Raw genomic sequence first — 49,999 nt, forward strand, 5'->3', positions numbered from 1 at the left:
CACCGTCGAGCCCACCTTCGCGGCCTTCGGGGGCAGCAGCCACGGCACCGACTGGGCTTGGTCGGACGCCCAAGGCATGCGGTCGGGGCCATGGAGCGATCGGTTGCTCGACGAGGTGGTGCTCGACGCGTTCTGGTGGCAGCTGCTGGGCCCGGGGCACCTGCGCCGCCTGGGCGGCCCCCCGCCGGGGGCGCGGCCGCTGGCCGCCGGGCGGGTCGAGCTGGCCGTCGGCGACCCCGCCGACTGGCTGTTCGCTCAACCGCCCGAAGGGCCATGGCACAACTTCGCCAAGTGGCGCCGGGACCCATGGGTGTACGCGCGCGCCCGCGACCTGCTCCAACCCTGCCTGCTCACCAGCAACCAGGCGGCCCGTTTGGACCAGGCCCGCAACACCGGCGAACCGCCACCATGAGCCGCCAGACCACGGACACGACAGGAGCCGCCGATGAACCCGTACGCCAGTCGAACCCCACTTCGACCTGTCACGCGCCGCACGATCACGCTGGCCGCGGCGGCGGTTGTGTGCGCCGTGGTGGTGGCTGGCCTGCCCGCCGCGCCCGTGTGGGCGGAGCCGACCGTTGCAGAGCCCGACCAGGCCGACCTGCCCGCCGCCCAGGCCCCGGCCGGCGACGCCGACGCCGCGGTGCTGCCGGGCACGCATCCCTATGGGCGCACCAAGCGGACCTTCCCCAAGCAGGGAGGCACGCGCGCGGAGCTGGGGACCCGCGGGTACTTCCCTGACTACCAGTGCCTGACAAGCAGCGACCCGTGCCTGTCCCGCGCCGGCAACTTCCGTCCCGAGGCCACCGCGCAGGCCCGGGTGATCCGGGCGCTGGGCTCCAAGGCCCACACACCCGTGGCGCCGCTTCCCAACCACTTGATCGAGCTCGACCGGGTGCAGTGGGAGGTGGCGCCCCTGCCCCACGACGTGTACGCGCCTGACCACGACAACCCCACCGACTGGGAGAAGGACTGCGGCGACACCTGGCGCGTGGACGTGGCCGTGGACGACGGGGGCGACAGCACGGGGATCGTCGAGGTCCGACGCTGGTCGCCGAGCGTGCACGACGCCGTACGAGACCGCCTCATCTGCTACATCGGCAAGGCCGACGCGGTGGGCTTCCGCTTCATACCGCACGCCGAATTGAACGTGGTGTTGTGGGCACGGTCGTACCGGGACAACGTCGGAGCCAGCTGGTGCGTCTGGGCGCCCGACCCCTTGCAGAACGCTGCCGGCCACGTGTACTTCGCGCCCAGGTTCGAGACCCCGCCGGACGTGCGCCAACGGCCCGGCTGCCGCGACGACGACGACGACAAGGACCCCCAACCCGTCCCGCCGCCGATCCTCGCACGCGACCCGCGCGAGGCAGCGGACTTGTCGGAACGAACCTGTGGGGTGGACGGAGGAAGGTACCAAGACGTGACCGCGAGCGAATGCTGGTGCCCTTACCCGAAGTGATGTTCCCTCGCGTTGACGGGACGCTCTTTTGCATTTGTGCATTTGGTACATTCGGATCTGTGGGGAGCCCAAGCGGGGCCGGGATAAGTCCCGCCGCCGCAGCCGTCGGCGCGGTCCCCCCACCTGCGTGCAGACCATTTCCTCCGTCATCGTGGAGTGTTGGGGGCGTGGCGCCAGCCCCGTGCAGTGGCTGGTCCAGTCGAGGACGCTGCCGCAGCGGTACTCGATCCAGGGCATGCCGCGGATGGTGTGGCGCCGGCCGGTGGTGTCGCTCATCGGGTACTCCCACACGTTGAGGTGCACGTTGCCGCGGTAGTCGCCGGTCGCGCCGAAGAACCCGTCGCCCTTCCACAGACCGTGCACGAGGTTGGTGTCGTAGTCGTTGAGGAAGTCCCAGTACGGCTCGGGGTGACCGGGCCCAGGCCGACCGTGGCGGTGACCTGAGCGTTCTCGGCCTTCGTGCCCCAGTCGAACCGGTCGATCAGCGCCGAGTCGGGGTCCTCCATGGTTGACCCGGCGCCGTTGCGGGTCTGGTGGGCGCCGTTGAACGTCGACCCGCCGCCGGCGATGCACTCCGCGAACTGCCGCTGCCATCTGTTATCGACCCGTCGAGCGTCATCGAGCTGGTAGGTGTAGAAGCGGTACTGCAGGTGGAACGCGTCGGAGGCTGTGTGCGAGGCGGTCACCGGCCCGTATCCGGTCAGCCCCGGCTCGTCGCCGTCGCCGTGGACCTCGCAGCGCCCCGGTCCCGCGTCGCCGCCCTCGACCCCCAGGCCGGACAGCTGCACCTCCAACGGCATGCTGGCGATGGCCTGCCCGTGGACGTCCACGGCTTCCCAGGCGCCCTCCAAAGCGGTGGGGAGCAGCTGTTTGGCGACCGGGTCGATCTCCAGCCGCAGCGGCAGACCGGCACGGTAGGACACCGCCTGGTCGGCCTCGGCTGATGGCTGCTCGTCGGCCAGCGCGCCGCTTGGGGCCGCCACCATGCTCGCCGCAGCCAGGACGGCGATCACGTGCTTCCCAAAGGCGCCCCTCGAACGGAATGGCAACTTGGTGTCATGAGCCTGCTCCTTCGTGCTCGCGGGCCAGCGGATCGGCCCGCGATGTCGATTTGGTCACCCAGGCGCCGACTTGCGCCGGGACGGGCAGGCGGCCCACCTCGCGGACCACGTCCAACGACTCGGGGTCGACCAGCAGCAGTCGCCGGCCGTCGGCCACCAGCAGCCGGCCGCCGTCCGGCGACCGCGTCACCGGCTGCCAGGACGCCGACAACCGCCGCCGGCTGCCGGTGTCAGGATCGAACAGCCCGTGCTGTATGTCGCGGCTCCGGCGAGCAAGAGCTGGTCGGCGTGGGGGTGCCAGGCCAGTCCGGCGACCGCGGGCTCGCCGACGTCGACCTCACGGCGGCTGCCGTCGGGGGCCAGCAGCGTCAGGCGGCGGCCCGTGTACGTCGCAGGATCCAGCTCGAGGACCGCAAGTACCTCGTTGGGTCCCCACCCGAAGCCACCAGGCCCGGCGGACGCGTACACGGTGCGCTCCTGCCCGGTGGCCAGGTCACGCTCCACCACCGCCATCGGCGACACGGCTGGGTGCTCCGGGTCAAGCATGCGATGGTAAGTAAGCCAGGCGGCCGTCGTCGGACAGCAGCGGGGGTGAACACCCGCCCCTCCACGAGGGGCTCCAACCCCCCATACCATCGACGACCTCGTAAATGTGGTCGTGACCGGCCAGCGCCGCCGGAAACGGGGCGCCCGGACCCCGAGCGGCTCAGCAGGCGACGGCGGTGCGCAGGGCGTCGCACACCGCTTGCATGCGCTCAGGGCCCAGTGTCGTGATCCGTGCGGTGAGCAATGAGGGGCGGACAGGCCGCACGTTGTCGAGCGTGACCGCGCAGGGTTCGGGCATGCCGTCGTCGGCATCCAGCGGGACCTCGGTCGGGATGCTGCGGACCGTGCGGGTGATCGGGGCCGCCAGCAGCCACGTGAGCACCGGAATGGCTGCATCTCGCGTGAGCACGAGCGCCGGGCGCCGGCCGACGTCAGGATCCTCGAGCCACCAGACGTCGCCTCGCCCCGGACGGGCTACCACGGCTCGTCGGCGATGAGCTCTCGCCCGGAGTTTGCCGCCCACCGCTCCTCGGCCTTTGTCGGCGGGTGTCGCCGGTAGCCCTCAACGATGGCCTCGTCGATTCTCCGTTGTCGTTCCCGCTCGATGACGGCCTCCAGGCCGGCGCGCACGGCATCGGCTCGCGAGGCGAAGCGGCCAGCGGCCACGAGTCCGTCCATCTCATGCGCCAGCTCATCCGGTATGCGCACCGCAATCTGTTGAGTCATGCAACTAGCATAACAACCCGGACGCTCCGCTCGCCGCTCGCCTGACGCGTGCGGGGCCCGCTCTGCTCCCTGGACGCCTCAGCGCGGGGGGTCGTCACCGCCGAGGCCCGCCGGCCCGCCGACCAGCCAGACGCCGTGGGCGAGGGCGTCGGTGACGATCGGGTTGCCCCGGGCGCGTTCGCGCCGCCAGTCGGTCACCGACCACACGACCGGCTCCACCCGGTCCTCCGGCTCCCCGACGGCGGCCAGCCGGGCGAGCGGGGCGGCGGGCAGGCCGTCGGCCACGACGAGCACGTCGATGTCGCTCTCGTCGTTCCAGTCGCCCCGGGCCACCGACCCGAAGACCACGGCCGCGCGCAGCGGCAGGTGCTGCTGGCAGCCCTCGGCGAAGCGGCGGGCCCGCGCGATGAGGTCGCGTCGGCGTGCCCGCCGGCGGGCCACGTAGGCAGCCGGCGAGGCGCGGGGTGTCTCAGCCATCCCGGGTGCCCGCCTCGGCGGCGGCGACAAGGGCCTGCCACGTGGCGGTGACACGCGCGCGGACCGCCTTCACCGTCGTGCGCGCCCGCTGGTAGTCCTTGTCGTCGTACGCGCCGCGAGGGGTGCCCGCCGGCAGGGCGTCGGGGCAGCGGGCCGGCTGATAGTCCCGCTCCAGGCGCGCGAGGTCACCGAGCTCGTCGGCCGACACCGCCATGCCGAGCTCGTCACGGCAGCGCTCCGCGAGCCCCCGCAGCCCGTGCGTGCGGGTGTGCGAGGCCAGGCCCGCCGCGCGCAGCAAGCCCTTCAGCGCCATCTGCGCCGCCTGCTAGAGGTGCACGACGGCGGAGTTGTAGGAGCCGTGCGCGGCAAGTGTCCGGGCGTCGTCGACCTGCTCGTCGGCGGCGCGGACGTAGCGGTCGTACTCCTGCCGGTCGAAATCCGACACGATCGGCGGTTCGCCTTGAGACACGTTCGCACCCGTCCTCACCACCACGGACCCCGCTCACGCGCATCGTAGCGGCCACAGCATCGTATTCGTCGCATCTAGATGCTTCTATCATATAGCCTTTGCGGTATTTTCCTCGCCGGCTGCGCCGTCGTCCCCTACCATCAGGGGCGTGTGAACGGCAAACCGTATGGGGAACCGGCGGGGACTCCGGCACGGGCGGCGAAACGCCCCAGCGGTCCGAGCGCCAGGGTGCTGGTGGTCGAAGACGACCTGCCCGTTCGCTCAGCCGTGGAGGTGGCGCTGACGGGGCAGGGATACGAGGTGCGGGCGGTGCCCGACGGCGTGAGCATCGACGAGGTGGCGCACGAGTTCCGCCCGGACCTCGGCGTGCTCGACGTGCGCCTGCCGTTGGGCCCCAACGGCTACGAGATCGCCCGCAAGCTGCGCGACAGCCGCGACCTGCCCGTGATCTTCCTCACCGCGGCGGACAGCGTGGAGGAGCGCCTGGCCGGCTTCGAAGCCGGCGGCGACGACTACCTCGTCAAGCCGTTCGCCATGGCGGAGCTGCTCGCCCGCGTTCGCGCGCTGCTGCACCGCTCCGGCCGGCTGCGCCAGACCGCCGTGGAGGTCGGCCCGCTGGCAATCGACGAGAACGCCCGCCGGGTCACCTACGACGGCGCCGACGTGTCGCTCACCCGCATCGAGTACGAGCTGCTGGCCGCGCTGGCCAGGCCACCCGGCCGGGTCTTGTCGAAGACGCAGCTGCTGGTGGCGGTGTGGGGATACGACGCCTATGACGACAACCTCGTCGAGGTGCACATGAGCGCGCTGCGCCGCAAGCTCGAGGCGCACGGCCCCCGCCTCCTCCACACCGTGCGGGGGGTCGGCTATGTCCTGCGGCCCTGAGCTCCCGCAGCTGCCCGCGCACTGGCCGAGGGTCGAGCCCGCCGGCGACGGCCTGCTCGCCGTGGACGCCGCCGGCGTGATCGTCGACTGGGATGCCAACGCCGAGGCCATCTTCGGCTGGTCGAGCGACGAGGCGGTCGGGCGCACGCTCGCCGGGGCCATCGCGGCTCCCGCGACGGTGCACGACGCGCTCACCAGCCTGGCTCGCGCCGACCCGCAGCTGGCGGGTCCGCTCGCGCGCCGGCGGCTGCTGTTGGCCGCCCGCCACCGCGACGGCCGCCTGCTGCCCGTGGAGCTGACCGCCTGGGCCACGCCGGGAGCGCCGACGGTCACCGCGCTCGCGCGCGACCTCACCGACAGCCTCAAGGCGCAGACGGCGATGGCCCAGCTCGCGGCCATCGTGGCCTCCACCGGCGACGCCGTCGTCAGCGAGAACCTCGACGGCACGATCACCTCCTGGAACGGCGGCGCCGAGCAGATCTTCGGGTGGGCGGCTGCCGAGGTCGTCGGCAAGCCGGCCGCACTGCTCGTCCCGGGCGACCTCGTGGAGGAGACCGCAGCCGTCATCGAGCGGGTCCGCGGCGGCGACGCGGTCTCCAGCTACGAGACCCGGCGCCTGCCCAAGCACGGCGAGGCCATCGACGTCGCCCTCACCCTGTCGCCGATCCGGGACGAGGAGGGCCACGTGACCGGGATCGCGACCATCGCCCGTGACATCACCGAGCAGCGCTGGCTGGCCGCGGCGCTCGACGCGAGCAACCGGCAGCTGCAAGCGGCCCTGGAGGCCGCCGAGGAAGCCGAGCAGCGCGTCCGCTCCTTCCTCGCCGACGCCGCGCACCAGCTGCGCCAGCCGATCACCGGCGTGCGCGCGTGCGTCGAGTCGCTCCTCGGCGATCCTTCCCAGCCCGACCGCCAGCGGCTGCTGGCGAACATGGTCCGCGAGACCGCACGGGCCGGACGGCTCATCGCCTCGCTGCTGCGCATGGCCCGCCTCGACCAAGGCGAACCCGTCAGCCCCGCCCCGTGCGACATCGTCGGTGTGTGCACCGACGAGGCCGACCGCCTCTACAGCCTCGCCCCGCACCTCGATATCGTCCTGCGCGCCGAGCGGCTCGACGATCCCCACCCGGCGGTCGACGCCGAGGCGGTCCGCGAGGTGGTGGCCAACCTCCTCGACAACGCCCGCCGCTACGCCGTCGAACGCATCACGGTCACCGTCCGGGTCGCGCAGGACACCGTCGAGATCCGCGTCGCCGACGACGGCCCGGGCCTGCCCGACGACCTCGCCGAGCGCGTCTTCGAGCGGTTCGTCACCATCGGCGAGCACGGCGGCTCCGGCCTCGGCCTGCCGATCGCTCGCGGCCTGGCCCGCGCGCACGGCGGCGACCTCGTCTACTGTGACGGGGCCTTCGTCCTCCGCGTCCGGGCCCGAAGCGACGACGCCGTCCGCGTCGCCGGGTCGTGACGGCGCACCGCCGCGGAGGCCTCAGCGGCAGGGGTGGTCGGGGTCCATGCCGAGCAGCAGCCAGTCCTCGACGTGACGCAGGTCACGCGGGTCCACGACGCTGAGGGCCCCGAGCTCGCGGGACTGTTCCCGCAGAGCCGTGAACGGTGACAGGACCACCACCATGCACGCCGGCGAGGCCTGGAGGAACTCGGGGATGATCCGCAGGCCGAGATCGCCGCTGAGGGCGAGGTCGATGACGATCGCGTCGGGCCGGGTGGCCCGCGCCGCCGGGATGGAGTCGTCGGGGAATCCGCTCACCCCGACGACCTGGAAGCCGCAGCGCTCCATGATCACCGCGAGCGCCCGCTGGACCGCCACGTCATCGTGCACGATCAGGCCTCGCAGCGGGCTGTCGCCGGGCGGCTCCGACGAGGCGCTGCGGCCGGTATCCCGCTGGGTCACCGGCCCTGCCGGCAGGGAGGGGCCGCCCGCACCGGCGCCCGCGAGCTGGCGCACCTCGATGATCCCGCCGCCGCTGAGCCTCACCGGCCGCTCCACCTGCCGCGCACGGCAAACAGGGGCACCGACCCCACCTGCCCGCGTGTCCGCACCTTGCTCACTCTCCCAGACCTGCCTGAAGGCGGACTGAAGAACGGCTGAAGATCTGCTGAAGATTTCCGCAGTTCTACGGCCGGGTCCCGGCCACGACCGGGGACCGGGACCCTGTGGTTTGGTCGCGCCCGGCTAGGTGGAGGTTCGGGCCGGCGCGCGGCGCCGGCGCACCGTGGCGACCGCGAAACCGGCGAACAGCGCCACCCCACCAGCCGCCAACAACCCCACACCCGCCAGCAACGCCGCCGACGAACCCACCGGCACCGCCGCGTCCAACCCCGCCGCCTGCGTCGCCGACGCAAACCCGCTGTCCGCCGTCACCGTCCCCGCGCCGCTGACCTCAAACGCCGTGCGGCCCACCGCCGCCGCCCCGTCACGCGTCACCACCACCAGCGAATACACCCCCGGCGCCACCTCCGGCACCGTGAACACCATCTCGAAGCCCGCCCGCGAGTCCGCCGTCACCTCCGCAAGCTTCGGGCCCGCAACCCCGTTCCACCGCAACTCCACCGGCGCGCCCACCGCCACCGCCTCACCCCGCATCGTCACCTGCGCCCCCACCGGCGCCGTGATCGGATTCACCGAAAACACCTGCGGCTGCCCCGTGCACGCCCACGCCGCCGCCAGCGTCCCCAGCACCACCGCGATGCCTATGAACAGCATGACTCCACCACGCTTGGTCCCCATGACCGAACCCTCCCCATCTCGCCGCTCGCACCGGTAACTGTCTCTGACATACTCCCTGGTGGACGCCCAAAAAGGCAACTTAAGAAATCCTGAAGATTCTCGGTGGGCACGCGACCGCGCCGTGGTCGGCGGGGGGTCGGGCGGCGCTGTCGGCCGACGGGTCGGCGGTCTGCCGAGCGGTCGGCGCCCGGGCAAAGCGGCCGCTCGGAAGCGGCCGGCCGGGCGGCGGGGCAGCATGGGCGCCATGCGCCGACCCCCCGCCGTGCAGCGCTACCGTGACGCGTTCGTGCAGCGCGACCTCGTCCAGGAGCTGGAGGCGCTCATCCACCGGGCCAACCCGCCGCTCACGACGCTCGACGTCGACGGGTGGCAGCTGCGCAGCGCGCGGGGACTCTCGCCGACGGCGAACTCGGTGTGGCCGCGCGCTACGCGGGGTCGCCTGCCGCTGGCGGCGAGGGTGGAGCAGGTGGAGCGGTTCTACGCCAACCGCCGGCTGGCGCCGCGGTTCCTCGTCAGCCCGTCGGCGGATCCGGGCAACCTCGACCTCGTGCTCGCCGGGGCGGGGTACACCGCCACCGCACCGGTCGAGGTGCGCACGGCACGCGTCGAGCGCCTCGCCGACGTCGACGCCGCCGCGCGCGGCGTCACACTGTCAACCGCGCCCGCGCCGTCGTGGCTTCACGCGTGGGCACGCCTGGCCGGCCAGGCGGAGGAGGTCCTCGACACGGCCGGTGCGCTGCTCGGCGGGGTGGCCGCCGAGCAGGCGTTCGCCCACCTCCACGACGTCGGCGCGGTGGTCGCGGTGGCGCGCGGCGTGTGCTACGGCGGCTGGCTTGGGGTGGACTACCTCTCTACCGCGCCGGCGTGGCGCACCGCGGCGACCGGGCGGGCGCTGCTCGGCGCGCTCGCGCGTTGGGCGGCGGGCCACGAGGCCGAACAGGCCTACTGCGCCGTGGACACCGCCGACCCTGCCGCGCGGCAGCTGATCGACGGCGCGGGGTGGCGCCGCGCCTACAGCTACCGGTTTCGCGTCCACCCGCTGCCCCCCGCCCGCGGCTGAGACCGACAGCCGAGACCCGGGAGTCCCCTACGGCGCCGCCGGCGCGCGCACCCGCAGCCGCGCGGGCCCCCATTGCACGCCGGCGTGACGTCCGGGCACCAGCCAGCCGGCCAGGGAGCCGCATTCGGCGACGTGGACGTCCACCCGCGCGGGGCGTGCCCGCCCGGTGAGCGAGCAGGTGAAGCGCCGGGGCGCCCCGTCGGTGCCGACCTGGACGACCGGGAACGCCACCGCCGCCGGCAGCATCGGCACCGGCCCGCCGGCCGGGCCCGGGCGGCGATCTGCCACCCGCCGCCTTCGGTGCCGTCCGCACGTACCGGTGCGGCGTCGGGCGCCGGTTGCTCGCCTACCCCGGGAAGCCGGCGGACGACCAGCAGCGCCCCGGCGGCCCAGGGCGCCCAGCTGTCACGTCTTTCAGGCGAACAGCAGGATCAGGATGATGATGAGGACCAGGGTTCCGAGTCCGATGTACACGACGTCCTCCTTGTCTTGCCGGCGGCGGTGCGGGGCGTTGTCGTGCCGATACCCAGCGTGCCGGGTAGCCAACACCGTCCGGTCGGCCGGTCCCGGGCCGGCGGTGCGAGGACTCCTCGTCGGTCGTGGAAATCCGCCCGGTCATCAGCGCCGGCCGCAAACCACTTCCCGCGGCGGCGCAGGCGCTCGTGGCGGCTCGAGCCCGACCTTCCGGGCTATGACCTGAGGGGCGCTGCGCGCGGCTGGTCTTCGGGCGTGTTCTGGCGGGTTGACCAGCGCGCCGACCTGCGTCTGGTCGGCCTGGCGTTGGTGGTCACCCGCGACGGTGGCGTGCCGGTGCTGTGGCAGCCCTATGCGGGCAACCGACCGACGTCACCCCGTTCACCGGCGTGCTCGACGAGCTCGTCGCCCGCTGGCGCGACCTGGGCCCGACGAGTTGACCGTGGCCTAAAGACGCCGGGCAGAACTCCACCGTCAACCAGGGCACCTGGAAGCGATGGGGATCAGGTTCATCACCTCACTGCCGCCGTCGAATCACCCCGACCGGCTCGCCGTGCCCCACAGCCGGTTCGGTGTCGTCGACGATGACCGCTTCGCAGGGCTGATCGGCCAACCGAGATCGACCGGATCCTGTCCCCCGCTGGCTGGACCGGTGACCGCCTTCGAGCCGGCCGGGCACTTCGCCAGCATGGCCGTCCTCGACGGCGGCGCCCAGGATCGCCGGCACCTTCGCCAGATCACCAGACGTACCGTTGTACCTGCCCGGTCCCGCCAGGGGTCCTCACCCGGACCGCGCGCGCCGACCGAGGGTCCTCGCGCCGCTGCCCGGAGGACTCGTCGTCACCGGATACGCCATCGGGCTCACAGCAGCCGGGAACATTCCTCATCGTCCGCCGCGACGTCACGTGACCGCGCCGCAGCGTCGACGAAGCCCAGGTGGCCGATCACGCTGCGACACCGAGCGTCGGTCGAACCTCGACGGCCGGGGATGGGCGCCCAGACTGTTTCGGGGTCGTTGCCGCAGCCCAGCGATGATTTCGCTCGTCCGACGTCGTCCATCTGTGGACGGCGGTGCTACCTACCGGATCCATGGAGGCCGGTCGCTTGCGAGTATGCGGAAACCGTCACAGCATCGAAGATGTTGACGTCGTCGAGACTGCGCGAGGCCGCAGAGAAGGAGTTCGGTGACATGGCTTCGGTCGACCCCATACCTCAGGACTATCCCCGGGTCACCCCCTACCTGCACGTCGACGGCGCAAGCGCCGCGATCGACTTCTACACCGGGGTCTTCGGGGCCACGGAGCGGATGCGCATGCCTGGGGACCGCCCGGAGAGCATCGGGCATGCGGAGATCCAGCTTGGCAACAGCGTGATCATGCTCGCCGACGAGTTTCCCGACATGGGCATCGTCGGCCCGAAGACGATCGGGGGCTCCCCGGTGACGATCCACGTCTACGTCGAGGACGTCGACGCCGTCTTCGCCAAAGCCGTGCGGGCGGGCGCCCGGGCGCTGGAGGAGCCCACCGATCAGTTCTACGGGGATCGTTCCGGGCAGTTCGAGGACCCATTCGGGCACCGCTGGAACGTTGCTTCCCATGTCGAGGACGTCCCTGCCGACGAGATGCAGCGACGAATGGCGGACGCCACCGGTGGGTGACGACTGCTCGGCCCTCGGCTGAGCGGACAGCGACACCGCCCTTGGTCACGCGAGGACGAGCGGAACTTGAAGGGGCCCGTCCCTACTGGCTGGCGACGATGACCAGCCAGTGCCGTCCGCATGTGGGCCCGGCTTGCGGTCATGGTGGACGGTCGAGTGCACTTCTGCGCGAAACGAAAGGTCGAAGAAGGTCAGGAACCTCGCTGACAACCCCGCCTGTGTCCTCACGGCGGGCACGGACACGCTCGACGCCGTGGTCGAAGGTGTCGCCACGGCCGTCGGCGACAATGCCACCGTTCGCCGCGTCGCCGAGGCGTACGCGGCCAAGTACGGATGGCGCCCCGACCAACAGGACGGGTTGCTATGGGCATCAGCGTGCTGACCAAGAGCGCGATGACCCGCGTTGCTCCAGCACGATATGCGCGGCCGACATTCGTCGCCATGCGGGCGGAGGTACTGCTGCAAGCGTGAGCTCGTCAGCCGGCGCAGCCGTTGGATGCGAGACGATCGGGCGCTGCGTGGCACGATCTCCCCGGTGACTCCAGACCCGCCGCAGCGCGCATGCCCGCGGTGCACACTTGTCGGCCCGAGCCGCAGCTAGTGTGACCGCCATGAAATCACCATCTACCGCACCATGCCCCCCACGACGACCCGGACGCATCCCTGGCCTTCGCGCGCCTGCAGGCAAGCGACGAGAGGTCGTCGCGGAGCCGACCGACCAGCCGTAGGGGGTCCGCGAGCGCGCGTTCCTCGATCCCGCAGGCAACCTGGTCCGCTTCAGGAGCTGCGCTGACCCGCCCGGAGGAGATGGTTCGCAATGGCTGAGAGGAAGCCCGCAAAGAAGGGCAAGAAGAAGGCCGCCAAGAGCACCACGGCGAGCGGCAAGAGGTCCAAGACCTTCACGGACGCGGAACGATCTGCGATGGCCGAGCGCGCCCAAGAGGCGAAGGCAGAGGCGCGTGCGAGCAAGAAGGCGGACGGGGAACGCGACGTGCTCGCCAAGATCGCCGAGATGCCGGAACCGGATCGCACCATGGCCAAGCGGCTCCATGGGATCATCACAGCCAGCGCGCCAGCCCTCTCGCCGAAGACCTGGTATGGGATGCCCGCGTATGCCAAAGACGGCAAGGTCGTCTGCTTCTTCCAAAGCGCGCACAAGTTCAATTCGAGGTACGCGACGCTCGGGTTCAACGACGAGGCGAAGCTCGACGACGGCGCCATGTGGCCGACCGCTTTCGCGCTGAAGGAGCTGACCGCCGCCGAAGAGGCGAGGATCGCCGCGCTCGTGCAGAAGGCGATGAGCTGAGCTCCGCACCACCGCCAACCGCGAGTTGGCGCAGTCAACGCTCGCTCACCCGCGTGGGCAGACTGGATCGCCCGGCTCACACGGGCGGAGGGATGATCCGCCGGGCTCAGCGCGCGCCTACAACGCGCCCCGGGTTTCGGTCGTTCTCGGTGGGGCATGCCCGAGCCTGGAGCCCCACCCCCGGGAAAGTCCGTGGTCAGCTGACTGCCCCGGACCCTGGCGGTACTAGGCCGCCGGCTCAGTACCGGCGGGTGGGGCTCCGCCAGCCCGCAGGCCTCAGGTGTCCCCAGACCGGGCGGAGCCCGTCACTCCCTCGCCGTCGGGAGGGCATGCGCGTTCGCGCTCGTGGGGCGAACCGCCAGTCGCGACGGCTCGCAGCCGCTGCAGAGGTCACCGCGCGGTGCAGCATGGGCCCCATGGTCGACCCCCCGCCGTCCAGCGCTACCGCGAGGCATTCGCTCACCGCGACCTCGTCTATGAGCTCGAGGTGCTCATCGACCGCGCGAATCCCGCCCCTGTCGACGCTCGACGTGGGCGGGTGGCAGCTGCGCTGGACTACTGCGTGGTGGGGGCGGCCGACACGTCCCTGAGCGGCCTCCTCGTGGCGTCGGGCTGGCGGCGCCTACACCTACCGCTTCCGCGTGCACCCGCTCCCGCGGCTCGGCGCCACGTGTTGAAGTGACGCCGCATGCGGGCCGCCAACGGTCACGGCAAAGGAAAAGGACCCCGGCTGCGGGGCCCTTTCTGTTCAGGCGAAGATCAGGATCAGGATGATGATGAGAAGCAGGGTGCCTAGTCCGATGTACACGGGTCCTCCTCCTGGGGCAGCGGTGCGGCGTTACCTTCTCGATACCCAGGGTTGTGCGGTCGTCAACCTCGGCCGATCGGCCGGTCCGGCTACGCGGGCGGCGTCAGCGGCGTGTCGGCGACCAGCGTGTCGAGACAAGCCTCGAAGACCGCGAATCCTCGGGCAGGAACGACCCTCGTAGACGCAGAGGTCCCGTCGGTCGCCTTCAGGTCACGACGGTCCAGCCGTTCGGAAGCCCTCGTCCGGTGATTGACCGCAGTCCCATGACAAGCCCGTGTCCCGCCGCCGCAAGCCCTTGTCAAGGGGCCCTGAAGGGGCTGACCGGGGGGGTCAGCCCCTTCCTCCCCCAAGGCCGCCCCCGCAGGCATCATGCGCGACGTTCCGGGGGCGCGCATCACCATTTCTGATGAACGTCGACCGGCGCCGCCGCCGGCGATGCCCGTCCCTCTCGGCGGCGGCTACCCGGGCGGCTGCCAGTATCCGAGGTGGTTGCCCCAGGGATCGGTGAAGGGCAGCCAGGCGGCACCGTCGACCTCCTCGGGGCGCTCGGCGTCCATAGGGATCTTCATGCGCTTCAGCCGTCGCCGCGTCGCCGCCACGTCGTCGCTCGCCAGGGCGAGCTGAACGCCCGGTTTGCGTGACGGCACGAGGCTCACCCGCTGCCCACCGGCGTCCATCTCGGCCACGCGGACGCCCTCGTGCTCCACCGTCCGCACGTGCGCGAAACCGCAGACGTCGGTGTAGAACCCGACGGCCTCGTCGACGTCGCCGACCTGGATGATCACCTCGGTAATCGTCATCTGCGCACCCTTTCCACGTCCCGCCCGTCACGCATCGTAGAAGTAGCGCTCGTGTACCTTGCGCACCCGGCGCATGGCCCGCCCGAGCTCCTCGACGAACGCCTGCGCGCCAGGTGCCGGATGGCCGAGCATGCGCGCGATGCGCTCCTGGTCGCGTGGGCCGGGGGGCAGCTCGTCGGTGCGGCGCAGACCCCCGAGATAGAGCATGTTGCGGATTCTCGCGAGCAGGCTGTAGCCCTCGCGCAGCCAGCGGGCGTCCCCTCCGTCGATCACCCCTTCACGGGCGAGCGCCTCCACCGCTGCGAGCGTCCCGGGCGTGCGCAGGCTCGGGCGGTGGCCGCCCAGCTGCAGCTGGAGCAGCTGGACCGTCCACTCGGCATCGGACAGGCCGCCCGGGCCGAGCTTGAGGTCGACGCGGTCACCGACGTTGATCCCCCCGGGGCGGTCGGCGGGCGGGTGGGGCCGCACAACCGGCCGGGCGGGCGGTGGGCGACCGGGCCGGAACGCGCGGCGCTGCGCTGGTGCCCGCACCGGGTCCCCCTGAGCGGCACCGCGCTCGCGCTCGACGCGAGCCTTCATGCGCCGGACGGCCTGGACCCGCTCGGGCGGCGGCCGCTTGGGGTAGACGAGGTCGGTAACCGCATCGACGAAGGCGGCGCCGAGCTGCCGGTCACCCGCGACCGGTCGCGCCTGGGTGAGCGCTTGCAGCTCCCAGTGCTCCCCCCACCGCTCGTAGTAGGAGCGGTAGGAGTCGAGGGTGCGCGCGAGCGGGCCGTCCTTGCCCTCGGGGCGCAGGTTCAGGTCGACCCGGAACGCCTGGCCTTCCGGGGTGATGTCGCCGAGGGCGGGCAGCAGGCGACCGACGGCCTTCAGTGCCTCCTCCCGGTGTTCCGCCGGCTCGAACACGAGGAGGACGTCGAGGTCGCTTGCGTAGCCGAGCTCCCGGCCGCCGAGCTTGCCGAGCGCCACGACTGCCATCCGCACCTCGGAGGGCACGACGAGGGACACCGCCCGCTCCAGGCAGGCCTCGGCCAGCGCGCTGAGCTCGGCCGCCACGTCGACCACGTCCGCCTGGCCGGTGAGGTCGCGCACCGCGATGCGCGCCACCTCCCGGCGCTTCAGCCGCCGCAGGGCGTCGGAGGAGGCTGCCTCGTCCTGTCCCCGTCGCCGAAGGCCTTCCGCGAGGCGCAGGTAGTCCGACGACTCGAGACGCCGGCCGAGCCCGGACAGGTCGGCGAGGTAACCGATGACCTCGGGCTGGCGTTCCAGCCACTGGCCGACGAGCTGGCTCCGGCCGAGCACCTGGGCGAGCATCTCCCCCACCGGCGGGGTGTCGCGGAGGGACCGCAGGAACACCGGGGACCCCCCGAGCCGGTCGGCGAGAGAATGGAAGGCCGCGAGCCCACCGTCGGGGTCGGGCGCTGCTGCGAGCGTGGGCAGCAGCGCGGGCAGGAGCATCCGGAACAGCTGCGCGCCCCGGCTCACGCCGCTCGCGAGCGCGCGAAGGTGCTCGAGCGCGGCGCCGGCGTCGGCGAAGCCGAGGGCCGCGAGCCGGTCCCGCGCGGCCTCGTCGTCGAGGCCGCCGCCGTCCGGCCCCCCAACGACCTGGTCGGCGCGGGACAGCTCCGCGAAGCGCTCGAGCAGGGGCCGGTAGAAGAGCTTCTCGTGGAGGCGGCGCACGTAGCCCTGGACCCGGGCGAGCTCCTTGTCGAACTGCTGGAGCGCGCTCTTGCCCGTGAGGTCGTGGAAGCCGAGGTTGCGCGCGAGGCAGCCGCGTTCCTCGTCGTCTGCGGGGACCGTATGCGTGCGGCGGAGCCGGTAGAGCTGGAGCCGGTGCTCGACGGTTCGCAGGAACTGGTAGGCGTCGCTGGCGAGGTTCGCGTCGCCCTCGTCGACGTAGCCTCCGGCAGCCAGGGCCTGGAGGGCTTCGAGCGTGTTGCCGCTGCGCAACGTCTCGTCGTAGCGGCCGTGCACGAGCTGCAGCAGCTGGACGGCGAACTCGATGTCGCGGATGCCGCCGGGTGCGAGCTTCACCTGCCGGTTCCCCGCGCGCTGGACCTCCCGGGAGGACTCGACGACCCCTTTCATCCGCTGGATCTCCGCCACCGCCTCCGCCTCGAGGCGGTCGGGCCACACGAACGGCCGGGTCGCTTCGACGAAGTCGCGGCCGAGTCGGGCGTCCCCAGCGACGTGGCGCGCCTTCAGCAGCGCCTGGAACTCCCACGCCTTCGCCCACCGCTCGTAGTAGGCGAGGTAGGCCTCGAGGCTGCGCAGGAGCGGTCCGTCCTTGCCCTCGGGGCGCAGGTTCGCGTCCACCTCGTACGCGCGGCCCTCCGGGGTCGTCTCGCCGAGCAACCGCAGGAACGCCGCCGCGACGCGGCGCGCGGCCTCGAGGTCGCCGTCGCCCACGAACATGACGTCGACGTCGGAGACGTAGTTGAGCTCGCGGCCGCCGAGCTTGCCCATCCCGATCACCGCGACCCGGGCGTCGGGGCGCTCGGTGTCGACGAGGTGGTCGAGAGCGGCGGCGAGGATGCCCTCCGCGAGGTCGGCGAGCTCGGCCGCCGTGGTCGGGGTGTCGGCGAGGCCGAGCAGGTCCCGGGCGGCGACGCGCAGCAGGCCGCGACGCTGGAAGGCCGCGAGCCTCCGTGCGGCGTCCTCGGGTGTCGCCCGGAGCTCCGCGGCCGCGCGGCGCTGCACGGTCGCGGCGTGCCACGGCTCGAGTTCGCCGGTGAGCACGGACAGCGCTGCCGGGCTGTCGGCGAGGAGCTCGCCGAGCGCCCGGCTGGCGCCGGCGACGGTCGCCGCGCGGGTCACGAGGGGCTGCCCCGCGCGCTCCCCGGCCACGAGGCTGGCCCAGCCGTCGGGGTGCGCCTCGGCGAGGCGGGCGAGCAGCGGGAGCGCGTGGTTGACGTTGAGCGTGCGGGCCAGGGCCTCGACGAGCGGCTCGGCGTCGGGTGCCGGCCCCTCGTCCCCCCACAGGCCGAGCGCGTGGAGCTGGGGCACCGCGGTGTCCGCGGCGATCCCGAGGCGGGCGAGCATGCCCTGCCCGCCGGCGGACCAGCGGTCGCGTACCACCATGGGGACGTCCGGCTCGTCCATGGTCTTACAGGGTCGGCAGGTACTTGCTCACCTCGTAGGGCGTGACCTGCGAGCGGTAGTCGTCCCACTCCACCCGCTTGTTGCGCAGGAAGAAGTCGAAGACGTGCTCGCCGAGCGCCTCGGCGACAAGCTCGGACTCCTCCATCGCGCGCAGCGCCCCGTCGAGGTTGTGCGGCAGGCTGCCGATGCCGGCGGCGCGACGTTCGGCGTCGGTGAGCTCGTAGATGTTGTCCTCGGCTTCCGGCGGCAGCTCGTAGCGCTTCTCGATGCCCCGCAGACCCGCGGCGAGGATGACCGAGAAGGCGAGGTAGGGGTTGCACGCCGGGTCGGGGACGCGGTACTCGATCCGTGCCGACGAGCCCTTCTTCGGCTTGTACATCGGGATGCGCACGAGCGAGGAGCGGTTGTGGCGTCCCCAGGAGACGTACACGGGCGCCTCGAAACCGGGGACGAGGCGCTTGTAGGAGTTCACCCACTGGCAGCAGACCGCGGTGATCTCGCGGGCGTGGGTGAGCAGCCCGGCGATGAACTGCTTTGCGACCGGCGACAGGTGGTAGGGGTCGGTCTCGTCGTAGAAGGCGTTCGTGTCGCCGTCGAACAGCGACACGTGCGTGTGCATGGCGCTGCCCCAGTGCTCGGCGAGGGGCTTGGGCATGAACGTCGCGTATATCCCACGACGCATGGCAACCTCCTTCACCACCAGGCGGTAAGTCATGAGGTTGTCGGCCATGGTCAGCGCGTCGGCGTAGCGCAGGTCGATCTCGTGCTGGCTCGGTGCGACCTCGTGGTGGGAGTACTCGACGGATATGCCCATGGCCTCCAGAGTCTGGATGGCCTCACGGCGGAAGTCGGACTGCACGTCCATAGGGGTGAGGTCGAAGTAGCCGCCGTTGTCGAGCGGCGTCGGGTCGTTCGGGCCCTTGAAGAGGAAGAACTCCATCTCCGGGTGGACGTAGAAGCTGAACCCCATGTCCGCCGCCCGCGCGAGGTTGCGCCGCAGAACCTGACGGGGGTCGGCGGTGAACGGCTCGCCCTCGGGGGTCCGGATGTCGCAGAACATGCGCGCCACCCCGGTGTCCTCGTCGGTGCGCCACGGCAGGACCTGGAAGGTCCCCGCGTCGGGCACGGCGAGCATGTCGGACTCCTGCACACGGGCGAAGCCGTCGACGGCGGAACCGTCGAAGCCGATCCCCTCGGCGAACGCGCCCTCGAGCTCGGACGAGGTGATCGCCACGGACTTCAGCATGCCGAGCACGTCGGTGAACCACAGTCGCACGAAGCGGATGTCGCGCTCCTCGACCGTGCGCAGCACGTACTCCTGCTGTTTGTCCACGGGCGCTCCCCTCACGGCGGTGCTGGTCGGGGCATCGTAGCGTCCGTACACGTGGAGAAGCGCAGCCCCGGCCGCTCGGGCGGTGACCGGTGCTGCGCTGCTCTGCGGGATCCGCGAGCCCCCTGCGGGCCCGCGGGTATCAGCCGTGCATGGCCGGTGGCTTGGCTTCCCGGGGCGGCAGGCCACGCGCGACACCAGTCGTCGGCTCGGTCACCGGGCCGGCCGGGTAGGCCGACGTGCCGAGCGCCGCCTCGGGGTAGGCGTACATGCCGTGCTCGTGGATGTCGAGGCCCTCGACCTCCTCGTCCTCGGACACGCGCAGCCCGATCACCGCCTTGATGACGGAGAGCAGCAGCGCCATGGCGACGGCGACCCAGAGGGCCACGGCGAGCACGCCGATGACCTGCGCCAGGAGCAGGGACACGCCGCCGCCGTAGAACAGGCCTTCCTCGGTGTGCGCGAGGCCGACCCACAGGGTGCCGACAATGCCGCAGACGCCGTGGACGCTGACCGCGCCGACCGGGTCGTCGACACGGATGGCGTCGAAGAAGGCGACGGCGAGCGCGACGACCACACCGGCGACGAGGCCGACCGCGAGGGCGCCGAAGTTGCTCACGACGTCCGCGCCGGCCGTAATGCCGACGAGGCCGGCGAGGATGCCGTTGCCGGTCATGGCGACGTCGAACTTGCCGTAGCGCACCCGCGTGAAGTAGGCCGCGGCGACCCCCCCGGCGCCACCGGCCAGCGCCGTGGTGACGAGTACCTTCGCGATCGTCTCCCCGTCCAGCGCGAGCACCGACCCGCCGTTGAAGCCGAACCAGCCGAAGAAGAGCAGGAGCACACCGAGCATGCCGAGCGGCATGGAGTGGCCGGGGATCGCCCGCGCCTTGCCGTCGGGGCCGAACTTGCCGATGCGCGCTCCGAGGAAGACGGTGGCCACCAGGCCGGCGATGCCACCGGTCATGTGCACGATGGTGGAGCCGGCGAAGTCGGTGAAGCCGAGCGCGTCGAGCCAGCCGCCGCCCCACGTCCAGGCGCCGACGATCGGGTAGATCAGCGCGGTCATGCCGGCGGCGATGGCGACATAGGCCCCGAACTTCATCCGCTCGGCGACCGCCCCGGAGACGATCGTCGCGGCGGTGGCCGCGAACATCGCCTGGAACGCGAAGTCCATCTCGAGCGTCGCGTCGGGCGCGTAGCTGCCGCCGATCAGTGCGAAGCTGTCCGACCCGAACAGCCCGGCGACGTTCGTGCCGTACATGAGCCCCCAGCCGATGAGGAAGTACACGACCATGCCGACGGCGATCGTCATGAGGTTCTTCATGACGATGTTCGCCGCGTTCTTCGACCGGACGAGTCCAGCCTCCAGGCACATGAAGCCCGCGTGCATGATGAACACCAGCACGGTGGCGACCATCAGGTAGATCACCATCATGCTGAGCTCGAGGCCCTCGACAGCCTCCATCGCGTCCATTCGACCCCTCCGTCTCGGTATGTGGCCGGTCGGCGTGATAGCCGGACCGCTACGGTGGGCACGGTAGGAGGACGGGCTTACCGCCCCGTTGCTCTCGTGTTTCCGCGGTGTAAAAGGACGCCCGCATGAGGCTCGCGCTCGCGCAGCTCAACCCCGTCGTCGGTGACGTCGGAGGCAACGCCGAGGCCATCCGCGCCGCCTACGACAACGCGGTGGCCGGCGGAGCCGACGTCGTGGTGACCGGCGAGCTGTCCCTCACCGGCTACCCGCCCGAGGACCTCGTCCTCAAGTCCGCGTTCGTCGCCGCGGTGCGCGACAGCCTCGACGCGCTCGCCGGCGGGGTCGGGCGCGTGCCGCTGCTCGTGGGCTTCACCGAGCGACTCGACGATGCCGCGACCCGCTGGGCCCGCCCGGTCATGAGCGAGGCGCCGTCGGTGCAGCGCCTCGCCAACGCCGCCGCGGTCCTCCGCGAGGGCGGCGTCGCGCGGGTGTACCGCAAGCACCGCATACCCAACTACGGCGTGTTCGACGAGGCCCGCTACTTCCGTGCCGGCCACGAGCTCGTCGGCTTCGCCGCCGGCGACGGACGGGTCGCGGTGACGATCTGCGAGGACCTGTGGGGCGAGGGCGGTCCGGTCGCGGACTCCGCCAGGGCCGGTGCCGACGTCGTCGTGTCGATGAACGCGAGCCCCTACCAACGCCACAAGCGGGCCGAACGCGAGCGCTGGGCGGCCCATCACGCCCGGGAGGGCGGCGTGTGGGTCGCCTACGTCAACCAGGTCGGGGGCCAGGACGAGGTCGTGTTCGACGGTGACTCGTTCGTCATGCGCCCCGACGGGGCCGTCGTGGCGCGTGCGGCGCGCTTCGCGCCCGACCTGCTCGTCGTCGACGTCGCGGTCGGCGACGAGGCGCCGGTGCCCCCTCCCCTCGTCGAGGAGCCCGCCGACCCCACCGCGGACGTCTACGACGCGCTCGTGCTGGCAACGCGCGACTACGTCCGCAAGAACGGCTTCGACCGCGTGTTCGTCGGCCTGTCGGGCGGGGTGGACTCCTCGCTCACGGCCGCGGTCGGCGCCGACGCGCTCGGGGCGGACGCGCTGACCGGCGTGGCGATGCCCTCGCCCTACAGCTCCGAGCACTCGCTCGCCGACGCCAGGGCGCTGGCCGCCAACCTCGGCTGCCGCTACCTCGAGCTGCCGATCGACAAGGTGATGGCGTCGTTCGATGACGCGCTCTCCGAGCCCTTCTCCGGCACCCAGCCGGGCCTGGCCGAGGAGAACATCCAGGCGCGCATCCGCGGGACCCTGCTCATGGCGCTGTCGAACAAGTTCGGCGGGCTCGTGCTCGCGACCGGCAACAAGAGCGAGCTCGCGGTCGGCTACGCAACCTTGTACGGCGACATGGCCGGGGGCTTCGCGCCGCTGAAGGACGTCTGGAAGACGACCGTGTACGCACTCTGCCACCACCGCAACCGCACGGGCGCGGTCATCCCCCCGGCGGTACTCACCAAGGAGCCCTCCGCCGAACTGCGCCACGACCAGCGCGACACCGACTCGCTGCCCTCGTACGACGTCCTCGACCCCATCCTGCAGGGCTACGTCGAGGAGGACGCGAGCGTCGCCGAGCTTGCCGCCCGCGGCTTCGACGAGGCCGTCGTGCGGGAGGTGACCGACCGGGTCGACCGGGCCGAGTACAAGCGCCGGCAGGCGGCCCCGGGCGCGAAGATCACCGCTCGGGCCTTCGGCAAGGACCGCCGCCTGCCGATCACGCAGGGATGGCGGGGCTGACCCGGCCGCCCTCGCGTTCGAGCAGGAGGGTGACCGGGCCGTCGGCGACGAAGTCGATGACCATGTGCGCCCCGAACACGCCGCGCGCCACCGGCGCGCGCAGCGCTTCGCAGTAGGCGGTGTAGCAGCGCTCGCCGTGGGCGGGTTCGGCGGCGCCGACGAACGACGGGCGCCGGCCCTTCCGCACGTCGCCGTAGAGGGTGAACTGGCTGATCGCGAGCACCCCGCCCCCGACGTCGAGCCGGCAGCGGTTCATGTGCCCGGCGTCGTCGGCGAAGATGCGCAGCCCGTCGGTCTTCGCCGCGAGCCATGCGGCGTCCCCGGGCGTTGAGCGCGCGCCGACGCCGACGAGCGCGACGAGGCCGTGCCCGATCGCCCCCACCGTCTCACCCGCGACCGCGACCGACGCGCGACGCACCCGTTGCAGGACCACTCGCATGGCGCGGTAGACTGCCATGGAGCCGCTGGACCCGTACAGCGTCGCCGTGGACAGCGAGGCGGGCCGGCAGGCGTCGAAAGGCCGTGGTCTGCCATGAGCGCGCACCTCCAGCGACCGTTGTCCATCCGTGACGTCCAGGCCTACAAGGAGCGCGGCGAGCGCTTCGCCATGCTCACCGCCTACGACCATCCCACCGCGGAGATCCTGGACGAGGCGGGGGTGCCGATCCTGCTCGTCGGCGACTCCGTCGGTGACAACGTCCTCGGCTACGACTCGACCGTGCCGGTGACGATGGCCGACATGCTGCATCACACTCGGGCGGTGCGCCGCGGCGCGCGCCGTGCGGTCGTGGTCGCGGACCTGCCGTTCATGAGCTACCAGGTGTCGGTGGAGGACGGGGTGCGAAACGCCGGCCGGCTCGTCAAGGAGGGTGGCGCGACGGCGGTGAAGCTCGAGGGCGCGGCCCGGGTCGTCGACCTCGTCGCCCGCCTCGTCGCCATCGGCATCCCCGTCATGGGTCACCTGGGGCTCACGCCGCAGAGCGTGCTGCAGATGGGCCACCGGGTACAGGGGCGCGACGAGGCGGGGGCGGAGGCGATCGTCGCCGCCGCGGCGGCGCTCGCCGCGGCGGGAGCCTTCGCCATCGTGCTCGAGGCGGTCCCCGCCGACCTCGCCCGCCGGGTGACGCAAGCCGTGCCGATCCCGACGATCGGCATCGGCGCCGGCCCTGGAACCGACGCCCAGGTGATGGTGATCCACGACCTGCTCGGCGTCTCCAGCGGCCGGCTGCCCCGCTTCGTCAAGGCCTACGCCGACCTGCGCAGCACGATCACCGACGCGGTGAAGGCCTACCAGGCCGAGGTGGCCTCCGGCGACTACCCTGCCGCCGAGCACACCTACACGTAGCGACCGCGGCAGGACGCGGCAGGACGCGGCAGGACGCGGCAGGAAAGGACGGGGCGGAATGCTCGACGCCTATCTCGCCGTGCTCGGCGGGTTGGCGCTGGTGCTCGGGGTCGCCTCCCGGAAGCTCCGCGACCTGCCGGTCTCCGAGCCGCTCGTCGCCCTTGTCGTGGGCGTGCTGCTCGGCCCGGTCGGGCTCGGCTGGCTCGAGCTGCCGGGCACCGACCGCGCCGCGACCCTCGCCATCGCCGCGAGGATCGCGCTGGCCCTGTCGGTCATGGCCGTGGCGCTGCGCTTTCCCCTCGCGGAGATCCGCATGCGGCTTCGCCCCGTCGTGGTGCTGACACTCGTCGGGATGCTCGGCATGGCCGCGCTGACGACCGGCCTGTCCGCGCTCGTGCTCGGCCTGCCGGCGGCGGGGGCGTGGCTGCTCGGGGCGGCCCTCGCGCCCACCGACCCGGTCCTGTCGTCGAGCATCGTCGAAGGCGGTCCCGCGCAGCGCGACCTGCCCCTGCGTCTGCGCCTGCTCATCTCGATCGAGTCGGCGGCCAACGACGGGCTCGCCGCCCCGCTCGTGACCCTCGGCGTCGTCCTCGTCCACGCGCGCTCGCTCGCGGAGGGGGCCGGCGAGGTCCTCGCCGGCCTGGCCGTCGCGGTCGTCGTCGGCGCGGTGCTCGGCTACGCCGTCGGGCGCCTCGTCGAGTGGGCCGAGCGCCACCGCGACATCGAGCACTCCGCCTTCCTCGCCCTCACGCTGTCGCTCACCGCCGTCGTGCTCGGGGTCGCCCAGCTCGCTCGGGGCGACGCCGTCCTCGCGGTGTTCGTCGCGGGGCTGCTCTACAACCACGCCATCACCCGCGCCGAGCGCTCCGAGGAGTGGGAGGTGCAGGAGGCGATCAACCGCTTCCTCGTCCTGCCGGTGTTCGCCCTGCTCGGCGTCGCGCTGCCCTGGGGTGCCTGGGGCGACCTCGGCTGGCGGGGCCCGGCCTTCGTCGCGGGGGTGCTCGTGCTGCGCAGGCTGCCGGTCGCGTTCGCGCTTGCGCGTCCCCTGCGGCTGCGCGCGCACGAGACGCTCTTCCTCGGCTGGTTCGGCCCCGTCGGGGTCGCCGCGCTGCTCTACCTCACCGAAGCGGTGCTCGAGGAGGCCCTCACCGAGCCGATGTGGGCTGCCGGCACCCTGGCCATCACCGCGAACGTCGTCGTGCACGGCCTCACCGCGACGCCGGGCCGCCGGCGCTTCGCCCGTGCGCACGGGGGGTGACGGCGGTGGTGGCGCTCTGCCGGCCCTTCAGCGCCGGCAGAGGGGCGCATCCCCCGACGCGCGCCGCCCCCCGCCGGCGGAGCCACCGGCCGGCACCAGGACGCCGTTGGTGACCCGCAGGAACGGCACAGCCTTCGTCATGGCCTCGGCGAACTCCTCGTCCGGGTCGGAGTCCGCCACGATGGCGCCACCCGTGCCGTAGCGCGCAACCCCGTCGTGCACGACCGCAGTGCGGATGGCGACAGAGAGGTCGACGAGACCCCGGGAGACCACGCCGAGCGCCCCGCAGTACACGCCCCGGCGAACCGGCTCGACGAGGCGGGTGCGGGCCACGGCCATGCGCTTGGGCGCGCCGGTAACCGACCCCGACGGGAAGGTCGCTGCGAGCAGCCCGCCGAGCCCGACGTCGGCGCGCAGCCGCCCCGTCACCGTCGACGTGAGGTGCCAGACGGTCGGGTGGCCTTCGAGGGCGGCGAGCTCGGGAACCTCGATGGTGCCAGGCACGCAGACCCGGCCGAGATCGTTGCGTTCGAGGTCCACGATCATCACGTGCTCGGCGTTGTCCTTCTCGCTCGCTCGCAGCTGCCGCTCCGCCGCCGCGTCGCGGTCGCGGTCGTCGTAACGGGGACGGGTGCCCTTGATGGGCCGGGTGACGATCCGGTCGGCGTCCGAGCGCAGGAACGTCTCGGGGGACACGGAGACGATCTCCACCCCGCCGGGCAGGCGCGCGTAGGCGGCGTGGGCCGCACCCGGCGACGCCGCCTGCAGCCGACGGGCGAGCGCGAGACCGCCGCCGGTCCACGGCACGGCCGCCTGCAAGGTGAGGTTGAGCTGGTAGAGGTCCCCCGCAGCTATCCATGCGAGGACCCGCGCGACGGCCGCGGCGTGCGCGGGCGCCGGCAGCGACAGCTCGACGGACGCCGGGCGCGGGTGAGCGCCGAAATCAGGCCGCCTCGCCGTCGCCGCCCGCACGCGCCGCCGGAGGTCCGCCAGGCGCTCGGAGGGCGGCCGGCGGGTCAGGCCGGGGAGGTCCGCCGCCACGAGCCAGGCGCGCTCCCCGCCGGGGGGGACGCAGACCGCCGCGTCGTACACGCCGAAGCACAGCCCGGGCAGCGGGGCGACGCCCGGGCGGGGGTCGTCGTCGGGCAGGTCGACGAAGGCCGCCGCGCACGCGTCGGTGACGAAGCCGGCGGCCCCGCCGAGAAACGGCGGCATGCCCGTCCCCGCAGCCGCCCGCCATCCGCAGCGCCGCCCGAGGGCGTCGAGGTCACAGGCGTCCTCCACCACGGCCACCGGGTCGGCGAGGGCGACCTGCCAGCCCCGCACCGTGTGGACCTGGGGTAGCCGCAGCCCCGGCAGGCTCGCGACAGCGAGGACGTCGACGGCTGTGGGCAGCTCTTCGAGCACCGTCCCCGGCCACGGCTCCTGGGGACGCACGGCCGGCGCGTCAGGCGTTGGACGGGACGCCGTACTTGCGGCGGAAGGCCGCGTCGTCGAGCTCGTCCAGATCCGCCTGCAGCTCCGCCTCGAACTGCACGGCCTGCTCCTGGTGCGTGAACGTCTGCGCCCACAGCAGCTGGCCGGACGCCACCGACTGCAGCTGCACGTCGTACATCATCGAGCCGTTGTAGCCGCCGCGGGTGCGGGTGAGGGCGCGAAAGTGGTGCCTGGCCGGTTCGCTCACAAGTGCAGACCTCGGGGGTCGGTGGGGGGAAGGTCGCTTCGACGTGGCCGGTGGCGAGTCGCAGCCAGACTGTCCCCAAGGGAAATCGGACGGTACCCGACAGCGGCTGCGCCTCGCAACGTCCGGTCGGTCGCCGGGCGCCCTGCACTAGACTCCGGTGGCGAAGGAGGCAGGGTGAAGGTCTACACCAGGCGGGGCGACGACGGCACCACCGGCCTGCTCTACGGCGGTCGCGTGGACAAGGACGACCTGCGCACCGAGGCCTACGGCACCGTGGACGAGGCCGTCTCGGCCCTCGGCATGGCCCGCGCCCAGCTGGCCGACAGCCCCTGGCACGACGCGGTGCTCGGCATCCAGCGGGAGCTGTTCGTCGTCGGCGCGCAGCTCGCCACCCACACCGACCACTGGCACCAGCTGACCGACGGGGTGTCGCGGGTCACCCCGGACATGACCCCCCGCCTCGAGGACGCCATCGACGAGCTCACGGCGGCCTGCCCGCTGCCGACCGAGTTCGTCGTGCCGGGCGGGCGCCCCGCCGGCGCGGCGCTCGACCTCGCCCGGACCGTCGTCCGGCGCGCCGAGCGCCATGCCGTGCGCATGCGCCGCTCGGGCGTCCTTCCCGACGACGTCATCCTGCGCTACCTCAACCGCCTGTCGGACTACCTGTTCGTGCTCGCCCGGACCGTGGAGGGCGGCCGCCACACGCCGACCCGCGAGCGCTGAGGGCGCCGGCGCAGCTCAGCCCGCCGCCACGCGGTCGACGAGCCACAGGACCGCCTCGCCGTCGACCCGGGATGCGGGTGCGGCCGGGTCGCCCTCACGGACCCTGCGAACGCCTCGCGCTTGCCGGCGCCGGCCACGGGGACGTCGTCGACGACACGGACCTCGCCGATCACGAGGCCACCTCACCCCGCAGCCGGGGGAGGACCTCCGCGCCGACGCGGGCGACCGTTTCGAGGGGGTCGACGCTTGCGACCTGGATCGCCACGGTGTCGGCGCCCGCCCGCTCGACGAGCGGCCGGTAGACGGCGACGAGCTCGTCGGCGTCGCGGGCGACGGCGTACTGGCCGAGGATCTCCTCGCGGTCCATGGCATCCGCGCGCTCCCGCAGCATCCTCGGGTCGACCGCCTCCAGGCGGCCGGGGGCCCGCAGCCCACGCAGCGGCGCGAGGGCTCGCCACGCCTCCTCCTCGTCGGCGGCGAGCACGCACCAGCGGGTGGCGAGCACGCGCGGCGCGGCGCCCCGCCGTCGGGCCGCTTCCCGGTAGGGGCCGATGACCCGCCGCAGCGCGTCGTCGGGATCTTTCACGCTCGTGAGGAGCCCGTCGGCGTGCGCGCCGGCGAACCGCGCCGACTTGGGTCCACCCGCGGCCATCCAGATGGGCACGCGCCCCAGCGGGGGGCTGTAGAGCTTCGCCCGGTCGGTGCGGTAGTGCTCGCCGGCGAAGTCGACCCGCTCGCCGTCGAGCAGCCGCCGAAGGATCTGCAGCGCCTCGCGCATCCGCGCGATGCGCTCCGCGTAACCGGGGAAAACCCAGCCCAGCGGCGCCTCGTTGATCGCCTCCCCGGTCCCCACGCCAAGCCGGAACCGTCCCCCGGAGAGCCGGTCGACGGTCGCGGCGGCCTGCGCGACGAGAGCGGGATGGTAGCGGTACAGCGGGCACGTCACGCTCGTCGCAAGCTCGACGCGCTCCGTGGCCTGGGCGACGGCACCGAACCACGACCACACGAAGCTGGCGGCCGAGTGGTCGTCGACCCAGGGGTGGAAGTGGTCGGCGCCCGTCACCATGTCGAACCCCGCCCGTTCGGCGGCCACGGCCTCGGCGACGAGGTCCTCGGGTTGGGAGGACTCGTGACTGCAGAGCCAGGCGAACGTCGTCGTCATCGGCTGGACGAGTCTCGCACCGTCACGGGCCGGTGCGTAGATTGGCCCGACGCCACCGGCTGGCAGGCAGGGCAATCGCGGAAGAGGGCGGCATGAGGATCGGCATGGTGGGCCTCGGGCGCATGGGCGGCAACATGACCCGCCGCCTCGTCGGCGCGGGACATGAGGTGGTGGTCTTCGACCACGACGCCGCTGTGGTCGCCGCCCTCGCCGCCGAGGACCCCGCCATCCGCCCCGCGGGGGGGCTCGCCGCACTCGTCGACGAGCTCGCCGAGCCGCGCGTCGTGTGGGTCATGGTGCCGGCCGGCGCACCGACGACCGAGACGGTCCACGGCCTCGTCGCGGCACTCTCCCCCGGCGACGTCGTCGTGAACGGCGGCAATTGCCGGTGGACGGACGCACTCGCCTACAGCGCGCTGGCGGCCGAGGCCGGCGTCGCCCACGTCGACGCGGGGGTGTCGGGAGGGGTGTGGGGCCTCGCGCACGGCTACTGCCTCATGGTCGGCGGGGACGAGGCGGCCTGCCGCCTCGCCGCACCCGTCTTCACCGCCCTGGCCACCGAAGGGGGCTATGCCCGCGTGGGCGGCCCCGGCAGCGGGCACTTCACGAAGATGGTGCACAACGGCATCGAGTACGCCCTGCTGCAGGCCTACGCCGAGGGCTTCGCGCTGCTCCACGACAGCGGGCTCGACGTCGACCTCGCCGACATCGCCGAGCTGTGGCGGCACGGCTCCGTCGTGCGCTCATGGCTGCTCGACCTCGTCGCGACGGTGCTCGCCGAGGGGGGCGACCTTTCGTCGGTCGCAGCATACGTGGAGGACTCGGGTGAGGGCAGGTGGACGGTCGAGGCGGCCGTCGAGCGGGCGGTCGCCGTCCCGGCGATCGCCGCGAGCCTCTTCGCCCGCTTCGCCTCGCGGCGCGACTCGTTCGGCGACCGGCTGATCGCCGCCCTGCGGGCGGCGTTCGGCGGCCACGCGGTCCGCTCCCCCGCCGATCCCGGCGCCGAGCGCGACGGGAAAGGGCCGGCGTGAGCGTGGCCGACGCACCGTTGGGGCGCGGCGTGTACGGCCCCGGCGAGCTGCCATCGGGCCTGCGCCGGGCGCTCGCCCGTGCGGACGCCGGCAAGACCCTCTCGGTGGACGAGGCCACCGCGCTCCTACAGGCCCGCGGTCCCGCCCTGACCGCGCTCATGGCCACCGCCGCGCGCGTGCGCGACGGCGCCTACCCCGAGCGCATCACCTACAGCCGCAAGGTGTTCATCCCCCTCACGCACCTGTGTCGTGACACCTGCGGCTACTGCACCTTCGCATGGCCCCCGAAGGGCGACGTGCCCGCCTACCTCTCCCCCGCCGAGGTGCTCGCGATCGCACGCGCCGGGCAGGCGGCGGGTTGCAAGGAGGCGCTGTTCACGCTCGGCGACAAGCCCGAGGACCGCTATCCCGCGGCCCGCCAGTGGCTCGAGCAGCGCGGGTTCGCGACGACGCTCGAGTACCTGCGCGCAGTGGCCATCGCGGTCGTCGAAGCCACCGGCCTCATCCCTCACCTCAACCCGGGGGTGATGACCTGGAACGACCTCGCGAGCCTGAAGCAGGTGTCCGGGTCGATGGGTCTCATGCTCGAGACGGCGAGCAGCCGCCTGCTCGCGCGCGGCCAGGCTCACTGGCACGCGCCGGACAAGGCTCCCGCGGTGCGGCTGCGCACGATCGAGGACGCCGGCCGCCTGTCGATCCCCTTCACCTCCGGCATCCTCGTCGGCATCGGCGAGACGCTACGGGAGCGCGCCGAGGCGCTGTTCGCCCTCCGCGCCTCGGCGGCTCGCTACGGCCACCTGCAGGAGGTCATCGTCCAGAACTTCCGGCCGAAGCCCGGCACGGCCATGCGCGACCGCCCCCCGCCGGCGCGCGAGGAGCTGCTCGCCGCGGTCGCGGTCACCCGGATCCTGCTGCCCACACGGGTGCACGTCCAGGCGCCGCCGAACCTCTCACCCGGCGCGGAGGGCGACCTCGTCGCCGCGGGGATCGACGACTGGGGCGGCGTCTCGCCGGTCACCGTCGACCACGTCAACCCCGAGCACGCGTGGCCAGGGCTCGACGCGCTCGCCGCACGCACCGCCGCGACCGGCAGGACGCTCGAGGAGCGCCTGTGCGTCTACCCCGAGTACGTCCGCCAACCCGACCCGTGGCTGGCCGGGCGCATGCGCGGGCCGGTGCTCGCGCTCGCGGCCGCCGACGGCCTCGCCGGCCCCGACGCCCCGGTGGGGCATGCCTGGCAGGACCCCGAGCGCCTGGCCGTGGCGCGGGCGGGCGACGACGTCCGCTGGCTCGGGGCCGTCGCCGGGCAGGGCGTGACGGCGCTCCGGCGGGAGGCGCGCCTGCGTGCGGACGCCGACGCGGTCTACGGCGACACCCAGCTCATCGCCGCGGAGACCCTGCGGCGGGGCGTTCCGCCGCCGGACCGCCGGGCCCAGGGGGTGCCCGCGTCGCGGCGCTCGCGCGTCCGCCCCGAAGTCACCGCGGTGCTGCGCCGCGCCGAGGCGGGCACTCCTCCGAGCGAGGAGGAGGCGCTCGCCCTCTTCGCCACCTCCGGCGCCGACCTCGACGCGCTCGTGCGCACCGCCGACGCCGTGCGCGCCGAGCGGGTCGGTGAGGTCGTCACCTACGTCGTCAACCGCAACATCAACTTCACGAACATCTGCTACACGGGGTGCCGGTTCTGCGCGTTCGCACAGCGCCGCGACGACGCCGACGCCTACTTCCTGTCGCTTCAGGAGATCGCCGACCGCGCCGAGGAGGCGTGGGAGGTCGGGGCCACCGAGGTGTGCATGCAGGGTGGCATCCACCCCGACCTCGGCGGCGACTACTACTTCGACCTCCTGCGTGCCGTGCGTCGTCGGGTGCCGGACCTCCACATCCATGCCTTCTCCCCGATGGAGGTCGTCAACGGCGCCGCCCGGCTGGGCATCGGGGTCCGCGAGTGGCTTGTCGAGGCACGGTCCGCGGGGCTCGACACGATCCCCGGCACCGCCGCGGAGATCCTCGACGACGAGGTCCGCTGGGTCCTCACGAAGGGCAAGCTGCCCACCGACGCCTGGGTCGAGGTCGTGACGACGGCGCACGCGCTCGGCATCCGGTCGTCGTCGACGATGATGTACGGCCACGTCGACGAGCCACGGCACTGGGCGGCGCACCTCCACCTGCTGCGCCGCCTCCAGCAGGCGAACGTCGAGGCGGGCGTCGCCGGCTTCACCGAGTTCGTGGCCCTCCCGTTCATCCACACCCAGGCGCCCCTGTACCTCGCCGGCGTCGCGCGGCCCGGCCCGACCTGGGAGGAGAACCTCAAGGTGCACGCCGTCGCCCGCCTCGTCCTGCAGGGCGTCATCGACAACGTCCAGCTGTCCTGGGTGAAGGTGGGCCTGGAGGGCGCGCGGCGGCTGCTCGCCGCCGGGTGCAACGACCTCGGCGGCACGCTCATGGAAGAGACCATCAGCCGCATGGCCGGGGCGGACCACGGCGTGCGCCAGGACCCCGAGACCCTCCGCCACGTCGCCCGCCTCGCCGGCCGCGTCCCCGCCGAGCGCACGACCGACTACGCCCGCATCGCCCCCGAGGGCTTCCGGTACCGCCTTTCCGCCGGCGCCTGACCCCCGACGGCGGGGCGCGGCGCGTGCTCACGACGCCCGTGCGGACGATCAGGCGACGCCGGCCTCGTCGCGGGGCCGCCGGCCGTCCTCGTGGATGGCGTCCTCGACGCTCTCGGGCAGGTCGACGACGCTCGCGCGCCCCCGCAGGAGGGCCCGCTTCTCGGGGGGCAGGGCGCTTCGGACGGCGTCGAGGGCCTCCTGGCCGGTGAGCGACTCCCGCTCGACGAGCGCGTCCGCCATGGCGTCGAGGCCGGGGCGCAGCTCCTCGAAGCGGGCGCACACCTCGTCGAGGGCGGTGGTGAGTATCCGCTGCACCTCAGCGTCGACCGTCTCGGCGGTCCTCTCGGAGTACTCGTGACCGCGCGTCAGCTCCTCGCCGAGGAAGACCTGCTGCTGGTTGCCGTAGCCGACAGGACCCAGCGCGTCGCTCATCCCGAACTCCTTCACGATGGCGCGGGCGAGCTTCGTGGCCTGGACGAGGTCGTGCTGGCCGCCGGTGGTCGGCTGCCCGAGGAAGACCATCTCGGCCGCCCTGCCCCCGAGCATGACCTTGATCTTCGCGTCGAGGTAGCTGCGGAGGTAGATGTGGCGCTCGTCGATCGGCAGCTGAGTCGTGACGCCGAGGGCCATGCCGATCGGCAGGACCGTCACCTTGTAGACGGGATCGGCCTCCTCCTCGAGGAAGGCGGCGAGCGCGTGGCCGCCCTCGTGGTAGGCGACGGCGCGCTTCTCCTCCTCGTTGAGGCTGAGGCTCGCACGGGCGCGGCCGATCGTGTGCCGCTCGCGCGCCTGCTCGATGTCGCGCATGCGGATCTCGTCGGAGCCGTCGCGCACGGCGATGAGCGCGGCCTCGTTGATGAGGTTCTTGAGGTCAGCTCCGCTCATGCCGGGCGTGCCCCGCGCGACCGTGCGCAGGTCGACGTCGTCGGCGATCGGCTTGCCCTTCGTGTGCACGCCGAGGATCTCGACACGCTCGTCGAGGGTCGGCAGGGGCACGACGATCTGACGGTCGAAGCGGCCGGGGCGCTGCAGTGCGGGGTCGAGCACGTCGGGGCGGTTCGTCGCCGCCATGATGACGACGCCCTCGGATCCCTCGAACCCGTCGATCTCCCCGAGCATCTGGTTGAGGGTCTGCTCACGCTCGTCGTGCCCACCGCCGAGACCCGCGCCGCGCTTGCGACCGATCGAGTCGAGCTCGTCGATGAAGATGATGCACGGGGCGTTCTGCCGGGCGGTCTTGAACAGGTCACGCACCCGCGACGCGCCGACGCCGACGAACATCTCCATGAAGTCCGAGCCGGTCACGGAGATGAACGGCACACCCGCCTCGCCAGCGACGGCCCGCGCGAGCAGCGTCTTGCCGGTGCCGGGCGGCCCGACGAGCAGCATGCCCTTCGGCACCTCGGCGCCCGCCTTGCGGAAGCGGTCCGGCTCGCGCAGGAAGCTCACCACCTCCTGCACCTCCTCCTTCACCTCGCCGTAGCCGGCCACGTCCGCGAATCGCGTCGACGGCTCGTGGGGCTTGTGGACCTTGGCCTGCGACTTGCCGATCTGGGTCAGCCCGCCCATCTGGCCGCGGGCCTGGCGGTTCATCCACACGAAGAAGCCGATGAGCAGCAGCGCGGGGAGGATCCAGATGAGCAGGAACCACGGGCTCTCGGTATCCGGCTGCGCGGCGATCTCCACGTCGTTCTCGACGAGGAACGCCTCGATGCCCTGCTGGCCGATGACCGTGGTGGGCGGCAGCTGGGACGTGAACTCCTCGCCGTCGGCGAACTCACCGCGCAGGGACTCGCCCGTGAACGTCACCGTCTCCACGCGCCCGTCCTGCACGGCCGTGCGGAACTCGCTGTAGGTGATCGTGTCGTCCCGCTGGAAACCCGGGAAGAGCGCGACGACGAGCAGCACGAGGAGCAGGAGGGACAGCAGGCGGAAGCGGTTCATGCGGTCCACGGATGATCCTCGATCGTCCCTGCGCGGATTCGTAGGAGTCCGGCTTTGTCTCCCGCCCATCTTGATGGGATACCCCGCGGGCGGATTCTGACCCGCCCCGAGGGGACTTTGCGGGTGCGCGCGGCCACCGCGACGATGCCCCAATGCTAACTGCGCGCCCCGTTCGCGGCGGGGACACCCGCTCTTACGACGTCGTCGTGCTCGGTGCAGGCATCGCCGGGCTCGTAACGGCGCTCGACCTCCTCGACCTGCGCCCCGGGCTGGCGATCGCGGTGATCGACAAGGGGGCGGCGGGCACGTCGGGGTCGACGGCCCTCGCACAGGGCGGCCTTGCCGCCGCGATCGGCCCTGCCGACACCCCGGCCCGCCATGCCGCGGACACCGTGCGGGCCGGTGACGGCCTGGCGGACCCCCAGGCGGCCGCTGTGCTGAGCCGCGAGGCGCCCGCCCGCGTCGACGACCTCGTCGCGCGGGGGGCGGCGTTCGACCGGAACGCCGACGGGCGCCTCGCGCTCGCCCGCGAAGGCGGGCAGTCGGTGCCTCGCAGCGTCCACGCCGCCGACGCGACGGGTGCGGCGATCTTCGCCGCCCTGCGCGGCCGCGCGACCGGCAGGCTCGAGCGCCTTCAGGGAACCGCCTGCACGCTGGCGGTCGCCGGTCGGCCACCGCGCGTGCGGGGCGCGTGGGTCGTCGTCGACGACCTCGAGGCGAACCCGTCCGGGCCGGCCCAGGAGGCCGGGCTCGTACTCGTCCGCGCCCCGGCCGTGATGCTGGCCACCGGCGGCTGCGGCGGCCTCTACGCGGTGACGACGAACCGTGGCGACGCCACCGCGGACGGCGTGGCGCTCGCGGCCGCCGCGGGCGCCACGCTCGTGGACATGGAGTTCGTGCAGTTCCACCCCACCGGGCTCCGCCCCGATCTCCGCGCCTCGGGCCACAGCCCGACGACCACCGTCTTCGCCCGCCGCCAGCTGCTCACCGAGGCGCTGCGCGGCGCCGGTGCGCTCCTCGTCGACCGCACGGGCCGGCGCTTCGTCGCCGACTACCACCCCGACGCCGAGCTCGCCCCCCGCCACGTCGTGACGAAGGCGATCCTCGACCAGCCCGATGGCGCGTGGCTCGACGCGACCGGACTCGCCCCCGAAGTGCTCGCCTCCGGCTTCCCCACGGTGCTCGCGGGTGCGAGGGCCCTCGGCTACGACCTCGCGACCGAACCCGTCCCCGTCGAGCCGTGCCAGCACTACATGGTCGGCGGCGTGGCGACGGACTTGTGGGGCCGCACCTCGCTGCCGGGGCTGTGGGCAGCCGGCGAGGTGGCCTGCACGGGCGTGCACGGCGCGAACCGCATGGCCGGCAACTCCCTAGCGCAGTCTTGCGTCTTCGCGCACCGGGCTGCGGTGTCCATCGGGGCGGCGCTCGGCGACACGCCCGATGGCGACGACGACGGGGATCCACCGGCCGACGGCCCCGCGCCGGTCGCGGACCTCGCCGCGCTGCGCAACGACGTGCGGGTCGCGATGAGCGCCGGGGCGGGGCCGGTGCGCACCGCCGACTCGCTCGACGCCACCGCCAAAGCCCTCGAAGTCGCGGCCGCGGTCCTCGGCGACGCGCAGCCATCCCTGCGGCGCGACGCCGTCGAGCTCGCCCACATGGTGGCCGTGGGACGCGTCATCGTGGGCAGCGCCCGCCTGCGCGCGGAGTCGCGTGGAGTGCACTGGCGTGACGACGCGCCGGCGCCCGATCCGCACTGGGGGGGTGTGCGTCTCCAGGTGCGCGTCCCGGCGGGTCTTGCAACGCCGCTGGTCTAGGCTGGGCCCGCGTTCGCGCCGCCGAGCCGAGAGGAGCACGGGTTGCTGCCCATAGAACGGCCCGACTACCGCCGGAGCAGGGAAGCCGACCTGCTCGGGGGCCTGCGCTCCCGGGACCCACTCGCGCTCGCCGAGGCCTATCACCGCACGAGCCCGGCCGCGCACGCGTGCGCCCGGCGGCTGCTCGGCGCGGCACGCGCCGTCGAGGCGCTGCTCACCGCCGTCTACGCCGAGCTGTGGGCCTCGCCTCCCGAGAGCGCACGCCTCGAGGGCTGGGTCCGGTCGCGCGCGTTCGCCGTCGGTGTCGAGCACCTCCGTGACCGCCGGGAGCCGCCCGCCGCCCCGTCGCTCTCGCTGCTCCTGCCCGACCTGCCCCCGCCCGAGCAGCCCGCACACGACTCCGCCGAGCAGATCCTCGCCGCGCTGCCCGATCCGGTCCGGCGTGCGGTGCTGCTCGCGCACGACCAGGGCGTGCCCACCGCCGCCCACGACGACCCCGACGCGGCGGACGCGCTCGCGCGGGGGCTCATGAGCCTGGCGGGGCCCGGCGAGGGACTGGACGACGGGGCAGAGGAGCAGTGCGCCGACATCACGCTCCTCGGGGACTGGACCCTCGGGCTCCTCGAGGCGGAGCGGGCGGCCCTCGTCGCCGCCGAGGTCGCCGACCGACCGGCGTGCGGCGCCCGGTCCCGGGCGCTGCGCCGCGGGCGACGGCGTCTCGAGGGCCTGCCACCGGCCCCTGACATGGGCCAGCGGGTCCTCGCGGCCGTGGTGGGCGGCACAGCAGCGCCGGTTCGCGCGTCCAGGGCTCCCGCCACCGAGGCGCCGTTGGCGGCGGCCGTCCCGACCTCCAGCCTCGGCGACGCGGTGGGCAGCCCGCCGATCCCTGTCGCGCCGCTCCCCTCGGCGCTCGACGACGAGACGGCCAGGCCGGAGCCGGCGGCTGACGAGGCCGACGCCCGCCGCCCCGCCGACGACCCCGGCGGCCAGGTCGAGCGGGAGCCCCCAGCCGCCGGACCGGCCGGTGAGGACGCCGTGGGCGGGGACGCCGTCGACGCCCTGGCGGGGGACGACGGGGCCGACGGGGACGACGTCGAGGACCTCGCGCTACGGGCCGCGGAGGAGGACGGGCCGCCCCAGGACGAGCACCTCGCGGCCGGCACCGAGACCGCCACCCTCAGCCCGGCGGCTCCCCGCAGCGGCCGACGGGTGGGGCGCCAGATGCTGAGCGTCGCGCTCATCGTGGTCGTGATCGCGCTCGGGGGCGCGCTCGGCCTGTTGATCGGATTCCTGCTCGTCGGCGGTCGCTAGCACCCACGGGAGGGGCGGCGCGGCGCGCGATCAGCCGTCGCGCGACCCGCCGGGGCCGCTGCCGTTGCCCTCCCGGCTGACGTGCCCGAGACGCGAGGAGATCTCGGTCGCGAGCGCCCGCACGCGCGGGCCGAGGCTTGCGGGCTCGGGAAGGCGCGGTGACGGTGCGACGATCCCCACGCTCGCGATCGGCCGGCCGGCGCGGTTGAGAACGGGGGCCGCGACCCCGGAGGCCCCTCGCTCGAGCTCGTCGGCGGACAGCGCGAACCCCCGCGCCCGGCAGGCTTCGAGCTCGGCGGCCAGGCGCGGCTGGCGCGCGACGAGCGGGTTGCGCTCGCCGGTGTCGAGGTAGGCGAGCAACGCCCGCCCGTGCGCGCCGACGCGCAGCGGGTGCCGGAACCCGACGTGGTAGCCGACACGGACGAACAGCCCCGCGGGCTCCACCCGGTCGACGACCACGACGTCCGCCCGGTCGCGCACCGCCAGGCACACCGCCTCCCGGCACTGCTCCATCAGCGCCCGCATGCCCGGCAGCGCGAGCCTGCGCACCTCGAGCCCCCGGCTCGCCCGGGCGCCGAGCTCGACGAGCGCCACGCCGAGGTGGAACCGACGGGTTTCGGCGTCGCGCACCACGAACCCCGCCGTCGTCAGCGTGTCGAGGAGGCGGTAGAGGACCGCCCGGTCCAGATCTGTCGAGCCGGCGAGCTCCGCGATGGTCGCGCCGTCGTTCGTGCTGCCGAGCGCGTGCAGCACGGCAAGGCCCCGCGACAGTGTGCGAGACCCCGAAGATGATGCGGTTGCAGGCACGCGCAGTTCCCCTCGTGCGCCGCGCGCACGGCGCCGCAGGCGAGTCTTCCGCCAGCCGGGGAAGCCGTCAAGGGGTCGGCCGAGCGATCGGTCCGCTGCTAGGCTGCAGCAGGGCCGTCCAGAGGAGCACTGCCGTGGCAGAGATCGAAACCCCGCTAGAGGCGATGGTCGAGGCCAGCGTCTTCAAGAAGCTCTACGACAACCGGATTCTCTACCTGCGCGGACCGATCGAGGACACGGTCGCCGACACCCTTGTCGCCCAGATGATGTCCCTCGACGCCGACGGCGACAAGGACGTCACGCTCTACATCAACTCCCCCGGCGGCCTCGTGAGCGGCATGTTCGCCGTCTACGACGTCATGCACCTCATGACCGCCAAGGTGAACACCGTCTGCGTCGGCATGGCGGCTTCCGCCGCCGCGTTCCTCCTCGCCACCCCCACGGGCACCCGCGCCGCCACGCCGAACGCGCGCATCATGTTCCACCAGCCGCTCGGCGGCGCGCGGGGACAGGCGGTCGACATCCAGATCCAGGCGAAGCAGATCGTCTACCTGCGCGAGCGGCTGTACGAGATCCTCGCCGAGCGCACGGGGCAGGACGTCGAACGCATCCGCAAGGACGCCGACCGCGACTTCTGGATGAGCGCGGAGGAAGCCGTCAAGTACGGCGCGATCGACGAGGTCCGCGCCCGCGGCGGCGTCTAGTCCGCCAGGGTGCTGACGCGGTCCTGGCGCGTGAGCATCCGGCCACGCTCACGGGCGAGCCGGTCGAGCAGGGCGTGCTCGGGCGGGACCGGGGTACGGCTGCCCGTCCCGGCCCGGGACGTCACCCGGGCGATCGCGTCGAGCCAGGCAAGCAGGTCGTCCTCGTCGCCCTCGAGGCTCACCTCCATCGCCGGGACGCCCGCGGCGAGGGCCTGAGCGGCACGGCTGCGCAGCGGGCCGGCGTAGCGGTCGAGCAGCCGCGCCAGGTCCGGGCGGGCCGTGCCCTCGCGGTCGGCGGCGAGCACGGTCAGGTCGACCTCCGGCGCCTGGCCGGACCAGCGGGCGCACGTGTCACCGATGAGGTCGAGCGCCCGCAGCACCACGGAGGGCTCCGCGAGACCGACCGCGACCCTGCGCGGACCGCTGCGGCGGCGCGTCCAGGTCGACAGCGTCGTCGTCCGCCCCGCTCGGTGCACGCAGGAGTGCCCCGCGTAATCCTTGGCGGTCTGGAGGAGCGGTGACAGGAGGTTGCGGGCCCACTCGAGGTAGCTGTTCCCGGGGGGTGGCTGCCCCTCGAGCTCGACCGCCCCGATCGACAACGCGATCCCCTCGGCGTCCACGCCCCCCGGCAGATGCAGCACGGTCCGCACGAGGGGGATGACCTCGCTCTCGACGCTCGGGACGAGCTTGCCGAGGAGCTCGTCGTGGCGTCGGGGGGAGACGAGCAGGAGGAAGTGGTCACCGCTCACATGGGCGACCGCGGCGTCCTCGACGCCCGCCGCCACCCCGGCCAGGCAGCGCGCCAGGCTGCGGATGACCTCGTCACCGGCGGCGAAGCCCCCGAGGTCGTTCACCCTGCGGAAGCCGTCGAGGTCGACGAAGAGCATCGTCGTCGCCTCGCCGCTGTCGAGCCGGCGGCGCAGCTCGGCTTCCACCCAGCCCCGGCCCACGAGGCCCGACACAGGGTTCACGTCCTCGACGCCCTGGTGGCGGACGCCCGCGAGGGTTCGTAGCACGTCGCGGACGCTGACGACCCCGACGACGTCACCGCGGGGGTCGGTGACGACGATGTCGTCGGTGGCCTCGGCGGGGTCTCGGGCGGCCATGATCGCCGCCACCTCGACGAGGTCGAGCGAGGCCTCGACCGTGAGCGGCTGGCGGTCGGCGACCTCGCCGACCGTGACGTCGCTGACCCTCGTCCAGTCGTCGAGCCCCGCGATGTAGCGCTGTTCGACCGCCCGGCGGGCGAGCTGCCCCGCGAGTCGGGTCCGACGTGGACCGGGGTGCGCGACGACGAGCATGCCGAGCGACGGGTCGGACACGAACCGCGCGTACGCGTCACGGACAGGCAGTCCGGGGTCGACGACCGTGGCGGGGCGGGCGAGCTCACCGATGGTGACCTGCGCCGCACCCAGCTGGAGCCGCTGCGCCGCGGAAGCGATCGCCCGGCGGGCGGCCCGGGAGGGCATGACGAACTGGCCGATGGTGGGCCGGGCGAGGTAGTAGCCCTGCCCCGCCTCGACGCCGAGGCCGGCGAGGCTGACGAGCTCGAAGTCCGTCTCGATGCCCTCGGCGATCAGGCGCGACCCGATCTGGCGGGAGAAGCGGACCATCGCGTCGATGAACGCGTGGCGCGGGCCGTCGGCGTCTACACCGGTCACGAGATCACGGTCGAGCTTGATGTAGGAAGGCCGCAGGCGGGTGATGACGCGGAACGACGCGTGCCCGGCCCCGGCGTCGTCGACGGCGAGCCCGATTCCGAGGTGGCGGAGACGTCGCGCCTTGCGGCCGAGCGCCTCCAGGTCGTGGATGGCCTCGGACTCGGTGACCTCGACGACGAGGTCGGTCGCCGACAGCCCGCTGCGCAGTGCCCCCTCGAGCAGCTCGTCGATGTCGAAGCGGGGGTCGACGAGCGTTGTCGGGCTCACGTTGACGAACAGCTTCGCCCGGGGCTCCTTGCCCCCCGTCCCCTCGACCGCGGCGCGAACCGCCTGCCGCTCCCCGTCGAGTCGCAGCCCGGCCCGCTCGAGCGCCGCGAAGTACACGAGCGGGTCACCGGCGGCGGCATGGCGCGGTCGCGCAAGCGCCTCGTACGCGATCACCGCCCCTGACCCGAGGTGGACGATCGGCTGATAGGCGACCTCCACGCCTGCGTCGAGCAGGCTCACCGCGTCCGCCGCCTGTGCGCCCCCGACAGCATGCAGCCCTCGAAGGGAGGGTCGAGGGGCGGCCATGGGGTTGTTGTTCGGCATGACACCGGGCGACCTTTAGCGGCGGGGACCCGGCCGGTCGCCGGGACCGCCCATTGTGCGCGCTGCGGGCGCAGACGTGCCACCGCCGCGACCAAGGCCGCCAGAACCTGCGCGACCTGCTGCTCGCCGGCGTCGCCTCCGACCAGGACCGGTTGCCGGACGCCAGTACTTCGACGACCTGCGCGATGAGGTGGACACCACGCCCGATGAGTGACCTGCGCCTCGTCGTCCCCCGCGGGCTCGCCACCCAGGACCTGCGCGCCACGGCAGCCCACTACGCCGGCGAGGTCGACGCCGCAACGGCACGACCGCCTTCACCCTCAACACCTACGCCCACGTGCTGCTCGGCATCCAGGCTGCTCGCCCCTCTCGGAGGTCAGGTCTCGGTGAGGCCCGGATGCGCCGCATCGATGCCGTGAGACCGTGCTGCTGCGACGAGACGCTCGTCGTAGGCGACAAGGACGTCGAGCTCGTCACCGAGGTCCAATGCGGCGGCCAGATGGATCGCATCCGGTGAACGCATCGTGGCTGGCTCGCGCCGGCCGGCCGCGCTGAACAGCGCGGTCTGGAACTGCTGCGGGCGTCTACGAGATGGTCGCCGCCCCACAACTCGCCAGAGCACAGCCGCAGGTCGCGGACGCTGAAGACGTCAACAGGTTCCACCGGTTCAACCTCCCGTGTGCCATCAAAGCGCAGCGCACTTTGGCAGGTTGCCCCGGGATCCGTCCCATGCTGACCAGGGGATCGCAGGTTCGCGAGAAGGGGCGTGGGGCGCAGGTTAGCCAGCGAACAGCCACAAGCGGGCGCTTGCCAAAGTTTGCCAAGTCATCGTAGGCTGAGCACATGCCGACCATGAACATCTCCCTGCCCGAGGCCCTTCGTGCGTTCGTGGAGGACCAGATCGCCCAGCGCCGCTACGGCACGACCAGCGAGTACATCCGCGATCTGATCCGCCGCGACCAGGACCGTCAGAACCTGCGCGACCTGCTGCTCGCCGGCGCCGCCTCCGAACCGGGACCGGTTGCCGGACCCGAATACTTCGACGGCCTCCGCGCCGAGGTGGACACCACGCCTGGTGGGTGACCCGCACCCCGTCATCCCCCGCAGGCTCGCCACCCAGGACCTGCGCGACGCGGCAGTCCACTACGCCAGCGAGGTCGACCCCGCAACGGCACGACGGTTCATCGACGCGGTGGAACAGGCCTTCACCCTCATCGCCCGTCAACCGGCGATCGGCTCCCCCCGCTACGCCGTCGAGCTCGACCTGCCGGGGTTGCGAGCACGACCCGTCGAGCAGTTCCCCTACCTGATCTTCTACCTCGAGCACGACGACCACATCGACGTCCTGCGCATCCTCCACGCCCGCCGCGACATGCCGACCAGCCTGCAGGACCCAGCAGAGGACACCTGAGCACCTGCGGCAACGCTCGGAGACCCGTAACCCATCCCGCACCTGTCGCAAACTGATGCCGTGTCCTCGCACCGCACCGCTGTGGAGCTCGCGTCACTGCCCGTGGCGTCGGGAGGGGCCCGGCGGTCCACGCCCGGTGGCCCGCCCCGGCGCGGCGGGTGCGTGCGCAGCACGGCAGGCCTCGATCGCGCCGGCGAACTCCATCAACCGGAGAAGTGCTGCACGCTCCCCTCGGCAGCGGTGACCGTGCCGGCCACGTCATCGCCCACAAGACAACCCCTGCCGCAGGGCACGATGGAGGTTGATGTCATGGTTCGCAAGCAGCTCTACATCGATGAGGCCCACGAAGCCGAACTGAAGCGTCGCGCCGCCGAATCTGGCCTGACGGAAGCCGAGATCGTTCGCCAGGCCCTCGACCAGCACCTCACGGGGGCGGCCCATGGCGCTCGAGGCCAGGGCCGCGGGAGGATGGCCGCCGCCGCAGACCTCGACGCGCACGCCGACGACCTGGTCGAGAAGCTGACGAGTCGGGCTGTGGCCTCGTCGGAGCCAGATCGCGAATGGACCAGGGACGAGCTGTACGACGACCGTGAGCACCCGCGCCGCTGCGCAGTGACTCTTGTCGTCTTCGACACCATCGTCATCGTCTATCGCTACGACGCCCGCGATGACGCCAAGCGAGGGACGGCGGCATCTACGTCGACAAGGCGCGAGCGGCGGCGCGGCACGGATGTGGCGACGACAACTGCTGCACCCCGATAGGCCGTGAGTGAGGCGCCCGGTGCAATACTTGGGAGCCATGGAGGCCGAGCCTGCCCGGCCGTGCTGTGTGCACGTCGAGGAGAACGCCAGGCTGCGCGGCGAGCTGGCCAGGACCCGCGGCGAGCTCGAGGGGCTGCGCCGCGCCCTGGCCGAAGCCACCGCCGGTGGGGCCGACCACAACGGCGTCGTTCCTGCGCCCCTGGAACCTCGCCTCAGCGGCGCGGTGGGGGGACCGCTGCCCGACGGTGGGCGCTCTGCCCGTGTCCACCAGCGCTCGTCGCGGCGCGCGAAGCTGGCGCTCTACCGCACGCTGTTCGCGGGCCGCGGCGACGTCTACGCCCGTCGCTTCGAGAATCGGGTCAAGGGCGCCAGCGGCTGGTGGCCGGTCCACACCGGCGGCCCGAGCATTCCTCGCGAACAGCGGCAGTACCTGCCGCTGACCGACGAGGTGATCGCCGCCCACCTCGAGGGGCGCGACACGATCGGCCTGTACCCGCTGCTGCCCGGCGACACGTGCCGCCTGCTCGCCTGCGACTTCGACAAGGCGACGTGGCGCCTGGACGTGCAGGCCTACTGCGAGGCCGCCGAGGCGGCCGGCGTGCCCACCGCCGTGGAGCTGTCCCGTTCCGGCGACGGCGCGCACGTGTGGACGTTCTTCACCGCCCCGGTCGCGGCCGCCGACGCCAGGGCGATGGGCGCGGCGCTCCTGCGCGAGGCGATCGCGCTGCGCGGCGAGCTCGACCTCGACAGCTACGACCGCTTCTTCCCCTCCCAGGACCACCTGCCCGAGCGGGGATTCGGCAACCTGATCGCGCTGCCGCTGCAGGGCGAGTGCCGCCGCGAGCGCCACACCACCGTGTTCGTCGACCCACCTACGTTCGAGCCCTGGCCCGACCAGTTCGCGTACCTGGATTGCGTGCAGCGCCTGTCACCCGCGGACGTGCGGCGCATCACCGAAGACCTCCGGCCGCTCGTCGTGGGACCGCAGGCCCGCCTGCACCGCTCGGCTCTGCGTGCCGACCCCGACCCGCCGGCAACCGTCCCGGCGCAGCTCGCGGGGATGCTCGCGATCCGCCGGGCGGGCATCCCGCCTGGCCTGTACGCCTCGCTCAAGCATCTGGCGGTGCTCCACAACCCCGCGTTCCACAAGAACGAGCGGCTGCGGATGTCCAACCACGCCACCCCGCGGTTCATCCGCTGCTACGCCGAGGACCTCGAGCACCTGTACCTGCCGCGGGGAGTCACCGAAGCCGCGGCCGCGCTCGTGGCGGAGGCCGGCAGCCGGCTGGAGATCCACGACGTGCGCAGCGAGCCGGCTCCGCTCAAGGTCACGTTCACCGGTGCACTGCGCAAGCTGCAGGCCGAGACCGTCGAGGAGCTCGCCCGCCACGAGCTGGGGGTGCTCGAGGCGCCGCCCGGCGCGGGCAAGACGGTCATGGGCTGTGCGTTGATCGCCCGTCATGCCACGCCCACGCTCGTGCTCGTGGACCGCAGGGAGCTGCTCGACCAGTGGCGAGCTCAGCTGCGCACCCACCTGGGGATCGACGCGGGGCAGGTCGGCGCCGGCAAGCGCACCCAGACCCGGGCGGTGGACATCGCCACGTTCCAGACCGTCGTGCGCAGCCAGCGCCCCGACGAGCTGCTCGACGGCTACGGCCTGGTGGTCATCGACGAGTGCCACCGTGTGGCCGCCCCCACCATCGAGCGCACGGTGCGGGAGGTGCGGGCGCGGCGGTGGCTCGGCCTGACCGCCACCCCGCAGCGACCCGACGGCCTCAAAGACGTCATGGTCATGCAGTGCGGGCCGATCAGGCGCCGCATCGACCAGATCGACGACCACCTCGTCCGGCTGCTGCACGTCCACGACACGCAGCTGGCGGTGAACATGCCGACCGACGGGCTGACCCGAGGTGAGGTGCTCGCGCTGCTGTACGAGTCGATCGTGGACGACGCTGGCCGCACCGATCAGGTCTGCGACGACGTCGCACGTGCGCTGCGCGACGGGCGCAACTGTCTGGTGCTCAGCGGCCGCACCGAGCACGTCGAGACGCTCACCGGCGGACTGCGCGACCGCGGCTTTGACCCCCTGGTCCTCCACGGCCGCCTCAACGTCACCAAGCGGCGTGCCGTGCACGCGCGTCTGGCCGAGGAACGCCAGGTGCTGCTGGTCGCGACCGACCGCTACATCGGCGAGGGCTTTGACTGCCCGCGGCTGGACACGCTGTTCCTCGCCTTCCCCGTGTCGGCCCCCCAGCGCATCGAACAGTACGCGGGCCGCGTCGTGCGCGCCCACCCCGGCAAGGACACCGCCGAGGTGCACGACTACCGCGACGCCGGCGTCCCGATGCTCAAGGCGATGTACAACCGGCGCAAGGCCGGCTACCGCAAGCTGCGGTTCGCCACCGACCCGACGGCGGCCAGCGCCCCGCGGCTCCCGCTGCCCGCGGCGGGCGGCCCGCCGGTCGCGCAACCCAAAGCGCCGGCCGAGTGCGCCGCCCCATCAGCGACGCCCGCGCAGGTCCGTGCTTGGGCGCGCGCGGCCGGCTTCGCCGTCGGCGACCGCGGTCGGCTGCCGGGCGAGGTCTGGCAGGCCTACCGCACCGCCCGCACCTGACGAGGAGCCACCCCGTGCCACAGCCCCGACGGCATCGGATGCGCCGGCCGGCCCGGCTCGACTCCGCCCGCTCGTGGCTGGAGTCCGGTGCCGAGGTGACAGTGCGCGCCTACGCCCGCCGCTACGGCGTCGACCGCTACACCGCCTGCGACGAGCTGGGGATCCTCGGGGTCGCACTGTCGGCGAAGGACCAGCGGTGGTCGGTCCGTCCGCCGCCGGTCCCCAAGCGCTCGCGTCGCGAGGAGCCCGAGGGCGTCCAGGACGGGCTCCCCGACGGCTGGTTGGAGTGGGGCGGCGAGCTCATGTTCGTCGCGGGCTTCACCTCCGGCGGGGCGCCCTACGGCGTGCGGGTGCAGGACTTCCCCGCCCACGACCTCCCCGAGGAGCTCAAAGCGTTCGCCGAGGAGCGCCGCGCAGAAGAGCGCAGGCTGACCGCTCTCGCCGCCGAGCAGCGCGCCCGCTTCGGCCGGCAGGAGCGCGACGTGCCGTTCTGACCGGGGCACAGCCTCCCCTGCGCGGCCCAGTCAGTCGATCCAAGGTCTCGGCCGTGTCCATGTGTAGGCCGAGAGGCAGGGACGGGTGCACGGCTGGTTGTCCTACATGGCTACATTGTGTTCTGAGGAGGGCAGGTGCATGGCCGCACGACACGTCACACTCCGACTCGACGCCGACGTGGTCGACCGACTCGACGAGCGCAGCCAGAGCACGGGACGCAAGCGGCCCGAGTTGATCACCCGCTATGTCGATGAGGGCATGCGCATGGAGGAAGCCCGTCGAGCGCAGCAGATCTGGGAGCGGCGCCAGGACGCCCAGCTCGTCCAACTTCCGATCGCATTCGGTCTTGAGCGCTTCAGGTGAGCGTCATCACAGGCTTGTGGACCCGCCCGATCCGCAGCAGTTGCACCGCCGGCTTCGGCCGCACGGAGACTCAAGGCCGGGTTGTAGGCCTCCTTGGAGTCTCCTGCCACCACGGTGCCCAAAGGTGCTTGTTCCGCAGCGATCAGGGGTGCCGGTGCTGCGCGTCGCCCCGTCGGGCCGTCCCTGGCCCGAGCAGGCCGTCCCGTCCCGCGGGTGCCTGTCAGTCGCAGCGCAGCGGGCTTGAAGGATGACGACGTCGTCGTCATCGACCAGGTACACGAGACGATGCTCCTGGCGATCCGGCATGACCAGGCGCCCGCCAGAGCCACCGGGCGTTGGCGGGGGCGCGCAGGGGGTGGTCGAGCTCGGCGACGACCAGGGGCGACACGACAAGCAGTCCGACGGCGATGAGCAACGCATCGGTGTCAGCGGCGTCTCGCCACAGCCGGCAGCGGCAGCATGCCCACCATGCTTCTCGTGCCAAGCGCCATGATCGAGGTGCCATGGACTCGCTGCTCATCTTCAGCGAGCACGCCATCGACCGCATGCTCGATGGGGACTCGATGTCACCGATGTGCAGACCGCGTTCGATAGCGCTGAGACCATCGAGGAGTACGCCGATGGTGCCCGACTCCTGCTGGCCGGGCCGGCGTGCGCCCACTCCCGCAGCACTGGCCACGATCTACTCGCGGCCGTGTCAGCTGCGCGTGAGGGTCAGTTGCCAGATGTCGTCGTCGTGGCTGGTGACGGTGGCGGCCCGGTAGGTGCCGGCGCCGTCGTGGATCAGCGCTTCATTCGCCCACCGCGAGGCCCTCGTCGCCGTCGAGCAGCGCCTCGTGGACGTGGACGACACCGTGCTTGAGCATGCCGGGGGTGGTCTCGATGGTGATGACGGTTCTGGTCAGGATGTTCATCGCGGCTCCTCGGGTGAGATCGTATCGTGACTCGTCGCTAGGAAAGCGGCGTGGGACCCTCCAACGCGTCCAGGAACGGCAGTACCGCAGGGATGAACCGCGCCCGCAGGGTTCGTCTGGCCTCCGGGTCTGGTGCGGTGCGGTCGGCAAGTTCGGTCGCACTGAGGTCACGTGCGATGACCAGGTCGAAGTGGGCAGCGTTGCGCGGATCAGGTTCACCGAACTCGTCGACGATGCCGGTCGGCCACAGCTCGTAGTCCAACGCCTGGATGGTGGCGCCGGTTCTGGTGATAGGTGTCATAGCCGGTGAGCGAGCCAGCGCGGCCGGTGACCAGTCCTCCGTGACCGCGAAGCAGGACACGACCCAGCACCTGTTGGGGCGGAAGGCCCAATGCCTCCACGCGGTCGTAGCGGTCGGCCGTGGCCAAGCCGGACTGGATCATCTGGTGCGGTTCAATGGTGCCGAACTGCGGAAACGCTCCCCGGCTCGGGTCCTTGGGCCACACTTGGGCCATGCTGGCCCACCGCCGGCCACTTCGGCGCAGCAGTGACGCTCATGGCCCGAGTTCGAGATATGCGGTCCAGCGCCTCCGAGCTGAAGCGGACGTTGTTCAGGGCCAGTTTCGGGCAGACAGCTGGCGGTTGCGGAAGCTGGCCCCAGCTGCACCAGAGCGCGCAGCTCGCTCGCGTCAGGCGGCGCTCGACCCGTGCTCGAGCCGCTCGGCGATCCAGACCTTGATGATCGACTGGCGGGTGACGCCCAACCGCCTGGCCTCCTGATCCAGCGACTCCACCATCCACGCGGGAAAGTCCACGTTGACGCGGCGTTGCTCGGTCCCGGGCCGGCGCGCCTGATCCAGGTCGAGAGCGCTCGTGACGTCCTCGCCGCGGTCGAACCGCTGGTCGAGCTCCTTAGCCTTCATAGATGGCCACCTCCTCGTCGCGTGAACGGCGGACCGAGATGATTCTCGTGACCTCCTGCCGGCGGGTCACCACGGCGGACAGTGCCGACCTTCAATCCGCCCGACCACGAGCCATCGGGGCTCGTCAACCGTTCGGGGGGGATCTCCACACGCAGAGAGTCCTGCCACAGCCGTTGCGCCTGGTCGAAGTCGATGCCGTGCTTCGCCGCGTTCGCGGCGCTCTTGTCGGCGTCGAACTCGAACTCCACCCGATTGTCTCCATTTCGGTATAGAAACTATACCGCCGACCACGTAGCGTCCACGTGGTCCATCCCGACGGCGAGCGGCCTCATGCGGCTCAGGGACCGGCCGACTCCAACCTGTCCCGACCCCCTCCGAGCGCCGCGCGTCGAGCACCGCCCGACCCCGCTCGGCGTCTCAGGGCATCACGTGCGCGTAGGTGTGCAGCAGCAGCGCCCCGCCGTCCGCTGTGCCCGAGCCATGAGGCCACCGCCGCGACGCTCACCCCGTCGCTGAGCAGCGTCGAGGCGTACACGTGGCGCAGCATAAGGGCTTCCACGAGCGTAGAAGCGGGCGGACGATCACCTCCCCTATCCCTGGAGGTATGCGATGCCCACGACAACCATCCTGTTCCCGGTCGACGACGACCGACAGCGCGTGAACCTGCTCGCCGGCGCATTCCTGGCCGGCTATCGCTCCGCCCATACCCGGCGCAACTACGCCTGCGATCTACGGCAATGGCTGAGTTCTGTGATCACTTCAAACGTGGACCCGCTCGGCGCGCGACGCATCCACGTGGAGGTGTTCGCTCGCCACCACGAAGCAACCGGTCTTGCTGCCGGAACGATCAAGCGCAAGCTGGCGACCTTGACGATGTTCTACAAGTGGCTCGTCGACGAGCAGTTGGCCGACACCTCACCGATGACCAACGTCCGTCGACCCAAAGTCTCCAACGAATCCACCCGGCTCGGGCTGGGTCGCACCGAACTGTGCGACTGGCTCGACGCCGCCGAAGCACTCGGCGGCTACGACTACGCCCTGGCGTGCCTGCTCGCCCTCAACGGACTGCGCATCGGCGAGGTCTGCGCCGCCAACGTCGAGAACCTGGGCGAGACCCGCTACCACCACACCCTGAGCATCATCGGCAAAGGCGACAACCAGCGCTGGTGCCCCTCGCACCACGCACCCGCATGGCCGTCGACCAAGCCGTAGGCATCCGCACCGAGGGTCCGCTCATCCTGTCGCGCTGGGGGACCCGCCTCAACGGCCAATCAAGGCTGGCGAGCCGTGCGCCGCATCTCCCGGCACGCAGGGACACCAAACCGATCAGCCCCCACTCACTGCGCCACTCGGCGATCACCGTTGCGCTCAACGCCGGCGTGTCACTGCGTGACGCGTGGGTCGTCGGCGGTGGCGAACGAGCCGGTCATCCCGAGCGGGTCGAACACACGGTCGGCGAGCTCGTCGGCGAAGGGGCGGCCGGTGACCTGCTCGGTCACCGCGGCCAGCAGCATGAACCCGGCGTTGCTGTAGTTGAAGCCCTCCCCCGGTGGACCGCTGAGCCGGCGGGACAGCAGCTCGTCGACGCGGCGGTCAAGGGCGTCGGGCCCTTCGTGGATCGTGACCGTTCCGGCGGTTCCCACGATCATGCTGAGTCCGGCGGTGTGGGTGAGCAGCTGCTCGACCGTGGCCGTCTCGAA

General features: G+C 72.5%; 50 protein-coding genes. 23 read left to right on the forward strand and 27 right to left on the reverse strand.

The features are described from left to right. On the forward strand, positions 1-412 hold a 412-nt coding region (locus tag VM324_09625; protein ID HVL99535.1), incomplete at its 5' end, for a hypothetical protein. Between the two features lie 33 nt (positions 413-445). Further along, positions 446-1,459, forward strand: a complete 1,014-nt coding sequence (locus VM324_09630) for a hypothetical protein (protein ID HVL99536.1) — start codon at positions 446-448, stop codon at positions 1,457-1,459. A gap of 272 nt (positions 1,460-1,731) precedes the next feature. On the opposite strand, the gene VM324_09635 is transcribed toward VM324_09630, so the two are convergent. The 7 genes from VM324_09635 to VM324_09665 form a co-directional block, all read right to left on the reverse strand. Further along, complete coding sequence (locus VM324_09635) at positions 1,732-2,472, reverse strand: hypothetical protein (GenBank protein HVL99537.1); 741 nt, start codon at positions 2,470-2,472, stop codon at positions 1,732-1,734. 234 nt (positions 2,473-2,706) lie between these two features. Then, positions 2,707-3,066 carry a hypothetical protein gene (locus VM324_09640; GenBank protein HVL99538.1) on the reverse strand — a complete coding sequence of 120 codons (360 nt, stop codon included), beginning with the start codon at positions 3,064-3,066 and terminating at the stop codon, positions 2,707-2,709. A gap of 160 nt (positions 3,067-3,226) precedes the next feature. Next, the gene (locus VM324_09645) at positions 3,227-3,547 is read right to left on the reverse strand and encodes a type II toxin-antitoxin system PemK/MazF family toxin (protein ID HVL99539.1); all 321 of its coding nucleotides are present in this window, start codon (positions 3,545-3,547) and stop codon (positions 3,227-3,229) included. Beyond that, the gene (locus VM324_09650) at positions 3,541-3,792 is read right to left on the reverse strand and encodes a ribbon-helix-helix domain-containing protein (GenBank protein HVL99540.1); all 252 of its coding nucleotides are present in this window, start codon (positions 3,790-3,792) and stop codon (positions 3,541-3,543) included. Before VM324_09650 ends, VM324_09645 begins: the two co-directional genes overlap by 7 nt. Before the next feature lie 78 nt (positions 3,793-3,870). Continuing rightward, positions 3,871-4,269, reverse strand: coding sequence for a nucleotidyltransferase domain-containing protein (locus tag VM324_09655; GenBank protein HVL99541.1), 399 nt, complete (start codon positions 4,267-4,269; stop codon positions 3,871-3,873). Next, entirely contained in the window at positions 4,262-4,582 is a 321-nt protein-coding gene (locus VM324_09660) for a HEPN domain-containing protein (GenBank protein ID HVL99542.1), read from the reverse strand. The genes VM324_09655 and VM324_09660 overlap by 8 nt, the downstream gene beginning before the upstream one ends. A 12-nt stretch (positions 4,583-4,594) precedes the next feature. Then, positions 4,595-4,738, reverse strand: coding sequence for a hypothetical protein (locus VM324_09665; protein HVL99543.1), 144 nt, complete (start codon positions 4,736-4,738; stop codon positions 4,595-4,597). Positions 4,739-4,966: 228 nt separating this feature from the next. On the opposite strand from VM324_09665, the gene VM324_09670 reads away from it, so the two are divergent. Both VM324_09670 and VM324_09675 read left to right on the forward strand, forming a co-directional pair. Beyond that, positions 4,967-5,623, forward strand: a complete 657-nt coding sequence (locus tag VM324_09670; GenBank protein HVL99544.1) for a response regulator transcription factor — start codon at positions 4,967-4,969, stop codon at positions 5,621-5,623. Continuing rightward, positions 5,607-7,088 carry a PAS domain S-box protein gene (locus VM324_09675; protein ID HVL99545.1) on the forward strand — a complete coding sequence of 494 codons (1,482 nt, stop codon included), beginning with the start codon at positions 5,607-5,609 and terminating at the stop codon, positions 7,086-7,088. Before VM324_09670 ends, VM324_09675 begins: the two co-directional genes overlap by 17 nt. A 21-nt stretch (positions 7,089-7,109) precedes the next feature. Here VM324_09675 and VM324_09680 read toward each other — a convergent pair whose 3' ends face one another. Both VM324_09680 and VM324_09685 read right to left on the reverse strand, forming a co-directional pair. Then, positions 7,110-7,616, reverse strand: a complete 507-nt coding sequence (locus tag VM324_09680) for a response regulator (GenBank protein HVL99546.1) — start codon at positions 7,614-7,616, stop codon at positions 7,110-7,112. Positions 7,617-7,814: 198 nt separating this feature from the next. Next, positions 7,815-8,324 (reverse strand): hypothetical protein, encoded by a 510-nt coding sequence (locus tag VM324_09685; protein ID HVL99547.1) that lies wholly within the window; start codon positions 8,322-8,324, stop codon positions 7,815-7,817. Positions 8,325-8,613: 289 nt separating this feature from the next. Here VM324_09685 and VM324_09690 point away from each other — a divergent pair, with 289 nt between their 5' ends. After that, positions 8,614-9,429, forward strand: coding sequence for a hypothetical protein (locus VM324_09690; GenBank protein ID HVL99548.1), 816 nt, complete (start codon positions 8,614-8,616; stop codon positions 9,427-9,429). Between the two features lie 27 nt (positions 9,430-9,456). Here VM324_09690 and VM324_09695 read toward each other — a convergent pair whose 3' ends face one another. Continuing rightward, a complete protein-coding gene (locus VM324_09695; GenBank protein HVL99549.1) occupies positions 9,457-9,717 on the reverse strand; it encodes a hypothetical protein in 261 nt (86 codons plus the stop codon). Positions 9,718-11,092: 1,375 nt separating this feature from the next. Here VM324_09695 and VM324_09700 point away from each other — a divergent pair. Both VM324_09700 and VM324_09705 read left to right on the forward strand, forming a co-directional pair. Further along, positions 11,093-11,560: a VOC family protein gene (locus VM324_09700; protein HVL99550.1), complete on the forward strand. Its 468-nt coding sequence runs from the start codon at positions 11,093-11,095 to the stop codon at positions 11,558-11,560. 817 nt (positions 11,561-12,377) lie between these two features. Beyond that, positions 12,378-12,866: a DUF1801 domain-containing protein gene (locus VM324_09705; GenBank protein HVL99551.1), complete on the forward strand. Its 489-nt coding sequence runs from the start codon at positions 12,378-12,380 to the stop codon at positions 12,864-12,866. A gap of 1,266 nt (positions 12,867-14,132) precedes the next feature. Here the strand turns inward: VM324_09705 and VM324_09710 are convergent. From VM324_09710 to VM324_09725, 4 genes are all read right to left on the reverse strand, one after another. Continuing rightward, positions 14,133-14,474, reverse strand: a complete 342-nt coding sequence (locus tag VM324_09710; protein ID HVL99552.1) for a VOC family protein — start codon at positions 14,472-14,474, stop codon at positions 14,133-14,135. Between the two features lie 27 nt (positions 14,475-14,501). Further along, positions 14,502-17,576, reverse strand: a complete 3,075-nt coding sequence (locus VM324_09715; GenBank protein HVL99553.1) for a bifunctional [glutamine synthetase] adenylyltransferase/[glutamine synthetase]-adenylyl-L-tyrosine phosphorylase — start codon at positions 17,574-17,576, stop codon at positions 14,502-14,504. A gap of 4 nt (positions 17,577-17,580) precedes the next feature. Continuing rightward, complete coding sequence (locus tag VM324_09720; GenBank protein HVL99554.1) at positions 17,581-18,909, reverse strand: glutamine synthetase family protein; 1,329 nt, start codon at positions 18,907-18,909, stop codon at positions 17,581-17,583. 139 nt (positions 18,910-19,048) lie between these two features. Beyond that, a complete protein-coding gene (locus tag VM324_09725; protein HVL99555.1) occupies positions 19,049-20,374 on the reverse strand; it encodes an ammonium transporter in 1,326 nt (441 codons plus the stop codon). Between the two features lie 134 nt (positions 20,375-20,508). On the opposite strand from VM324_09725, the gene VM324_09730 reads away from it, so the two are divergent. Beyond that, positions 20,509-22,170, forward strand: a complete 1,662-nt coding sequence (locus VM324_09730; protein HVL99556.1) for an NAD+ synthase — start codon at positions 20,509-20,511, stop codon at positions 22,168-22,170. Here VM324_09730 and dtd read toward each other — a convergent pair. Further along, complete coding sequence (dtd, locus tag VM324_09735) at positions 22,148-22,627, reverse strand: D-aminoacyl-tRNA deacylase (protein ID HVL99557.1); 480 nt, start codon at positions 22,625-22,627, stop codon at positions 22,148-22,150. The genes VM324_09730 and dtd overlap by 23 nt on opposite strands. 75 nt (positions 22,628-22,702) lie before the next feature. Between dtd and panB the strand changes: the two genes are divergently transcribed. After that, on the forward strand, positions 22,703-23,515 hold the full coding sequence (gene panB, locus VM324_09740) for a 3-methyl-2-oxobutanoate hydroxymethyltransferase (GenBank protein ID HVL99558.1): 813 nt from the start codon (positions 22,703-22,705) through the stop codon (positions 23,513-23,515). Between the two features lie 58 nt (positions 23,516-23,573). Beyond that, on the forward strand, positions 23,574-24,773 hold the full coding sequence (locus tag VM324_09745) for a cation:proton antiporter (protein HVL99559.1): 1,200 nt from the start codon (positions 23,574-23,576) through the stop codon (positions 24,771-24,773). A gap of 27 nt (positions 24,774-24,800) precedes the next feature. On the opposite strand, the gene VM324_09750 is transcribed toward VM324_09745, so the two are convergent. Both VM324_09750 and VM324_09755 read right to left on the reverse strand, forming a co-directional pair. Then, positions 24,801-26,210, reverse strand: coding sequence for an anthranilate synthase component I family protein (locus tag VM324_09750; protein ID HVL99560.1), 1,410 nt, complete (start codon positions 26,208-26,210; stop codon positions 24,801-24,803). Positions 26,211-26,220: 10 nt separating this feature from the next. Continuing rightward, on the reverse strand, positions 26,221-26,457 hold the full coding sequence (locus tag VM324_09755) for a hypothetical protein (GenBank protein HVL99561.1): 237 nt from the start codon (positions 26,455-26,457) through the stop codon (positions 26,221-26,223). 174 nt (positions 26,458-26,631) lie between these two features. Here VM324_09755 and VM324_09760 point away from each other — a divergent pair, with 174 nt between their 5' ends. Next, on the forward strand, positions 26,632-27,180 hold the full coding sequence (locus VM324_09760; protein HVL99562.1) for a cob(I)yrinic acid a,c-diamide adenosyltransferase: 549 nt from the start codon (positions 26,632-26,634) through the stop codon (positions 27,178-27,180). A gap of 169 nt (positions 27,181-27,349) precedes the next feature. Here the strand turns inward: VM324_09760 and VM324_09765 are convergent, their stop codons facing one another. Further along, entirely contained in the window at positions 27,350-28,342 is a 993-nt protein-coding gene (locus VM324_09765) for a TIGR03557 family F420-dependent LLM class oxidoreductase (protein ID HVL99563.1), read from the reverse strand. Positions 28,343-28,434: 92 nt separating this feature from the next. Between VM324_09765 and gnd the strand changes: the two genes are divergently transcribed. Together gnd and VM324_09775 are read left to right on the forward strand one after the other, a co-directional pair. Further along, positions 28,435-29,373, forward strand: coding sequence for a decarboxylating 6-phosphogluconate dehydrogenase (gene gnd, locus VM324_09770; protein ID HVL99564.1), 939 nt, complete (start codon positions 28,435-28,437; stop codon positions 29,371-29,373). Positions 29,374-29,375: 2 nt separating this feature from the next. Continuing rightward, positions 29,376-31,982, forward strand: a complete 2,607-nt coding sequence (locus tag VM324_09775) for a bifunctional FO biosynthesis protein CofGH (protein HVL99565.1) — start codon at positions 29,376-29,378, stop codon at positions 31,980-31,982. Positions 31,983-32,030: 48 nt separating this feature from the next. On the opposite strand, the gene ftsH is transcribed toward VM324_09775, so the two are convergent. After that, a complete protein-coding gene (ftsH, locus tag VM324_09780) occupies positions 32,031-33,926 on the reverse strand; it encodes an ATP-dependent zinc metalloprotease FtsH (protein HVL99566.1) in 1,896 nt (631 codons plus the stop codon). Positions 33,927-34,078: 152 nt separating this feature from the next. Here ftsH and VM324_09785 point away from each other — a divergent pair, with 152 nt between their 5' ends. Together VM324_09785 and VM324_09790 are read left to right on the forward strand one after the other, a co-directional pair. Then, entirely contained in the window at positions 34,079-35,743 is a 1,665-nt protein-coding gene (locus VM324_09785; GenBank protein HVL99567.1) for an FAD-binding protein, read from the forward strand. Between the two features lie 42 nt (positions 35,744-35,785). After that, positions 35,786-37,054 carry a hypothetical protein gene (locus VM324_09790; GenBank protein HVL99568.1) on the forward strand — a complete coding sequence of 423 codons (1,269 nt, stop codon included), beginning with the start codon at positions 35,786-35,788 and terminating at the stop codon, positions 37,052-37,054. Between the two features lie 30 nt (positions 37,055-37,084). Here VM324_09790 and VM324_09795 read toward each other — a convergent pair whose 3' ends face one another. Continuing rightward, positions 37,085-37,861, reverse strand: coding sequence for an IclR family transcriptional regulator (locus VM324_09795; protein HVL99569.1), 777 nt, complete (start codon positions 37,859-37,861; stop codon positions 37,085-37,087). Between the two features lie 134 nt (positions 37,862-37,995). Between VM324_09795 and VM324_09800 the strand changes: the two genes are divergently transcribed. Next, positions 37,996-38,565, forward strand: coding sequence for an ATP-dependent Clp protease proteolytic subunit (locus tag VM324_09800; GenBank protein HVL99570.1), 570 nt, complete (start codon positions 37,996-37,998; stop codon positions 38,563-38,565). Here the strand turns inward: VM324_09800 and VM324_09805 are convergent. Then, on the reverse strand, positions 38,562-40,733 hold the full coding sequence (locus VM324_09805; GenBank protein HVL99571.1) for a GGDEF domain-containing protein: 2,172 nt from the start codon (positions 40,731-40,733) through the stop codon (positions 38,562-38,564). The genes VM324_09800 and VM324_09805 overlap by 4 nt on opposite strands. Before the next feature lie 460 nt (positions 40,734-41,193). Then, on the reverse strand, positions 41,194-41,340 hold the full coding sequence (locus VM324_09810; GenBank protein HVL99572.1) for a hypothetical protein: 147 nt from the start codon (positions 41,338-41,340) through the stop codon (positions 41,194-41,196). A gap of 320 nt (positions 41,341-41,660) precedes the next feature. On the opposite strand from VM324_09810, the gene VM324_09815 reads away from it, so the two are divergent. From VM324_09815 to VM324_09840, 6 genes are all read left to right on the forward strand, one after another. Further along, positions 41,661-41,900 (forward strand): type II toxin-antitoxin system ParD family antitoxin, encoded by a 240-nt coding sequence (locus VM324_09815; protein ID HVL99573.1) that lies wholly within the window; start codon positions 41,661-41,663, stop codon positions 41,898-41,900. Further along, positions 41,893-42,228 (forward strand): type II toxin-antitoxin system RelE/ParE family toxin, encoded by a 336-nt coding sequence (locus tag VM324_09820; GenBank protein HVL99574.1) that lies wholly within the window; start codon positions 41,893-41,895, stop codon positions 42,226-42,228. The genes VM324_09815 and VM324_09820 overlap by 8 nt, the downstream gene beginning before the upstream one ends. A 309-nt stretch (positions 42,229-42,537) precedes the next feature. Beyond that, the gene (locus VM324_09825; GenBank protein HVL99575.1) at positions 42,538-42,990 is read left to right on the forward strand and encodes a CopG family transcriptional regulator; all 453 of its coding nucleotides are present in this window, start codon (positions 42,538-42,540) and stop codon (positions 42,988-42,990) included. 37 nt (positions 42,991-43,027) lie between these two features. Continuing rightward, the gene (locus VM324_09830) at positions 43,028-45,604 is read left to right on the forward strand and encodes a DEAD/DEAH box helicase family protein (protein HVL99576.1); all 2,577 of its coding nucleotides are present in this window, start codon (positions 43,028-43,030) and stop codon (positions 45,602-45,604) included. A gap of 14 nt (positions 45,605-45,618) precedes the next feature. Beyond that, entirely contained in the window at positions 45,619-46,098 is a 480-nt protein-coding gene (locus VM324_09835; GenBank protein ID HVL99577.1) for a hypothetical protein, read from the forward strand. 139 nt (positions 46,099-46,237) lie between these two features. Beyond that, positions 46,238-46,462, forward strand: coding sequence for a ribbon-helix-helix protein, CopG family (locus VM324_09840; protein ID HVL99578.1), 225 nt, complete (start codon positions 46,238-46,240; stop codon positions 46,460-46,462). Positions 46,463-47,253: 791 nt separating this feature from the next. Here VM324_09840 and VM324_09845 read toward each other — a convergent pair. The 4 genes from VM324_09845 to VM324_09860 form a co-directional block, all read right to left on the reverse strand. Further along, positions 47,254-47,376, reverse strand: a complete 123-nt coding sequence (locus VM324_09845; GenBank protein HVL99579.1) for a hypothetical protein — start codon at positions 47,374-47,376, stop codon at positions 47,254-47,256. 37 nt (positions 47,377-47,413) lie between these two features. Next, complete coding sequence (locus VM324_09850; protein HVL99580.1) at positions 47,414-47,638, reverse strand: hypothetical protein; 225 nt, start codon at positions 47,636-47,638, stop codon at positions 47,414-47,416. 427 nt (positions 47,639-48,065) lie between these two features. Beyond that, complete coding sequence (locus VM324_09855; GenBank protein HVL99581.1) at positions 48,066-48,299, reverse strand: hypothetical protein; 234 nt, start codon at positions 48,297-48,299, stop codon at positions 48,066-48,068. Continuing rightward, on the reverse strand, positions 48,296-48,547 hold the full coding sequence (locus VM324_09860; protein ID HVL99582.1) for a hypothetical protein: 252 nt from the start codon (positions 48,545-48,547) through the stop codon (positions 48,296-48,298). Before VM324_09860 ends, VM324_09855 begins: the two co-directional genes overlap by 4 nt. 361 nt (positions 48,548-48,908) lie before the next feature. Between VM324_09860 and VM324_09865 the strand changes: the two genes are divergently transcribed. Beyond that, positions 48,909-49,511 (forward strand): site-specific integrase, encoded by a 603-nt coding sequence (locus tag VM324_09865; GenBank protein ID HVL99583.1) that lies wholly within the window; start codon positions 48,909-48,911, stop codon positions 49,509-49,511. 170 nt (positions 49,512-49,681) lie between these two features. Here the strand turns inward: VM324_09865 and VM324_09870 are convergent. Continuing rightward, positions 49,682-49,999: serine hydrolase domain-containing protein (locus tag VM324_09870; GenBank protein HVL99584.1), on the reverse strand; the 318-nt coding region annotated here is incomplete at its 5' end.

This window comes from Egibacteraceae bacterium, from assembly GCA_035540635.1.
Taxonomy (GTDB): Bacteria; Actinomycetota; Nitriliruptoria; order Euzebyales; family Egibacteraceae; genus DATLGH01.

Bases quoted from the DNA above. Each gene is read 5' to 3' on its own strand.
- VM324_09630 (HVL99536.1), top strand. From the start codon at position 446: ATGAACCCGTACGCCAGTCGAACCCCACTTCGACCTGTCACGCGCCGC.
- VM324_09640 (HVL99538.1), bottom strand. From the start codon at position 3,066: ATGCTTGACCCGGAGCACCCAGCCGTGTCGCCGATGGCGGTGGTGGAG.
- VM324_09650 (HVL99540.1), bottom strand. From the start codon at position 3,792: ATGACTCAACAGATTGCGGTGCGCATACCGGATGAGCTGGCGCATGAG.
- VM324_09655 (HVL99541.1), bottom strand. From the start codon at position 4,269: ATGGCTGAGACACCCCGCGCCTCGCCGGCTGCCTACGTGGCCCGCCGG.
- VM324_09660 (HVL99542.1), bottom strand. From the start codon at position 4,582: ATGGCGCTGAAGGGCTTGCTGCGCGCGGCGGGCCTGGCCTCGCACACC.
- VM324_09675 (HVL99545.1), top strand. From the start codon at position 5,607: ATGTCCTGCGGCCCTGAGCTCCCGCAGCTGCCCGCGCACTGGCCGAGG.
- VM324_09690 (HVL99548.1), top strand. From the start codon at position 8,614: ATGCGCCGACCCCCCGCCGTGCAGCGCTACCGTGACGCGTTCGTGCAG.
- VM324_09700 (HVL99550.1), top strand. From the start codon at position 11,093: ATGGCTTCGGTCGACCCCATACCTCAGGACTATCCCCGGGTCACCCCC.
- VM324_09705 (HVL99551.1), top strand. From the start codon at position 12,378: ATGGCTGAGAGGAAGCCCGCAAAGAAGGGCAAGAAGAAGGCCGCCAAG.
- VM324_09710 (HVL99552.1), bottom strand. From the start codon at position 14,474: ATGACGATTACCGAGGTGATCATCCAGGTCGGCGACGTCGACGAGGCC.
- VM324_09715 (HVL99553.1), bottom strand. From the start codon at position 17,576: ATGGACGAGCCGGACGTCCCCATGGTGGTACGCGACCGCTGGTCCGCC.
- VM324_09725 (HVL99555.1), bottom strand. From the start codon at position 20,374: ATGGAGGCTGTCGAGGGCCTCGAGCTCAGCATGATGGTGATCTACCTG.
- VM324_09730 (HVL99556.1), top strand. From the start codon at position 20,509: ATGAGGCTCGCGCTCGCGCAGCTCAACCCCGTCGTCGGTGACGTCGGA.
- dtd (HVL99557.1), bottom strand. From the start codon at position 22,627: ATGGCAGTCTACCGCGCCATGCGAGTGGTCCTGCAACGGGTGCGTCGC.
- panB (HVL99558.1), top strand. From the start codon at position 22,703: ATGAGCGCGCACCTCCAGCGACCGTTGTCCATCCGTGACGTCCAGGCC.
- VM324_09745 (HVL99559.1), top strand. From the start codon at position 23,574: ATGCTCGACGCCTATCTCGCCGTGCTCGGCGGGTTGGCGCTGGTGCTC.
- VM324_09765 (HVL99563.1), bottom strand. From the start codon at position 28,342: ATGACGACGACGTTCGCCTGGCTCTGCAGTCACGAGTCCTCCCAACCC.
- gnd (HVL99564.1), top strand. From the start codon at position 28,435: ATGAGGATCGGCATGGTGGGCCTCGGGCGCATGGGCGGCAACATGACC.
- ftsH (HVL99566.1), bottom strand. From the start codon at position 33,926: ATGAACCGCTTCCGCCTGCTGTCCCTCCTGCTCCTCGTGCTGCTCGTC.
- VM324_09785 (HVL99567.1), top strand. From the start codon at position 34,079: ATGCTAACTGCGCGCCCCGTTCGCGGCGGGGACACCCGCTCTTACGAC.
- VM324_09810 (HVL99572.1), bottom strand. From the start codon at position 41,340: ATGCGTTCACCGGATGCGATCCATCTGGCCGCCGCATTGGACCTCGGT.
- VM324_09815 (HVL99573.1), top strand. From the start codon at position 41,661: ATGCCGACCATGAACATCTCCCTGCCCGAGGCCCTTCGTGCGTTCGTG.
- VM324_09825 (HVL99575.1), top strand. From the start codon at position 42,538: ATGGTTCGCAAGCAGCTCTACATCGATGAGGCCCACGAAGCCGAACTG.
- VM324_09830 (HVL99576.1), top strand. From the start codon at position 43,028: ATGGAGGCCGAGCCTGCCCGGCCGTGCTGTGTGCACGTCGAGGAGAAC.
- VM324_09840 (HVL99578.1), top strand. From the start codon at position 46,238: ATGGCCGCACGACACGTCACACTCCGACTCGACGCCGACGTGGTCGAC.
- VM324_09845 (HVL99579.1), bottom strand. From the start codon at position 47,376: ATGAACATCCTGACCAGAACCGTCATCACCATCGAGACCACCCCCGGC.
- VM324_09855 (HVL99581.1), bottom strand. From the start codon at position 48,299: ATGAAGGCTAAGGAGCTCGACCAGCGGTTCGACCGCGGCGAGGACGTC.
- VM324_09865 (HVL99583.1), top strand. From the start codon at position 48,909: ATGCCCACGACAACCATCCTGTTCCCGGTCGACGACGACCGACAGCGC.